This is a genomic window from Propionivibrio sp., from assembly GCF_016790145.1.
Classification (GTDB): Bacteria; Pseudomonadota; Gammaproteobacteria; order Burkholderiales; family Rhodocyclaceae; genus Propionivibrio.
The window spans coordinates 1-51,466 of sequence record NZ_JAEUOI010000019.1 but is presented as its reverse complement, the minus strand read 5'-3'; the positions used below and the strand labels follow the sequence as shown (position 1 = coordinate 51,466).

Genomic DNA, 51,466 nt, shown 5'->3' with positions numbered 1-51,466 from the left:
CGCCAGCACGGATGAAATATGGTTGACTTGGTCTGAATGAGAAGTCATTATTGACCATGATCACGAACGAGACGAGTAACATGACGTGTTTCCAGCGAGGAAAACGTTTTGAAAGTTCCCAGAACCCGAAGCCGATGTAAGGCGCCGCCAGCAAACTGAGAACGGCAATATACCGGCCAGACAGAAACTGCCAGTCGATAACGTAGGCTGACAGAACAATCAGGTATGCCAGAAACGCCCAGGCGAAAAGCGGGGCGCGCGAAAGAACAGAGCGAAGGCGGCAGCCATGGAACAGATAAAGAAACGGAATAATGAACAGGTTCAACTGCTTGATGAATTTGAGCGGAATGATGGCGAGTGAACCAAGAAAAAGGATCGTCCCTGCCCCATCCCTGGCCAGGATGAATAATGCCCCTGACAGGGCTTGTGCCTTTGCATTGAAAAGAGCCTGCTTTGTTGCCGGATTCAAGAGGTCAATAATATTTTCAATTTTTTCTTGGATTGGATTCAAGTGCCAAGCGACTTGGCCTAAGTGCCACATGACATAGCCAAACCAGCCTTCTGGATTAACTCGCACTAAGCCTCGCAATAAGCCTATCAATACGATTAACAAAAGCGCTACAACCAGTGGTATGCCAACTATCATCAGGACTCTGCGTAACTTGTTTTCTTTTGGTGCCTCAAACAATTGCCACATGACAAGAGCAGCGAAGAACACTAGAGCTTCTGGACGGAACAGCGCAGCGATTCCCAAGACTAATTGCGCTATCAGTGCGCTTCCCCAGCGAGGATTTTCCGACCATCTGAGCGCGAGCCAGAACGAAAGCATCATGAAGAACCAGCAGCCGTATTCGCGCAGCAATTCTTCCCGGTAATGATTGGGCCCTGGTAGCGCCAGGACAACGAGACAGATTGACCAGATGGCTTCCGGCACACGGCGCTGTGCACTTGCGACAAGGAGAGCGCAGGCGCCGGCCATGAACAGTGCATTCAAGAGATGGCCGGTCTTTTCCAGGCCGATTCCCGTCAACTTTGAAACGAGAGCCATCAATATGGGGAAAAAAGGCCATTGGAACGTTTTGCGAGCTGCGTCGAAACCACCTTGCAAAAAATTATGTGCGGTTTCGACGTAAAGAATACCGTCACGATTTAGTGTGGGGTTGGTCATGATGGTGGCCAGCGAGAGCAGCAGACTGCCGAAAAAGGCGGCCTGAACCGGGGTGATACGCTTGGCGAACTGCATTGAAATCATTGTTCGGTGCTTCCTGGGTCGGGCGAGTCAATTCGAGTTAATGGAACAATGAACCTGTTCTGTCTCAGGCTGAGGCTTTGTCAAGCGTAGTTCCGTAGAACGCATAATCACTTGCTTCAGGGGTTTGCCAACGACTTTTCATTATGGAAGCTACCACCCTGGGAAATAGCCAGGGCTTCTGCTTGCGGATTCGACGCCAGAAGCGCCATACGTTACGGCGGAAATGTTCTCCTATCACCTCGTCACCGATCAGCCCGGGATGCTGGATCAAGAACTTGGCGTAGGTATTGAAGTGTGCTGCAAGCATTTTCAAACGTCTGCGCGAACTGTTTCCCGGATGTTTGCGGTAGCTGGCCAACACCTCGGGTACACGTGCAATGGCATGGTGCACAGACAATCGTAGCCAGCAGTCAAGGTCTTCCAGCGGCAGGGTGAGATCAAAACCACCGATCGCGACGAAGATCTCCCGGCGCAGGGCGATTGTCGGATTGAATATATAGTGTTCACCCAGAAACAGCCAGCGGTAGGCCTGGGTGTCCGGTCCCGGATCTGGCCGTGATTTCTGCTTCGCGCGGGTAACGATGTTGCCGTCCTCGCCGATGAAATTACAATCGGCATGTACCAGCGCCAGGCTCGGACAATTCCAGTCCTGAATCGACTGCTGGATGCGTTCAACCTTGTTCGGGTAGAGGACATCGTCCGAGCCGAGTAGATGAACCCAGTCACCTTGGCAGGCTTGAATGCATGCATTGGAGTTGGCACTGACGCCCTGGTTCTCGTGTCGTTCGAGTACGACACGGCGAAACCGCTTTCGATGTGGCTCAAGAAAACGCTGTGCAATCTCGAAGGTGTCGTCTTGCGATCCATCATCAATCAGTATCAGTTCAAGCTCAGGGTAGGTCTGTGCGCAAACGGAAGCCAGGCAGGCTTCAATGAAGGCCGCATGGTTGTAAGTCGGGATGGCAATGCTGACCAGTTGCGGAGTCATCATGGCTATCAGACAACAAGCAGATTCAGTGCCGTGGAGTAATTGCCTGCCATGTTGCCGTTATTCATTGCGCACCACCATCAATCAGGGCAGTTTTCGAAGAATCCTTGACCACCAGAACATCCTCCATCACCAGATACTCCAGATCGGACCCGAAAAACATGTTCAAGGCGTCGGTTGGCGAGCAGATCATCGCTTCGCCACGGCGATTGAGCGAGGTGTTGAGAACGACGCCATTGCCGGTCAGTTTTTCGAGTTCGAGCATCAGGTCATAGTAGCGCGGGTTGTGTCTGCGCTCGAGAACCTGTGCGCGTGAGGTGCCGTCCTCGTGCACTACTTCAGGTACCCGGCGCTTCCAATTCTCGGCCACTTCAAAAGTGAAAGTCATGAAGGGCGCGGGATGCTCGCTGTCGAGCATCTTCGGCCCGACGCTGTCGATCATGCTCGGGCAGAACGGGCGCCAGCGCTCGCGAAATTTGATCTGTTCGTTGATGCGGTCAGCGACACCGGCTGCACTTGGGCAACCGAGGATCGAACGACCGCCCAGTGCGCGCGGTCCGAATTCCATGCGGCCGTGAAACCAGGCTACCGGATGGCCGGCAACGAGCAGTCGGGCGACCTGTTGCGGAACCTCATCGATCATTTGCCATGACGGCCTGGCCGGGTGTCTGGCGCAGGCGGCGATCACGTCCTCGTTGCTATATGCCGGGCCGAGATAGACATGTTCCATTTTCTCGACCGGCACGCCGCGCTCTTCAGAAACGTAGGCTGCCGCGCCGACCGCGGTTCCGGCATCGCCGGAAGCGGGCTGGACGAAGAGTTCCCTGACGTCCTGGCGGGCGATGATCTTCTGGTTAAGCTTGACGTTGAGCGCGCCTCCGCCGGAGAAAACCAGACGACCGGTTTCGCGCAGGATGTCACCGAGATGGTAGTCAATCATCTGCAGCGCAAGATCCTCGAACAGCTTCTGCATACTTGCTGCGTAGTGGATGTAGGGGTCATCGGCGACATCACCGCTACGCCTGGGTCCCAGCCATTCAACCAGCTTCGGCGAGAAGTAGTAACCCTTGCCATTTTCCTTGTAGCGCCGGAATCCGATTACATTGGCATAGTCGGTATTAACTGTCAGTTCGCCATTCTCGAATCTGGCCAGACGCGAAAAGTCGTACTTTGCAGGGTCCCCGTAAGGCGCCATGCCCATGACCTTGTATTCGCCGTCGAGCATTTCGAAACCGAGGTACTCGGTAATTGCGCCGTAAAGCCCGCCGAGCGAATCCGGGTCGAAAAACTCCTTGATCTTGTGAATCTTGCCGTTCTCGCCGTAGCCGAAGAAAGTAGTGGCATATTCGCCCTTGCCGTCGATGCCGAGTATCGCGGTCTTTTCCTTGAAGCCGGAGCAGTGGTAGGCGCTGGCGGCGTGTGCCAGATGATGCTCAACCGGAACGATCTCGATTTTTTTTAGATCGAAGCCGAGTTGGACGAGGCACCATTCGATACGCTTCCTGTAGCGGTAGTAGCGGCGGTTGCCGGCAAAAATGGCATCCAGCGCACGATCCGGAGCGTACAGGTAACGCCTGGCGTAGTGCCAGCGGGCCTTTCCGAAAATGCTGATCGGCGCAAATGGAATGGCCACCGCGTCGACGTCGGCGGGTTTGATGCCGGCAAATTCCAGGCAGAATTTGGCTGCTTCGTAGGGCATGCGGTTCTTGGCGTGCTTGTCGCGCACGAAGCGCTCTTCCTCGGCTGCTGCGACCAGTATCCCGTCGATATACAGCGCCGCAGAGGGATCATGGGTCAGCGCGCCGGAAAGTCCAAGTATTTTCAGAGCCAAAGTATACGTCTCACAGGATTACGTCGCCCAATAGGGCAGAAAACAACCCACACCGCCAGCGGCCAAGTATACCCGTCTCGACAGGGCGTCAGTTAACGGTCTTGGGCTTCGCGCATCTTGTGCTTATGAGACTGCTCAAGAAGATCCCATTCGCTTTTTGTCCAGATGAACTGATGTCGCTTGAGTTGATCAAGATCGTGACGTGCGGCACGCCACGGCAGTACGGGACGACGCAGTTTTTCGAGATCAATGAGCGCGATCTCCGGCATCTCATCCTGCCAGCGTGCCATGACATGTTTGCCATACAGACAGCTATGCTGCAAATGAGCGTTATGCAATATGCCAAGAATCCGACCAACCTCTCTGGCCAGCGCCTCTCTGGCCGGGAGGTCCAGCCCGGTTTGATCGCTTAGAGCAGAAAACCCGCTCAGTTCTTCAGTAACAAGAACGGCCTCAAAACCTTGCTCATTCCTGCGGTTTCCGTGAAAGACAGGCTCAGGAACATGCAGCCCAAGGGCTTTGAGGGTGAGAATGTTTTGATACTCCCGGCTTGCGGTCGGCCAGCCGAAAGGATGGCGCAGGGAGCGAAAAAGGTGGTTGCACTGCTTTTTGATGTAATACAACTGTGCGCCAATCCGCAGTCGCATCATTCCACTCCAGCCGTTACGGCGCTGGTTGGGCTCCTCGACCCATTCACCTTGTACGTTCCACCACCCTTCAAAATCGGTTGGGACGGAGTTGCAGATATCATTATTCGTATTCATGGAAAATGCAGAAAACCTCAGTAAAACCTTGGCTCACCCGGGGGACGGGTTTTAAAGCGCCGGTGCACCCAGTAGTATTGCTCTGGTATGGTACGAATAGCGGACTCGATCCAGGCATTCATGCGCGCCGTATCGGCCACGACATCCTCTGTCGGGAAATCCGTCCAGGCATCGCCAATTTCCACACGGTATCCCTCGCCACCCGGTAGCATACGTGCGATGCAGGGAACGACAGCGGCGCCAGCCGCTCTGGAAAGCCGCGACAGTCCGGTTATGGTCGCCGTCTGCACTCCGAAAAACGGGACAAAAATTGAATCGCGCCGACGAAAATTCAGGTCAGGCAGGTAGAAGAATGGGCGACCCGATTTCATGGCCTTGACTGTTGCGCGTGCACCGTCCTGACGAGACAAGAGGAGTTGATCGCCAAACCGTTGGCGACCCTTGTAAAGCAGACGATCGAACACTTCATTTTTTTGCGCGGCGTAGATGCTGACACTGTTGTAACGCATGGCAATTGCCACGCCAGCAGCATCGAGTCCGACGAAGTGCGGAACCAGCAGAATGATCGGACGAGCGGCCTTGTGAAGAACGTATAACTTTTCTTCGCCGACGACCTTGATCAGTCGTGAAATTCGCTCCTGACTTCCCCACCAGAGAATGCTGCGCTCAAGCAAACTTCGTCCGATTGCCTGGAAGTTGCTCCTGGCCAGTTGCTTGCGTTCATGTTCACCCAGTTCAGGAAAGCACAGAGCCAGATTGACGAGAGCAATTTTACGGCGGCGCCGGGCAATGTAGTAAAACAGCTGCCCCAGCCCCCGGCCAATGATGGCCAGGACCGGCAAGGGCAAAAGATGCAGCAGCCAGAGCAGGGCGACAGCCAGATGACTGAAAATGCGGCTCAGCATGGCACTCTCTTTCCGTAGACGGGTGCACCTGCCGGGCAGGTGTTGATTGAAAACAAGAGCGGGATACGTTTAGTCATTCAGGCATAGCGTCGATCGGTTCTATTTCTGTCCGACAGTTCGCGGAGTTGTATGCAAATTGATGTCGCGGCATTGTATGGCCATTCATGCCCACTGAGCATCATTGTGTTGTAAACATCTTGACCACACATCAGTACGCCGAGGCGAACCTGGCCATCAAAGAGCTCGCCTGTGCCAGAACGACTGCGCCAAAACTGCCATTCATTACCTGCCCTCCCTCGTTAGATGGATTGATTTGAGCCGCAGCCCTTCGGCCAGCCGTTCAAGGTCGAGACTTTCCTCAACGGCATCGGCCAGCCGGTCAAGGTCAGGCTGACGACGCTCGTCGGGGTCGAAGTGACAGCCCGGCTTGTGCGCCGCCCATTACCGTGAAAAAGTATGGCTGAAAGGCAACAAAAAACCCTCGCGGCCAGAATGGCACGATGAGCAGTTAAAGAACGAATCGGCGCGCCACCACTCTGCCAAGCACCACCCCTGGTGCCTCTAACATCAGTGAAGGTTTCCGATGCCTCATTTTTTCATGTTCCGGGGTGGCAAATCAATCGCCATGATGGTTAGAATGAAATACCTTGGCGTGAGGCTAGGCTTCGCGCTCATTCCGGGCTTGACCCGGAATCCAGTTCGTAAATCAAACACTTCTTTTATCCTCTTGACCTGAAGAACGAATCTGGATACCGTCTGACGCCGGTATGACTGTGGACTGATAGAAGAAATTTACCCTGAGGCTACAGCTTAAGATCCCTTTCAATGACTCGAAAACAACTTTTTTCGACCAGGCGCTACCGCTTTCGCAAGCAAAAGCCTTTGGCATTTCATTGTCGGTCCCCGCTAATTCTGGCGCTCTCCTCAATCGATGAAGACCCGACCAGCACCTTCTGCAGGCCGTAAATTGGCAGACGATGACGCTGCCGGCAAGGGTGATGCATCCCGGCAAACCGTCGAGCTGCTGGCCGCCGCTACCGCTGCGGCGGCTGAGGACGGCATCTGGCTGGACGTGATTCACAAGATGGACGAGGTCTATAACGACCTCCTGCAGTACGAAGTCAGCCTGGAAGAAAAGAATGCCGCGCTGGAGGATTCGCAGCAGTTCATTTCGTCGGTGCTGACCTCCATGTCCGATCTGCTGATCGTCTGCAGCCGCTCGGGTCTGATCGAAAGTGTGAATCAGGCGCTGCTCACCTTGCTCGGGGTCGACGAGAAATCGCTGCATGGCCGGCCGCTATTCGATCTTTTTGCCGACGACGAGTCGCGCCAGAATGCAGGCCGTCTGCTGGTCGAACAAATCGGGCAAACGCTCGCCGATGGCGAATTCATGCTACGCGCAGCCAACGGCAGCGGCATACCTGTTTCGCTCAACTGCACGCCGCGTTACAGCGGCGTCGGAAAGTTGCTGGGCGTTGTCATCACCGGGCGTCCGCTCGGCGAATTGAAGCGTGCCTATCAGGCGCTGCGTCGTGCCCATGAAGACCTCAAGACCACGCAGCACCAGTTGATCCACTCCGAAAAAATGGCCTCGCTCGGGCGCCTGGTGGCGGGCGTGGCGCACGAACTGAACAATCCGATCAGCTTCGTCTATGGCAATGCCATCGCCCTCAAGCGCTATGAGGAACGCTTTTCGCGCTACCTGGCGGCGATCCATGGCGGCGCCTCGCCCGAACAATGCTCGGCCTTGCGCGAAGAACTGCGCATCGACAGGATGCTGAGCGATCTGCCTTCGCTGATCGACGGTACGCTCGAAGGTGCGGAACGTACCCGCGACATTGTCGATGCGCTCAAACGGTTTTCGGTGAAGGACCGCGACGAGCGGCAGGAATGCGATCTGCGCGAGATCGTCGAGCGTGCGGTGAGCTGGATTCAAAAAGGCATCGCCAGCCAGTTTTCCGTGCGCTTGTTGTTCGATGTGACGCTATGCACCTTGGGCTCTCCGGGCCAGTTGCTGCAAGTCGTGATGAATCTGGTGCAGAACGCGGCCGACGCCACAGAGGGTGTGCAACAGCGGAGTCTGGAGATTTCGGGGCGCGCTGAAGGGCAGGACGCCGTGATCGAGTTCCACGATAACGGCCCCGGCATTCCGGCGGGCAATCTCGGCAAGCTGTTCGAACCCTTCTTCACCACCAAGGCGGTCGGACGCGGCACCGGCCTCGGTCTGGCCATCAGCTACGGCATCGTCGAGCGCCACGGCGGCACCTTGACGGCGGGAAATCATCCTGGCGGTGGCGGATTGTTTTGTCTGCGCTTGCCTCTGGCCAAGGGCTGATTAATGACCCAAAAAAAAGCGGTTGAGCGTAATGTCAATATCGTTGGCCCACACCCCGACCCGCAAGGCGAGGGGGTTTGCACCCTTCGCCCTGCGGGAGAAGGGCCGGGGATGAGGGCCAAAGACTCGCCAGACTTGGTGTTGCGACCGATTTGTCGCGCTCAACTGCGGTTTCCAGGATGGCTTGGTGGCTTACCGGTTGCACATAGGGTGAAATGAGCATGGGTATCGATGCCGGATGTGTGCGTATCCGGGTTCAGTGCGATGGTCAAAGAGTACTTGCCGCACAGGTGTCTAGCCAGCGACCGCAGGTCGCTCGCGTTCTCAAGGGGCGACAGGCCGATGCCGCAGCAAGCCTGGTGCCGCTGGTGTTTTCGCTGTGCGCCCGCGCGCAGGGGGTGGCCGCCCGATTGGCCCTGGCGGCAGCGCGCGGAGACGAAACGTCGCCACGACTCGACCCGGATATCGTGCGCGAGGTGATGCGCGAGCATCTCTGGCGCTGGTTGCTCGATCTACCTGTCCTGTTCGGCATGACGCCGCTGCGCGATCAGTTTACGAGCGCCGTCCGCGCCGTCGATGCCGGCGACGGCGTGAAGGTTCAGGCTTTGCTCGTAGCGCCCGAAATGACCCGGCTGATCGAGTCGATCATGGCGCTTGAACAGCCCGCACTGCACGCGTCTGCGCTGCTTCAGATCGACTCGGCACAGAGCTCGCTGGCCGAATGGCCGCAACTGAGTGATGAACTGAGCCACACGCCGACGTGGCGTGGACAGGCCACCGAGACCGGCGCCTTCGCTCGCAGCAGCGGTACTTCAATGTCAGCCAGCGGCGCCTTCGCGGCGCGCTGGCTGGCTCGACTGGCTGAGCTGGAGGCCTGGGCTGGTGGCACGCAAGGGATCGGTGCTGGCGGCACGGCAAGCGCGACACCCGTCGCCCCCGGCGTTGGCCGAGCCCTGGTGGAAACGGCGCGCGGGTTGCTCATGCATGAGCTTGTGCTGGAGGGTGATCGCGTTGCGGATTACCGCATCGTCGCCCCGACCGAATGGAATTTTCACCCCAGGGGGCCGCTGCCCAGCTGGCTGATCGGCAGGCCCTGTTCGGATGCGGCCGAGCTGCGCCGCTTTGCAGCGCAGGCCGTGGCGGCGCTCGATCCCTGCGTGCGCTGGGAACTGACGCTGGAGCCCCGGACGAATTGAAGCGAACGCCCTGGCTTACGCCTCGCCGATCACCACGCGGCCATCGCTTTCCAGTCGATATTCCGGGATGACCAGATTGGCGGGCGCCGGGCCGCCTCGGACAACCCGTCCTGCCAGATCGAATCGGGACGTATGGCAGGGGCAGAGAAAAACGCTGCGAGCGCCCAAGCCCTCGCGCAACTGGGGCGTGCAGCCCTGATGGGTACATAGTCCGATGGCGACAAAGACATCCGGACGCAATGAACGGTGCCGATTGCGGCAAGCTGCGGGTTGCAGGGAATGTCCGGAATCGGGGTCGATCAACTCGCTTTCGCGCTCGGCCAGCGCGGCGACTTCCTCGGCAGTTCGGCGCAGAATCCAGACCGGGCGACCATTCCAGTCCACCGTACGCAGCTTGCCGGGGGGGAGATCGGCGAAATCGACCGGCGTCGGATGGCCTGCCGGTACATGGGGCCTTCCGGCCAGATACCTTGCCACGCCGATACCGGTCCCGAGCGCGCAGAGTCCGACAACCAGGTAACGACGCCGACGATCGGGATTGGCGGTGTGATCCTTGTTCATGAAACCGTGTACGAAGTGATATCCAGAGGGTGAGCAGGATCACGGAAGTGGTTCGCCGTGGCCTGTGCACAACGTGAAGCTGAAACCCATGGCCGGGAACACCGTTCAGACACCGGGCAAGAGATTTTCACATAACTCGTGCTTTGCCCGGCCACTCGTGCAAATCAACCGTAATTGATTGGATGTTCGGACAGCCAGTGCTGATCGCGAACCCGGGTGATGCGCTTGCCCGCGCCGTGCGCCATGGCTGAAGTCAGTGGCCGGGTTTTCCAGGCAAAGCTGCTGGCATAGCCAACCGCAGCCCCAAGCAATACACCAAAGATCACACCGCGAGTCGGTTTCTGTTCATCAGACAGCACGCCGACCAGGGCACCGGCCATCGCGCCTATCGTTGCCGATTGCCAGGACTCCTGAACCGCCACATGGACCAGATCGGTCTTGTCTTCCGCAGCCAGCACCGTCTTGCGCGCCTCCGATGCGCCTTCAATGCCTGACTCGACCAGTTCTTTGCCGTAAGCCAGATTGGTCTTGATTTTTTCGGTAATGCTCATTTTCGTTACTCCTATTCCTGTCTGTACTGAAAAAAACGGGCAGCTCAATCACTCTTGCCAGGACCCGGAATCTAAATCCGTGCTCATCCTCATTCAATATCGGCGATGCCCAAGGGTTAACAACCCGATCAGGAAGCGTCAATGGCTGGTCAGAACCCTACGGCCATCACGTTGTCCTGCCAACAAACAATAGCACAAACACCATGAAAAAAATAAGACCGTGGCTGATAAAGGGGTTCTCTCCGCCTGGATGTTTTAGCCTCGCTGGCATCGGCTGGCAGAGTGGTCAGCACCGCAGAGAACGCCGCGCTGGTCGATCGCCACTTTAACCCGACGCCAGTGTATGCCGTATCCGACGATTGTCGGGTTATGCTGCGCTAACCCGACCTACGATGTGTCACTGAATCCAGACCGGGCGGCATCGCACCGGCCTTGGTCAGTGCTGGTTTGTTTCAGGCAAAATGGGTGGCGACGGCATTCCGGTTCAGTTTTCCAACGGCTGTCAGCGGCAATTCGGCAACCGGCCGGATTTGCCTGGGAACCTTGTAATCGGCTAAAGACTCCCGGCAAAAGGCTTTGAGTTCATCTTCTGCGACACTGCGGCCGGCGTGAAAAATTACGAGCGCGACCGGTGCCTGTCCCCATTTGGGATCGGGAATGCCGGCGCAAATCGCTCCGGCAACGGCGGGATGTTTCATCAGGGCGTTTTCGATCTCCTCCGGGGAAATGTTTTCTCCCCCGGAGATGAACATGTTGTCGGCCCGCCCCTTGATGAACAGCAAGCCGTCCTCATCCTGCACTGCGAGGTCCCCGGTATAAATCCAGCCGTTTTCAAGGATCGTTTTCCCGGTGCGCGCCGGGTCGTGGAGATAGCCGTCAAAGTTATGCGGGCTGCGCAGACAGAGAACGCCAATATCGCCGGGTTTGACCTCGTGTCCTGATTCCTGATCGACGATTCTGGAATCGCAATGAAACATCGAAGTGCCGATGCTCGCCGAATTGTCGAGCAACTCGTCCATGGAATCGGAGCGTGGGATATAGGCACAATTGGAAGGACCGGCCTCGGTCATCCCGTAGGTCTGACTGATGGGAACGCCCTTGTCCAGGAAGGTTTGCATCACGGCTTTCGAGCAAGGCGCGGCAGCAGTAGTGATCGCCTTCAAGCCGGAAAAATCGGTTTCGGCAAATTTGGGATGGGCGATCAGGAACTGCAGCATGGCTTCAACCGCGCCAAAATTCTCGATGCGCCCTTCATGGGTCAGTTCAAGTATCAGGCCGGGGTTGAATTCGCGCATCAGGACGCTGGTCAGGCCCGCATGAAAAAGCGGCGTAAAGGTATTCCATCCGCCGATGTGAAAGAAGGGGAAGGTGATCAGCACCTTCTTGAACGCGCCGACGATGCCAGTGGCAAGGATGTCGAACGAATTCCAGACCATCTGTCGGTAAGACACGATGCAGATTTTCGGCACTGCGGTCGTACCACCGGTATGGACGTACAGGCAACGATCATTCATCGCCAGCGGAATGTTCACCTCCCGGGGGTCGGTCTTCAGGATGACGTTTTCAAAAAAGTTATGCTCATCGTCGATGTCGATCACCGATTGAACCGAGGAGGGCACCGACAAGGTTGCGATCAGTTCGGCAAATTGATGTTCGTGAACCAGAACGCTGGGCTGGAGACGCGCCAACAGGTCATCCAGTTCCGGCTTTTTCAGACGCTGGCTGAGCGGGGCCAGGATAATACCAAGTTTTCCGCAGGCCAGATAAAGGTCAATGGCTTCAATCCGGTTGCGGCAGATCAGCGTGATGACATCACCTTTGCGCAGGCCGAGCTCGTCGCTCAGATAGACTCCCACCCGGCAAGCCCGATCGTTCATGTCCTGGAAGGTGTAAGTCTTCTGGGTGAATGAGTCATACAGTGCCGTCCGCCGGGGTGTCATGGCCGCGCGGCGTCCCGCCCAGTCCCCCACCCAGTTCATAGGTAGCTCGTCATAATTCTGTATGGGGCCCATTGGAGTCTCCTTCGGTCATTTTTGGAAAAATATTTTGCAGAGTGCGGAGTCGTAAGCGTAAGCAGCAAAGGCTTGTCGTATTATTTGTTCCGAAATCTGTAGAAAAGGGAAGTGAACGGATTTCAATCCCGCAGGCGTGAGTATCCTAGTCCGCCGTAGCTCGGTCAATGTCTGTTCTAACTTTGTTTTTTGTTATCGTAGTAGGAATTATTCCTACCGTTTGTCAGAGGAGGCAAGCCATGACCACCGCAGAAACGATCAGCATCACCTTGCCGCCCGAAATGGTGGCCATCGTCCGCAGCGCAGTTGCCACGGGTGAGTACGCCTCCAGCAGCGAAGTCATTCGTGACGCACTGCGCGACTGGACGTACAAGCGAACGATACGCCAACATGGCATCACCGAACTGCGTCAACTTTGGCAGGAAGCAATGAATGACAAGACGCCGGGCGTTTCCGCCGATGAGGTGCTCGACCGCCTTGAGCGAAAATTCAAGTAGATCGCCGACGCATCAGGAACGACGAAGTAATGCGGCTGGAACTCTCAAGTTATGTCGAAGGCGATCTCGACGGGATCTTATTGCCCAGGACAACCCACGCCGCGCCCTGACATTTATCCAGGACATCCGGGCAAAGTTCCATGACATCCTGCGCAACCCGATGATCTACCAGCTCCGCCCTGACATTGTCGAAGAAACCCGAATGGTCACTGTCGCAAATTATGCAATCCTCTGCCACGTCATGGGCGAGGTGGTGCGTAAGAACGCGTAGCTTACGGTGGTCGCGACTTGCCGAGCATTTTCATTCCGTAACCAACGCTTCGAATTACTTTATTTGAAATTCAATGCGATGCTACCCTTTTTATTCGCTTTGGATTTTTCAACTCAGCGACGGCAAAGCAGCGTTTCCGGTTAGTGGGTGTAATATGATTTCGGGCAGTTGTCGGCCATGACCAGCCACTGACTTTTCTTCTTCAAAGCAGTCATTGATTGCGCAAAAAATGTTGCGGGGGCTGGATTGGTACGGTCGAGAACCCGTCGGGGATCCCGTGTTGTATGAGTAAAAGGTGAATTTGTATGACCTATTTTATTGATCTGTTACCTCAATTGATTTTTGCTTCAGCACTGATATTGGTAATGTTGGGGATTTATCTGTTTTTCAGAAAATTTGATTATCGTGGAAGCAAAGGACTATCAGTCGATGAAGGATTTGCGCATTTACGCAAGCAAATGTCCCCATCTACATATCGAGTATTTATATGGGTTTTTTGTAGTGTGATTTTTTTGAATCTTTTTCTGAGAATATTTAAGATATTTTAAGGTTGGAAATGCTGTATTTAAAGCCTGCGTGATCACCGCGTCAAGCTTGACATTGCTACCTTGCCTCAAACCATTTTGAATGACCGCTTTCCCTATCCCGCTATTACCTCTTTGGGACGTCAGCCGCCGGTGAATAATGAAAACTGAACGGCCGGAGAATGTATGTAGAAGACATCGACCCCTACATGCCCAAAACATCGGTAGTGGCCGAACATTGCCGGTCAGCGACCTCTCAAATTACTTGCGCAATGAGGCAAAAAAAACAAGCTTGAGGCGAAAAATTCTTCCAGGCTTGGCGACTTCAAACGGAGCAGGTTGAAATGATTTAGATTTGAGGCGTGAAATCAGTGATGCAAAAGCGGACAACGTCAGGGTTTGCGCTGTCAATGAGGTTTCTCATTATTGCCCTGTCCTGCATGTTAGCGACGCCTGCATATGCCGCCGAGAAGGATGAGCCGCCGCAATGGAGTTTCGTTCCCGGTCGTTACCAGTTGATCGGTCGCCATCCCGACAGCCCGCTTCTCTATAGCGGGACGGCGCGGATCGACAGGGTCGGCGGGCAGCTTCGCCTGACCAGGGTCATTGCCGGCAGGCGCAGCCAGATTTATGGTGTCATACACCGCGCCGATCCGGGTGAGGCGTATGTACTGGGTTTCAAATGGGGCAAAAAAATTCCGCTGGAGATGGTCTGCGTCATCGGCAGCGATCTGGACAACTACCCGCGCCTGACCTGTCACTGGGGCAAGGCGGGCAATCCGCATCGCCAACCGGGTATGGAAGCTTATTTTGCTCAGGAGCCATGGGATCCGGTCAGGCTTTGAACGCAGTCCATATCTTTCCGTTGCCGGCATTCTATGGATCAGGATCGGTCGACTGCCCATTTGAAAGTGAATTCCAGGTTTCAGAACCTGGATCAATCCCGTCACAAAGCGAAATTTTGCAATTCTTTACATGGGTTCCTTGTTTGCCCGGCACTTATTTCGCCCGTCTTTGCGGTAGTCTCTTGTTTCCATGCGCCTGTTCATTCTCGCTTTCGCCTGCGGCATCGCTCTCCTGCAAGTGCAGGGCGAGCTGCCCGGCGCGGGCGTCATGGGTGGTCTTTGTGCGCTGGCGCTGCCGGGGTTTTTTCTGTGTGCATGGCGCCAGCACTGGGTGTTTCGCATCGTAGCGCTGGTGTGCTGTGCGCTGCTTGGCTTTGTCTGGGCGGGTTGGTTCGCCCAGCAGCGGCTGGCCGATCAATTGCCCGAGGCGTGGGAGGCCAGGGAGATCGAGATCGTCGGCGTCATTGCTTCGCTGCCGCAGCGTTTTGAGCGCGGTGAACGTTTCGAGTTTGATGTTGAATCGGTACTGACCAAGGGGGCGCAGGTACCCGGCCGCATCATGCTGTCGTGGTATCGCAGTCTGGAGGGGAGTGGCGAGAGTAGCGAGAGTGCCGACACTGACGAAGTGCTGGAGGCGAGGGCGGTTCGTCCGGGTGAGCGCTGGCGCTTTACGGTGCGTCTGAAGCGGCCGCATGGCAATGCCAATCCACACGCCTTTGATTATGAAGCCTGGCTGCTGGAGCGCAACATCCGGGCCACCGGCAGCATCCGCCTGCGTGCCGAGGTTCAACGTCTGGATGCTTTCGTGCCGCGCCCCGCTTATCTGGTCGAGCGGCTGCGCGATGCCATTCGCAGCCGTTTTCTGACGGCACTGCCCGATGCGCCTTATCTTGGTGTGCTGATCGCGCTGACGGTCGGCGATCAACGAGCGATTCCCAATATGCAATGGCAGGTGTTCAATCGTACCGGTATTACCCACCTGGTGAGCATTTCCGGCCTGCATGTGACGATGGTTGCCGCTCTCTTCGCAGCGCTGATCAACGGGCTCTGGCGGCGTAGCGAGCGCCTGATGCTGCGTCTGCCGGCACAGAAGGCGGCGGTTGTGGCCGCCTGGCTGGCGGCCTTCGCCTATGCCTTGCTGGCCGGATTCGAGGTGCCGGCGCAGCGCACCCTGTACATGTTGAGCGTCGTGGCGCTGGCGCTGTGGTCGGGGCGCAACCTGGGAGTCAGCCGCACCCTGCTGCTGGCCTTGCTGGTGGTGCTGGTGCTCGATCCATGGGCGGTGCTGGCGACCGGCTTCTGGCTGTCCTTCGGCGCTGTGGCACTGCTCCTGTTCGTCGGCACTTCGCGCGTAGGCGAGGTGCGCGGATGGCGTGCCACACTCGCCCAGTGGGGCGCGACGCAATGGGCGGTGACGGTCGGCAGCCTGCCGCTGCTGCTGCTATTCTTCCAGCAGTTTTCGCTGGTCTCGCCGCTGTCCAATGCGCTGGCCATTCCTTATGTAAGCTTCATCATTACCCCGCTGGCGCTGATTTTCGCCGTGCTGCCGTGGCCGCCACTTTTGCAATTCGATCACTGGCTGCTATCGCTGTTGATGAAACTGCTTGAATGGCTGGCGGACTGGCCGCTGTGGCAGCAGGCCGCGCCGCCGCTGTGGGTCTCGCTGCTCGCCGTTGCCGGAGTGCTCTGGCTGCTCTTGCCGCGCGGATTCCCTGCGCGCTGGCTCGGGCTGTGCCTGCTCATGCCGGCGCTGTCCTGGCCGCCGCCGCGTCCGGCGCCGGGTGAGGCGTGGGTCGATGTGCTCGATGTCGGGCAGGGGCTGGCGGTGCTGGTGCGTACCGCCGGGCACGCGCTGCTTTACGATAGCGGTCCGCTCTACAGCGCCGATTCGAATGCCGGGCAGCGGGTCGTCGTGCCTTACCTGCGTGCGACCGGTGTCGAGCAGCTCGATACGCTGGTGGTTTCGCATCGCGACAAGGATCACGCCGGAGGAGTGTCGGCAGTACAGGCGTATCTGCCGGTGGCCCGGCTCCTGTCTTCGATGATCGAACTGGGCGGAGAGCGCTGTAGCGCGGGGCAGAGCTGGGAATGGGACGGTGTGCGTTTTTCGATCCTGCATCCGGTTTTGGCCGATTACCAGATTGACTCAAAAAAATCGAACAACATGAGTTGCGTTCTGCGCGTTGGCACTGCTGCCAGCAGTGTCCTGCTCACCGCCGACATCGAGGCCGACGACGAGAGGGCACTGCTTGTCCGCTCACCGTCATTGTTGCGCAGCGAGTTGCTGCAGGTGCCGCATCATGGCGGTAGCCGCTCGTCGACAACGGATTTCATTGCCGCTGTCGGTGCGCATGAGGTGGTGTTCTCGGCGGGCTACCGTAATAGCTTCAATCATCCGCGCCCCGATGTCCTCGAACGTTACGCGGCCAGCCGCCAATGGCGCACCGATCGGGACGGTGCGATCCGCATTGTCCTCGCCGGTTCGACCGAGGTATCGGCCTGGCGCAGCGAAAGGCGGCGATACTGGTATGGCCAGTGATGCTAGACTTCCGGCGTAGGAGGCAAAGGGTATTGAATCGGGTTTTTGAATCCACCGCAAAGCCGCGAAGTTCACAAAGATCGCGCAAAGGAAAGCGTAACGATTCGTTTCTTGCTCGTCTTTGCGTCTTAGCGGTGGGTTCTGGAGATTATTAATGCAAGCACACCTGGGAGAAAAGACCCATGACTGGCACGACCGATTCCCTGTTCGTTGAGCGTAGCGTCTGCTGCGCCTCGCCGAGTGGTCTGCACCGCATGGTCTATGGCGAATGGGGCGAGCGCAGCAATCCGAAGGTGCTGGTCTGCGTACATGGCCTGTCGCGCAATGGCCGCGATTTCGACAATCTGGCGCAGGCCCTGGCCGGTGACTACCGCGTGATCTGCCCGGATGTGGTCGGGCGTGGGCGTAGCGACTGGCTGCGCGATCCGGCCGGCTACACCATTCCGCAGTATGTGGCCGACATGATGGTGCTGATTGCCCGCCTTGATGTGGAAACGGTTCATTGGCTGGGTACTTCGATGGGCGGGCTGATTGGCATGGTGCTGGCAAGTCTGGAAAATACGCCGATCACGAGGCTGCTGCTGAACGATGTCGGGCCGGAGATTTCGTCGGCGTCGATCAGGCGCATCGGTGAGTACATCGGTCGCGCACCGAAATTCGATTCGTACGAAGACGCTGAGCGATACATCCGGCTGGTCAGCGCCCCGTTTGGTGCGCTGACCGACGCGCAGTGGCGTCAGCTCACCGAATCGAGCCTGTGCCTGACCCCTGATGGTCGCTATGGACTGAGTTATGACCCCGGCATTGGTGAAACCTTCCGCCGCGATGCCGAAGCTTTCGATTTGTGGCCGATTTATGATCGGGTTCGTTGCCCGACACTGGTCGTTCGCGGTGCCGAATCCGATCTGCTAACGGTGCAGACGTTGCATGCGATGGTCGCGCGCGGGCCGCGTCCGGCCGTGGTCGAGGTATCTGGGGTCGGACATGCTCCGATGTTCATGGACGAAGCGCAGATCGCCTGCGTCCGCGACTTCCTGCTTGCAGTTTGAGTTTGCCCGTTTCCCGTGACTGCAACGCAACGCTCAACGCCCCGGCATCGCCGTGCAAGCGCTCAATGCGCGTTACTGCAACGGCATGCCCTGGGGATCCGCATGGACATTGGCTGCCACAGCATCGATTTTGATGGAGCCCGTTTTCATTGTCTTGCTGGCCGCTGTCCAGAATGATGTAAATTTTCGCTACCTGTTGAGCCTGCGCCTTTGACTTGACAGCAAGCCAAGGGCATACTTGCCGACTCTTTACGGATTGTTCTGTTTGCCATCGTGAACAAAGCTTTTTCTGACCTGTCGCTACGTGCGCTCCTGCTGTTGCTGGTGGGCTTGCTGGTTGTTGTTGCGCTGGTGTTTGCGGCCAGGGATCTGCAACACAGCCGTGCCGCCTATCGCAACGCAGCCCTGCTCGCCGAGCGCAACCAGGTTGCCGACAGTTGCCTGCAGGCGGTAAGGCATTTCGCCTTCGAACGCGGTCGAAGCAATGTGGTGCTGCGTGGCAAGGAAGCAATCAACGAGATCAACCGTCGCTTTATCGATGAGCACCGAAGTGCTGCAGACGTCATCATTGCCGAGCTTCTCACTCGCCTGCCCGACGCTTCGCGCGAAGAGGGTGTTGAAGTCCGTCAGGCCTGGGAGGTTGTAAAGTCGCTGCGAGCAACGCTTGAGCATGACTTCGCCCGTCGACTTGCCGAACGCGATCCGGCACTGCCGGGCCAATGGCTGACGGCAGCCAACAATCTTGTCACCAGGCTGGAAGATTTGCTGGCTGACGTTTCAAGTTTGCCAGGAAATAACGATGCCGGTTTCGAGCTATTGAGCAATCTGCGCATCCTGGCGCTGCAATTCAGAAATGTGGTCGGTTCCGAATCGGGCATGCTCGCCGCCGAGTTGTTTTCCGGTCACGTGCCGGGCGGTGAGACGATCGGCATGGCGAATCTGTTGCGCGGTCGCTCGATGCAGATCTGGTCGCCCCTCGAACAGGGTACCCGGCGTCTGGCGGATGGGGATGCTTCCCTGGCGCTCGATAAGTTGCGTACCGAGTTGTTCTCTCGGTTACATCCGCTCCATGATGAAATCATTCGTGCGGCAGGCACCCATAAACTCGCTCCGATAGGGATAGAGCAGTATCTTGCGGTTTCGGTCTCGGCGCTGGAGTCCAGTGACGAACTGGCCGATGGCATCAGTCATGCAGCGGCGGCTTATACAAACAAGCTTCTCGAACAGGCCAGGCAGCAGGAGCGGGTCGCGTTGGCCAGCATCATCGCCATCCTGGTTCTGGCTGGCCTCGTTGCCATGCTTCTGGTATGGCGCTTTACGCGCCCCCTGAACGAGGTACTGGGGCGCATCGACAGGCTGCTTGGCCTGCAGGCAGGCAACTCACCCCTGACGCGGACCGCGCCCGGCCGCAGCGAATTGGCCAGGGTTCAGCAGGCACTCGAAGTTCTCGAACAGGCGATGCAGGCCCGCTTGCGCAGCGAGGAAGCATTCAAGGAAAGCGAGCGAATGAGTGCTTCGATTCTGGCCTGTGTTCCGCAGTCGATCATTGCCACGGATGTCAATGGGCTGATCACGGTATTCAGCCCCGGTGCGGAAAACATGCTGGGCTATTCGGCAGCTGAAATGGTCGGCAAGCAGACACCATTACTGATTCACGATAGCAGGGAAATCCTTTCTCGTGCCGAAGAATTGACAAAGAAGCTGGGTGTTGTCGTCAAGCCGGATTTCGATGTGTTTTCCATCAAGAGAAGGATCAGTGCCAAACCGGATCAGCGTGAATGGACCTATCTTCGCAAGGACGGAACGCGCCTTACCGTATTACTGACAACGACGAGCCTGCGCAACGCGCTTGGTGAAATCGACGGTTACCTGGGCGTAGCCACCGATATCACCGAGAGAACACGTGCAGTGGCCAGAATCAAGCGGATGGCGCACTACGACCATCTGACCCGGCTTCCCAATCGTCGTCTTTTCCACGACCGGATACAGGTGGCGATCGCTCAGGCACGGCGCGAGAACACTCGCCTGGCGCTGATGATGATTGACCTGGACGATTTCAAGCCGATCAACGATAGCTTCGGCCATGCGGTCGGCGATCTCTTGCTCAAAGCTGTGGCAAAAAGCATGCTGGGCTGTTTGCGCGAGTCGGATACCCTGGCGCGCCTGGGCGGCGATGAGTTCGTCGTGCTCTTGCCCGGCATCGGAACAGATCAGGATGCAATGGGCGTTGCTGAAAAAATACGCTTAGCGCTCGATCAGCCATTTCAGCTTGCCGGTGGCCACCAGGTGACCATTGCCTGCAGCATCGGCGTGACGATCTTTCCTGACCACGGCAACAACGAAAAGCACCTGTCGCAGAACGCCGATGCAGCGATGTATGCCGCCAAGGAACTGGGCCGCAACAGCGTGCAACTCTTCAGTGGCGTATCGGGTAGTGTAACAAAGGACGCAGCAGAGGCCGGCGATCTGTCGATTGTCCGCCTGGTCTGGCGCAAGGCCTACAAGTGTGGCGAAGAGTCGATTGACCAGGATCACCAAGCGCTCTTCGATCAAGCCAACGAGCTCATTCATACCGCCATGTCCGGTGCGCAGGAACCAGGCCAATTGTCCGCGGCGCTTGACGATCTGATCAATAGTGTGAAACAGCATTTCGCCCGCGAAGAGGCGGTTCTGGCGCGCTACCACTACGCCGGTCTTGAAGAGCATGTGTTGCAGCACCAGAAACTGGTCGGGCGCGCCCTGGAGCTGCGCCACATGGCCGACGCCGGGGAAATGACGCTGGGCGATCTGGTGACATTCCTCGTGCAGGAGGTGGTGGCCATCCATTTGCTCAAGGAAGATGCCAGGTTTTTCCCGCTGTTCAGAAAAGCGCTGAATAACCCACCGGCTGATTCATCCATTGAAACGAGCGGGCACTGAGCGCCGCATGCCCGGCACCGATTGTCCGATCATCGACTGGACAGAGGAGGGCGATTGCCGGTCCGTCCGTTGGCGCTCCGCAGCCGGTGTACCGCCCCCGTCGCGCGTGCAGGTGGTCGATGACACGCTGACTGCCGATGCCGCCTATCGGCTCGCTTGCGAAGGCAGCGCGCTGCTCTGGCGGGGTGATTTCCAGAACGCGCGACAAATGTTGCAAGCCATGGCGCGGCGCTGCGAGCGCAGCTCGCACAAGTCGCGAACTTCAATTCACGATCCTGCGCAGGCGTTTCACATGCAGCGCATGGCACAGGCGCAGCGCGCCCGCACACTCGGCATGCTGCTGATTCCTTTCGACGCCGATCACCTCATCCCCCTGCGCCGAGCGCCCGACGTGCGGCAGGCCTGCGCCGAAGCCCATGGTCTGGCCGCAGAGCCCTATGTGTCTTCGCTGCGCGAATTGCTCGGCCTGATCGGCGCGCACGAGTGGCGAAAGAAGGGCGTCGATATTCCGGCGCTTGGCGCCCGTATTCATCCGCACTACGGGGTGTTCTCGCCGGTGCGCGGCGAGTACGTGGCATTGGTGGCCGCTGCGCCACTACCTGTCTTGCTCTCGGCCAACAGCCTGGTCTTCGACATCGGCACCGGCACCGGTGTGCTCGCCGCCGTGCTCGCCAGGCGCGGCGTGGCCCGCGTCGTGGCCACCGATCAGGATGCCCGGGCGCTGGACTGCGCGCGCGAAAATGTCGCACGGCTCGGCTTGAGCGGGCAGGTCGAAGTGGCGCAGGCCGATCTCTTCCCGCCCGGCGCTGCGCCGCTCATCGTCTGCAATCCGCCCTGGGTTCCGGCGCGACCGGGCTCGCCGCTTGATCACGCCGTTTACGACCCGGACAGCCGCATGCTGCGCGGATTTCTCGACGGTCTGGCCTCTCATCTTGAGCCGGGTGGCGAGGGCTGGTTGATCCTTTCTGATCTGGCCGAGCATCTTGCCTTGCGCTCGCGCGGCGAACTGCTGGCACTGATCGACAAAGCCGGTTTGCAGGTATTGAGCCGTGCCGACGTGCGTCCGACCCATCCGCGCGCGAACGATCCGGACGACCCATTGCACACCGCGCGTGCGGCGGAAGTTACATCGCTCTGGCGTCTCGGAGTACAGTAGGGGGAAACAGTAAAAGGGGAAGAAGACGCAGGGAATCACGGAGGCCGTATGGATTCATGGAAAAGCCGATGGGGCGTCGGGCAGTGGGCCGCCTACTTTGAGAATCAGGCGCTGCCGGTCATGCGCCGCTCAAAACTGCTGATGACGCAGCTTGAATCTCGCGAAGGCGAAATGCTTTCACCCAGGGATCTGTCTGAAATCGTCCTGCAAGACCCCTTGCTCTGCCTGTGCCTGTTGCGTGAGGCCGAGCGCAGAAAATCACATCGGCTGGACCACGAAACGACGACGGCGCTGGGGGCCATCATGCAGGTGGGTGTCGATGAATTCCGCACGCTGCTGCATTCCAGCCCGGAAGTTGATGACAACAACAAAGGCCTGCTCGAAGTTGAGATGCATGCCTGTTTTGCCGCGCAGATCGCCAGCGTCTGGGCCGGCGGACGCATGGACCTCAACCCGGAGGAAGTCGCTGTCGCCGCCTTGCTGGCCGGTACTGGTGATCTGTTGCTGTGGGTCTATGCCGAGGAAATACCGATGAAAGCAAGAGACGAACTGCTTTCCGGTCGGGCTCAGCGCAGTGCGCAGGCGCAAACGCAAAGCTGCGGATTTACCTTCAAGCAACTGACCCAGCAATGTGCTGAGCGCTGGAAACTGCCTGCCCTGCTGCTCCAGCTTCTGCGCGGATCCGAATCGTATCGCGCCCAACTGGCGCGAACCAGCTCGAACGCCGCACGCCACGTACTTGAAGAGTCTGGAACCTCGACCCTGGCGCTGGCTACCGACCTGGTCGACGCCAGCAAGCTGATTCCCAACGTCAGCCTCGAATGGCTGGCCGATGGCCTCGTGATGCTGCCAGAAGTGCGCCGCGCCTGGCTTCTTGAAGCAGCCCATAAACTTCTCGCTGCACCGCCTTGAGGTGAGAAGTTATGCCACCCTTGCACCTTTTGCATGGCTTGCAAGCGACTTTGCCGGCCAGCGCAAACTTTTATGCTGCCGCCTGGGCATAACCCTCAATGCACCGTCGGCGGAGTTCCCGGCGTGTTGCTGAACAGTTCGTCAATGGCCGCCTTGTCGAAGTGGTATTCGCGGTTGCCGAGGTCGTCGCGGATGACGATTTCGCCGCGTTCCCTGAGCGCAGCATAGACTTCCTCGCGACCGAGTGCGAGCAGCATGTTACCGACCTTTTTCCGGTCTTCGGGGCTGTTGCTGGTGACGGCTTTCTTGTCGAATATGCGAACGGTTTCCTCGTGGAACAGCCGCGTGAGCAGCTCCTCGCCTGGCAGAGCAAGCAGTTCTTCGGATCTGATTGTGCTGGCCAAAGCCTCGATACGCGTCCAGCCATCAGCATCGCACTGATCGGCGGACGGCATTTTTTGCAGGAAAAGACCGCTTGCGCCGGAGGGCGAGGCAGCCAGGAACAAGCGCGCGGCGAGTTGTTCGGACTGCTTGAGGTAGTGCTCGAAGATTTCGGCGATGCTCTCGCCGACCAGTGGAACAAAGCTCTGGTAAGGCTGACGCATGGAAGGCAGGTCGAGCGAGAGCAGAAGCTGCCCGTGGCCGAGAAGCTCGATCAGCGAAGCTGGCCTGATCTCATCACTATGCTGCGCCATGCAGCGGATATTGAGTGACTCGTTGCAGTCGATGACCAGCAACGGGACGGGGCCGTCGCCGCGCAACTGGATGGTCAGTCGCCCCGGCTGCTTGAGGTTATCGGCCAGAAGCAGGGTGGTGGCGCTCATCTGGCCGAGCAGTTCGATCACTGGCGCGGGATAGCTGCGCCTGGTGAGAAGCTGCTGCCAGACCGAACCGAGGCGAACGACGGCGCCCCGGATGTCGAGCTTGTCAAGCAGAAATCGCTGAACGTAATTCTCGGTCATTCCAGTTCGGCGGCGTAGCGTTCCGGGTCGAAGCCAACGAGCAGGGCCTTCCCGGTATCGAGCACCGGTCGCCTGATAAGCGTCGGGTAGTCGGCCATCAGCGTGAGCGCCTTGCTTTCATCGACATCGCTTCGTTCATCGTCGCTCAGTCGCTTCCACATCATGCCGCGCCGGTTGAGCAGCGATTCCCAGCCGGCACGCTGGTTCCAGTCGGGCAGGTGCTCCTGGGCCAGGTCATTTTTCTTGTAGTCGATGAATTCGTAGGCGATGCCATGGGCATCCAGCCAGGCGAAGGCCGTTTTCATGGTGTCGCAGTTTTTTATGCCGTAAATGCGCAACATTCATAATTCCTTTAGCAGGCAATGCGCAGGAAGAAATACGACAAGTGAATCCCGACCGCCCGGCCCGACACGGTACGCTGGATAACAGGCCGTAGGGTGTTTCAAAGGAATCGGTCCAGAATCTTGCGGCTTTGCAGGTCAAGCGCATAACGGTCGCGGATCAGGTAGTAAATGCCGTGGCTGTCTGCGATCAACAGCGCCTGCAGGGCCAGACGGCGGATATCCTCTTCGCCCTTAAGCACGAGCTGCGTATCGCCATGATCGGTTTCGATCTGCCAGGTGCTGGGTGTGGCATAACTCGATACGCTGACGATGCGGCTGATGACGGGCATGAATTCACGCCCGGCAAGTTCGCTTTCAACCAGAGTGCGCAACTCGTCCGGTAACTCGCTCAGGCGATCAATCCAGGCCAGTTCGTTGCCGTGCGGGTCGACCAGCGCAATACCCCAGTCCGGCGCGGCAATCGGAAAAGCGCGAACCGGAACAACGCCGGTATGGGTTTCGCCGTCAGCGCCGGTCAATTGAAGACGGCCAAAAGCGTCACGCTGCAGTTGATAACCAGGGGAGTCGGTCATTCGCGGTCTCCTTCGTCCTTGCCGGCAATTTCAAAGCTGAGCGGATCGGCCTCGGTATCGACGTTGCGCGCCTGCGCCTGATAAAGGCGGAAATAATGGCCTTCCTGTGCCATCAGTTCGTCGTGGTTGCCGACTTCGACGATGCGGCCGTGATCCAGCACAACCAGCCGGTTGGCGTCACGCAGGGTGGACAGGCGGTGCGCGATGGCAATTGTCGTGCGCCCGCGCACCAGATTGTCGAGGGCTTTCTGGATTTCCTTCTCGGTGGTCGTGTCGACCGACGAGGTGGCTTCATCGAGGATCAGGATCTTCGGGTCGATCAGCAAGGCGCGAGCGATCGAGATGCGCTGGCGTTCGCCTCCGGAGAGCGCCTGGCCGCGTTCGCCGACCAGCGAGTCATAGCCGTGCGCCAGACGCAGGATGAATTCGTGCGCGTGCGCCGCTCGTGCAGCGGTGACAATTTCCTCGCGGGTCGCATCCGGTTTGCCGTAGGCGATGTTCTCGGCAATCGTACCGAAGAACAGGAAGGGCTCCTGCAGCACCAGACCGATATGCTTTCTGTATTCGGCGACCGGCAGCGAGCGGATATCGACGCCGTCGATCAGGATGGCCCCTTCAGTCACGTCGTAGAAGCGACAGATCAGGTTGACCATCGTGCTCTTGCCGGAACCGCTGTGGCCGACCAGGCCGATCATTTCACCCGGCTCGATCTTGAAGCTGATGTCGCGTGTGACGCTGCGCGTTCCGTAACGGAAGCCGACATTGCGCAACTCGATGCGGCCGCTGACGGTCGCCAGGTGCACCGGATTGACGGGTTCCGGAACGCTCGAAACATGGTCGAGGATGTCGAAAATGCGCTTGGTTCCGGCGGCGGCTTTCTGCGTCACGGAAACGATGCGGCTCATCGAGTCCAGGCGCAGGTAGAAGCGGCTGATGTAGGCCAGGAAGGCAGTCAGGACGCCGACCGTGATGACCTCTTTGGATATCTGCCAGATGCCGAAGGCCCAGACGACCAGCAGTCCGATTTCGGTCAGCAGGGTGACGGTCGGCGAGAACAGCGACCAGACCCTGTTGACCTTGTCGTTGACTTCGAGATTGTGCAGGTTGGCGGACCGGAAGCGCGCCGCTTCGCGCTGTTCCTGGGCGAAGGCCTTAACCACGCGAATGCCGGGGATGGTGTCAGCCAGTACATTGGTAACTTCAGCCCAGATGCGGTCGACACGCTCGAAGCCGGTACGCAGTTTTTCGCGCACCTTGTGAATCAGCAAAGCGATGATCGGCAGCGGGAGCAGGGTCACCAGCGCCAACCAGGGGTTGATCGAGACCAGGATGACGCTGGTCATGACGATCATCAGCACGTCGGTGACGAAATCGAGAAAGTGCAGCGAGATGAAAATATTGATGCGGTCGGTTTCCGAGCCGATGCGCGCCATCAGATCGCCCGTTCGCTTGCCGCCGAAGTATTCCTGTGAAAGTTTCAGCAGGTGCTCGTAGGTCGTCGTGCGCAGGTCGGCACCGATGCGTTCGGAGACCAGCGCCAGTATGTAGGAGCGCGCCCAGCCGAGCACCCAGGCCAGCAGCGCCGCACCGAACAGGCCGGAGAGGTAGAGCATCACCAGGCCGCTGTTGATCGGCTGGCCGTTCTGGAACGGGATCAGCACCTTGTCCATCATCGGCATCGTCAGATACGGCGGGACCAGGGTTGCCGCGGTTGATCCCAATGACAGCAGGAAGCCGGCAAGCAGACGCCAGCGGTAGGGGTAGGCGAAGCGCCACAGGCGGAACAGCGTCCATGTCGAGGGCGGCGTGTGGATTTCCTTGCTGCACAGCGGGCACTCTTCCTGGCCGGCGAGCAGCGGCGTTTCGCATTTCGGGCACAGGGCCTGTGTCGGCGCTGGCGGAACCTCTCCCGTGAGGTGGAAGGCGAGTTGTCGCGTAAAGTGCTCGATCAGTCGACCGGCGGCGATGTCGCCGCCCAGCGTATAGCGCCAGAGGGCCAGTCGCGCGTCCGCTGCAAAGAGCTCGAGACTGCCGACGCCCGAATGGTCGCGGCGCGTCAGCGTCAATCCGGGGCGGAACGAATGCGTCTGCCAGCTTCGATCGTTCGCCGTAGTGGCGAGCAGGCGCTGATTGGTCAGAACCACCAGGCCGGGGGAAAAACGCAGTTGGGAATCAAGGTCAATCTCCAGCCAGGCCAGAACTTTCTCACCCCCGGCGAGTTGTGAATCGACGTGGGTCTGCCACGGCGGTGGCAGGGGAATCAGCGAAGTGCCTGAAAGGGTTTGACTGGCTACTGAAGGCGGCAGGTTGCGGAGGGTCATTATTGCTATTTTTTCGTGTGGGCAGTAGTGAAACGCCAAGGCCTCCAAGTATACCCGTCTTCACTGGCGCACTGGTACGACACTTGCGTGTGTTGTTCAAGAGTAATGTATTTTGGTGGCAGTAAATCGTACCGAGCTGGATGAGAGCCTCTTGCGGTTTTATTAAATAAAATATACAAATGAGAATAATTATCATGTAGGATGATAACTGTTCTCAACTAAGCCCTCTTTAAACGATGTTCTTCCCAATGCCCAAAGCTTTCATGAAATCGAGCACGTGCTTCACAACCCGAACCGTTCTGCTATTGCTTGCCGGATTCTCGCTCCCGGCTTTCGCCCTCCAGCCGCTGATCACCGACGACACGGCTACGCAGGGCGACGGCGGAAATCAGATCGAACTCTCTTTCAATGAGGATCGCGCAACGACTGCCGATAACACCCAGCGGACACAGGTTTTCCCCGTGGTCTATACCCGCGGGCTAAGCGAAACGATCGACGTGTATGCTGCTATAGGCCATGTCCGGGTTCGATCCAATACGGTTGGCGGTGATGCCAACGGCACAGCCAACCCGGTGCTGGGGGCCAAGTGGCGCTTTTATGAGAATGAAGACAGCAAGACCAGTTTTGCTTTCAAGCCGGAGGTTTTTCTGCCGGTGAGCCGTTCGCTTGAGGATGCGGGGATTGGTACCGCCAAGACTTCAGGTGCCCTGACGCTGATTCTTACTCAGGAGTTTTCATTTGGCGCCATTCATGCCAATGCCGGTGTCAGCCGCTTCTGCTTTAGCGACACGCTGACCAATCCCGATCAGACAGTTGCTCGTCTATCGCTAGCGCCGGTCTGGAATGTCAGCGAGGAATGGAGGCTGGCGCTGGACGTCGGAACCCGCTATGCACGCTCCAGCGAGAATCGGGTTCGCACTGATTTCGTTGAGGTCGGCACCATTTATTCGCCGGACAAGGACATCGATATTGCGCTGGGTCTGATCAGAACCCAGAATAACGAGCACCCCCGTACCACGAGCAATGCCGTCACCGCCGGGTTGACCTGGCGTTTCAGATAACCGGGGGTTCTATGAAAAACAAAATTGACTTTAAATCGGGATCAACCCTCGATCATGCAGAAATCGGCCAGGCGCTTGTCGTCGAGCACGTCCGGGCGCCGCACGCCGCTCCCGAATGGGCGCGCTGGCTGGAAGAAATCGGCTTCATCGTTGGCGAACACGTAATGTTGATGGCGCGTGGCCTGCCCGGTGGCGATCCGCTGGTCGTTCGCATCGGCCAATCGACCTTTGCCTTGCGCCGGGCTGAAGCCGCCTGTGTGCGCGTGGCGACAGCCACTCATCCCTGTCTTGAGGAGGGCAAATCATGAATCAGGCAGTAATTCACCTGCACCCGAGCGGTCCGCTGCTGGCCCTGGTCGGTAATCCGAATTGCGGCAAAACCGCGCTGTTCAACCTGCTTACCGGCAGCCGGCAGAAGGTCGCCAACTACGCCGGCGTGACGGTCGAACGCAAGGAGGGTCGGCTGACGACACCGGCCGGCAAAACCTTGCGCGTGCTCGACCTGCCGGGTGCTTACAGCCTCTACCCGCGCTCACCGGATGAGCACGTGACCTGCGATGTGCTGTTTGGCCGTGCGGCCGGCGAAAAGCGACCGGATCTGGTGGTGTGCGTCGTCGACGCCACCAACCTGCGGCGCAATCTGCGTCTGGCGCTGGCCGTCAAACGGTTGGGACTGCCCTGTGTGGTGGCGCTCAACATGGCGGATCTGGCCGAGAAGCGCGGCATCAGGGTCGTCCCCGAGGCGCTGGCGGCTGAACTTGGCCTGCCGGTCGTCAGTACCGTCGCCATTCAGAGTTCGGGAGCCGAGCCCCTGCTGGCCTTGTTCGATGACCCGGCGATGTGGCGTTCCATGGCGCTGACAACGCCAGTACCCGGCCTGGCGAGCACGAGCACGCCGAGCGATCCCAGTGGCGACGAGCCTGACCACCTTGTCGTGCGTCACATCCTCCAGCGCCTCGGGCTGGATGCGGTGGTTCCGCACACGCCGAGCGATCGTATCGACAGCGTCGTGCTGCATCCGGTGTTCGGACCGCTGCTGCTGGCAGTGGTGCTGTTCCTGGTCTTCCAGGCGGTGTTTTCCTGGGCTGAGGTTCCGATGACGCTGATCAAGACGGCAACCGCCAGCCTCGGCGAGGCCGTCAGTGCCGTATTGCCGGAGATGTGGTTCAGGAGCCTGATCGTCGATGGCGTGATTGCCGGAGCCGGCGGGGTGCTGGTATTCCTGCCACAGATCGTCATTCTCTACTTCTTCATTCTTGTCCTTGAAGAATCGGGTTACCTGCCGCGTGCGGCATTTCTGCTTGACCGGGTGATGGGTAGTGTCGGTCTGAGCGGACGTTCGTTCATACCGATGCTGTCAAGTTTCGCCTGCGCCATCCCGGGCATCATGGCCGCACGCACCATCGCCAATACGCGCGACCGTCTGGTGACGATCATGATCGCTCCGCTGATGACCTGTTCGGCCCGGCTACCCGTTTATGCGCTGCTGATCGGCGCCTTCATCCCGCAGCGAGTGGTGTGGGGCATGCTCGAGTTGCAGGGGCTGGTGTTGCTGGCGTTGTACTTTGCCGGCGTGCTCGGTGCGCTGGCCGTGGCCTGGGTGCTCAAGCGCTTTACCGAGGCTGGCCGGCAAGTACGCCCGCTGATGATGGAAATGCCCAGTTATCACTTGCCGACGGTACGCAACATCGCGATCGGTATCTGGCAGCGAGTGATTATCTTCATGAAGCGGGTCGGCGGTATCATCCTGGTGCTGACCATCCTGCTGTGGTTCCTGGCGAGCTTTCCGTCGCCGCCGGACGGAGCCAGCGGAGCGGCGATCGAGTACAGCCTGGCGGGGATGCTGGGGCATGCGCTGGCGGTGATCTTTGCACCGATTGGCTTCAACTGGCAGATCAGCATCGCGCTGGTGCCGGGGCTGGCGGCACGAGAAGTGGCGGTCAGCGCACTCGGCACCGTCTATGCCCTCTCGGCAACGGGTGAAGATACGGCACAAGCGCTGGCACCACTGATCGCGCAGAGCTGGAGCCTGGCCACCGCGCTGTCGCTGCTTGCCTGGTATGTGTTTGCCCCGCAGTGTCTGTCCACTCTGGCGACAGTCAAGCGCGAGACCGGCGGCTGGACGATGCCCCTGATCATGGCCGGCTATCTGTTTGCACTGGCCTATGCCGCCTCGTTCATCACCTATCGGGTAGCGCTGGCAATGGGTGCGGGATGAAACAAAGGGCATGCACAACGAGCGCAATCCATATCGGCTGAGCCCGGGAAAACCTTGTGCCATGCCACTTGAACCGGCCTGTCTGACCCATGCCACCGACGGTACGCCGGTTTCGGAAATCTACGGCGACATCTACCACTCGGCGGCCGGTGGGCATGCCCAGGCGCGTCACGTCTTTCTTGCCGGCAACGGTCTTCCGGCGCGCTGGCAGGGCCGGGAACGCTTCGTCATCCTGGAGACCGGCTTCGGCCTCGGGCTCAACTTTCTGGCCACCTGGCTGGCGTGGCGCGACGACCCGCAACGTTGTCAGGAACTGCACTTCATTTCGTTTGAAAAGCATCCGTTCCAGGCCACCGATCTGGCACTTGCCCAGGCTGCCTGGCCTGAATTTGCACTGCTCGCCGAACAACTCCGTCAGCACTGGCCTGTGCTGCAGCCGGGTGTGTATCGACTTGAATTTGATAGTGCCCGGGTAGTCCTCACGCTCGTCTTCGGCGATGCCGTCGACACCCTGCCCAGGCTGGCTACGGCGGTCGATGCCTTCTATCTCGATGGCTTTTCGCCCGCCAGGAATCCCGAGTTGTGGTCGCCGGCGCTGTGCCGTTCGCTGGCGCGTGTTGCCGTGAGTGGTGCAACGCTAGCCACCTGGTCGGTTGCTGCGAGTGTGCGCCAGTCACTGGCCGCAGCCCAGTTCGATGTCGAGAAACGCCCCGGTTTCGCCGGCAAGCGGCAAATGCTGGTCGCTCGCTATGCGCAGGGCGATAGTGGATAGTAATTTCGCCGAAGCGTGATAGACCGTTAAAATGTCGTGTTTTTTCTCAGGGAAGTGGCATGCCGAGCGGAATCATTGAATCGCTGGATCACGAAGCGCGCGGAATCACGCGGCTTGAGGGCAAGACCATTTTTGTCGAGGGCGCCTTGCCTGGCGAGCATATCGAGTACACCATTTTTCGCCGGAAACCGAGCTTTGAGGTGGCCCACACGCTGCGTATCCTCAAGGCCTCGCCTGATCGGGTGACGCCCAAGTGCCCGCATTTCGGCGTCTGCGGCGGGTGCAGCATGCAGCATCTGGACCCGGACGCGCAGGTTGCCGCCAAGCAGCGGGTGCTTGAATCCAACCTCTGGCATCTCGGCCGGATCAAGGCAGGGCAGCTTTATTCGCCGATTTATGGTGCGCCGTGGGGTTATCGCCAGCGCGCGCGTCTTTCGGCCCGCATGGTGCCCAAGAAAGGCGGCGTGCTGATCGGCTTCCATGAGCGCAAGAGCAGTTATGTCGCCGACATGCGCCGGTGCGAGATCCTGACGCCGCAGGTCTCGGCGCTGCTGCTGCCCTTGCGTGAACTGGTCTCGGCTTTGTCGATCTGCAAGGCCATGCCGCAGATCGAAGTGGCTGTCGGCGAATACGTCACGGCGCTGGTTTTGCGCATTCTCGAACCGCTCAGTAGCGCCGATGAGGACTTGCTGCGCGCTTTTGCCGATCGGTACAGCGTGGTGTTCTACCTGCAACCCAAGGGGCCCGCTACCGCCTACCGCTTTTACCCGATCGACGGACCGAAGCTTTCCTACCGTTTGCCGGATTACGACATCGAGCATTTCTTTTCGCCCACCGAATTCACCCAGGTCAATCACGCCATCAACCGTGTTCTGGTGCGTCGAGCGCTGACGCTGCTTGACCCGCAGTCGGGCGAGCGGGTGGCCGACATGTTTTGCGGGCTGGGCAACTTCACCCTGCCGATTGCCCGCTCCGGCGCCCGCGTGCTGGGTATCGAGGGCAGTGCCGATCTGGTCCGTCGGGCCGCCGAGAATGCCGCCGCCAATGGACTGGCTGGGCAGGTCGAGTATAGCGTCGCCAATCTCTTTGCAGCGACGCCGGAAACGCTGGCCGCGCTTGGACATCTCGACAAGATGCTGATCGACCCGCCGCGCGAAGGCGCGGTGGAACTCATCAATTCGATTGGCGAGGACGGGCCGCGACGCATTGTCTATGTGTCGTGCAGTCCGGCAACACTGGCGCGCGATGCAGCGATTCTGGTTACGCAGAAGGGATATCGACTGAAAGGTGCTGGGGTGGTCAACATGTTTCCCAATACTTCACACGTGGAATCGATTGCGCAGTTCGAAAGGGGCTGAGCGGCGGAGGCAATGAAACTAGCCGGTTGATATGCAGAAGCCATGGCGCGTTGCAGCATTCAGCGGGGATTCATGATGTGCTTGAGTTTTGTTGACTGTCTCAGTCCATCCCAAAAGATCCAGTCAGGATTCTTGCTTCAGAGACAGCTTCACAGTGATTCCGGTCAGTCGAAGTCAATGACTTCGGAATGAGTTTCGTGTTACGTAGTTCGCTGACGGCAGCCTTTTGAGGGGCCGCTCCTCTGCGGCCATTTGATCACTGCTACTGGAGATCAATAGTCCGGATCGTCGACCGCCGCTGCGGGAGATGCCTACGGCAGCAGAACAGGAGGGCAACGATCCGCAATGGGGCGTTTGCGCCCAGCCCGCACCGGACATTGAGTTCGATCAGCGAATCGCCCGGTAGATGCGGGCAGGAGAAAGGATGAGGCGCCGCTCGTCAGGGCGAGGATCGTACTTGAGGCGCCATTCGGAGCAATCTTCTGCGAATCGTGACGCATTACGGTCCGGAACCGGCGATTGACTGGGGCACCCTGCTCAGCCATAATCGTCTGATGCCAGTTGGTTTTCCTACCCTTCGCCGCAGTGAGGAGTTTAAGATGAAAATGTCAGTCCTGATGATCTGGTCCCGCTCGATTTCGTTTCGGCCGCTTATTGGCTGTTGGTTGGCGCTTGCGTTGGCATGCGGTACTGGCCCGGCGCTGGCCATTGATCCGTTCTTCCCCACCTTCGGGAACAACGGAATCGACGTCATTCACTATAACATCGACCTTGATGTAGACCCGGTTTCGGGACAATTGGACGGCAAAACGGCGATCATGATCCGGGCGCAAAAGCGGTTGAGCAGTTTCAAACTCGATCTCCATGCCCTCGCCGTTTCAAATGTGAAGATCAACGGTATTGCTGCTGGCTTCAGCCAGGCCGACGACAAACTCACTATCACGCCGGACGGGCCAATTCCCGCGGGCAGTATCTTCTGGCTCGGCATCAACTATGGCGGCGTGCCCGATCCGCTTATCGACCCTACAGCGTCTAGTGATGAACTATTCCTCGGCTGGTTCAAATATCAGGACGCCACCTATGCGGTCAGCGAGCCGGTCGGTGCCTCGAGCTTCTTCCCGGTAAATGATGAGCCAACCGATAAGGCGAGCTACACTTTTGGCATCACCGTGCCTGCCGGCTACACTGGCGTGGCCAACGGCTTCTTCGTTGGCTCAAAGCCGCTGGGATCGAAGCGGCGGTTCGAATGGACCATGCTGGAGCCGATGACATCGTGGTTGGCGACCGTTCATGTCAACAAGTTCGAACTCGATCTCACCCACGCTCCTGACAGAACGCCCATCCGCGTTTATGCACCCGCAGGCGTGCCGCAGTCGCACATCGATGTCTATGCAAAGGCAGGCCCGATGATCGCTTATTTCGAAACTCTGATTGGCCGCTATCCGTTTGCCAGCTACGGCTCGGTCATCGTCGAAGATCCGCTCCTCTATTACGCGCTGGAGACCCAGGCGATGTCGACCTTTCCGGCGGGTACGAATCCCCCCGACGAGGTACTGGTAGCGCATGAGCTAGCCCACCAATGGATCGGCAATTCGATTTCAGTAGCGAAATGGGAAGATCTGTGGATCGCCGAAGGATCGGCCACCTATTTCGAAGTGCTCTGGAAAAACCGTCACAACCGGGCGGCTTTCGAAGATGACATGCTGGCAATCTACGATTTTGTCGCTGACCAGCAGGTTGGACCAGCCGTGGTGGATGCACCCGACCAAATGTTCTCGGATCGCACCTATTACCGCGGTGCAGCTACACTCTATGCGCTGCGCCTCAAAGTCGGCGACAGTAGCTTCTTCAACATTCTGCGCCATTTCGTCCAGGACAATCGCGGCGGCAACATCACCTCGGAGGATTTCATCCGCACCGCCGTCCACTTCAGCGGCGATGGCTCGGTGCGCCCGCTGCTACACGCCTGGCTTTACGACGATGCCGTGCCAGCGCTCCCTAGCTCGGCAAGCCGCGCGGCAAAGCGTGGGCCAGTGGCGCGGCCAGACATCGTCGGTGGACGCTGCGGCCGTGGCAGCCACCGCGGTTCGCCAGCCAACTGCAAGATGTAGGTGACTGCACCCTGACCAGAAACCAGGTTGAAGCCAGCCCGGCAGACGGTTTCGATTCATTTTGCGGCCTTCACCGCCACCCGAATACCTCCGCCGCGCGAGCGGAGATCGCATCGCGTGTTGCAATGACCATGATAAACCGGAGAACTGCCGAACCCGACTTTGACACCTCCAAGTAACTCACCCGGCGGAAAGCCGCATGGCGCAAGGCATTCGGCGACACCGCCGAAATTGCTGTGTATCTAGGCGGGGAAGGTGTTCAATCCAGATCAAGATTGAGCTTTGGCAGTTTTGTTTTCAATGTCTTCAATCGGTTAGCGGCATCAGTCGAGGGTTCGGTCGCCTGCCAGACGCGACCGTTGGGGCTGGACAATTGTGCCAACTCATGCGCGGTTTTTGGCTTACTTTCTCTTGATGGCCGAACTGCGACAGCCCAATAAGTAACCCGCCAACATTGTGCTTTGCACAGGCGAAAACAAAATTCCGGTTACTGAAAGCCGGGATCAGTCGCTATCCCATGCCGCTTTACACTGGTTTTCAATGGTTTCTTCCAGTAGCTGTCTGGCATACGCTGCGCAATTGCCGCATTCGCTGGCGATGCCCAGGTCGCGCCGCAAGTCATCCAGTGTTAGTGCGCCATTCTGGGCCGCTTCACGAATCTGGTGGTCAGTGATGGCCTTGCAGACGCATACGTACACGAAACTTCTCCAGAAAAATCGCAGTAAGGACAGACGATAGCGGGGCGGCCTGCAAATTGTTCAATCGCCGGCCGGCTCCATGTGGGCCTGCAGATAGTTTTGCAGGGTGACGTTCTCGATCAGGCTGTGCTGGGTCTCCAGCCAATCGATTGATTCTTCGCAGTCTTCCAGCAGATCTTCGAACAGGTCGCGGCTGACGTAGTCCTGGAGTTGTTCGGACAGTGCAATGCTCTCGATCAGCAAGGGGCGCTGGATCTCGCGCTCGTACTTGAGGTCGCACTGCAGGCACTCGACGACGTTTTCGCCAATCAGCAGCTTGCCGAGGCTCTGCAGGTTGGGCAGGCCTTCGAGGAAGAGAATCCGGTCAATCAGTTTGTCGGCTTCCTTCATGACGCGGATCGACTGTTTATACTGGTAGTCGTTGAGCTTCTCCAGTCCCCAATGGCGGAACAGGCGGGCATGCAGGAAGTACTGGTTGATCGAAGTCAGTTCGTTTTTCAGCACCTTGTTCAGTGTGCCGATTATTGTTTTGTCGCCTTTCATCGCTGCGCCTCTTTATGCCGGGTTGCCAGATTCGATCTGGCTCTGTTGATAGTTCTGCAGGCCGACCAGTTCGATCAGGCGAATCTGCTTTTCGAGGTAGTAGGCGTGGTCCATCTCGGTGTCTTCGAGTTGAATCGCCAGCATGTCGCGGGTGACGTAATCCTGGGCGGTTTCGCAGGCGGCCATCGCTTGCTTCAACACGACGACAGTATGGTATTCATAGTCGAGGTCAGCCTGCAGCATCTCGGGAACGGTTTTGCCGACCGTCATCGCATTGCGTTTGGCCACATTGGGCGTTCCTTCCAGGAAAAGAATACGCTGTATGATCGCCAGGGCGTGCTGGTGCTCGTGAGCAGATTCATGCAAGGCCTTTTCAGCCAGTCGCTTGAAGCCCATGTCCGAGTACATTTCGCCGTGGATCAGGTACTGGTCGACGGCGGTCAATTCGCCCGTCAGCAGGTCGTTCAGGATGCCGATGATCTTTTTGTCGCTCTTCATGAGGTTCTCCGGAAATCGTTGAAAACGAGTGGCTGGAATAAATCCGATAATCCGGCTGAACCGCTATTCAAGCCTTTGCCAGCCACCATTATAAGTTCTGCACCTATCGACAGCATTTTTCAACGCCGGTTCAACCTCTTCGCCTGGCTGTGAGGTTCTGCCCTGCCACAGACCTTCGTTTGCGCTGTGCTTGCTTAGCTTTCGCACTGGATTCGGAATACCCGTATAATTTGGGCTGACTTGGCGGCGCCCGTGTTTTCAGGCGGCCAACGCAAGGGCTTGTCAGACAAATCCAGGGTTCCGACCAATTTCCAGAAGCCGGCAGCTAGCCGGTTTTTTGTTTACCCTTTCCTGCATTTTATGGGTTGATATGCGAATTTTGCTCAGCAACGACGATGGCTACTTTTCGCCAGGGATTGAATGTCTGGCACGAGCGCTTGCGCAGGTGGCCGAGATCACCGTTGTAGCCCCCGAGCGAGACTGCAGCGGCGCCAGCAATTCGCTCACGCTGGATCGCCCGCTGTCCTTGAAACGCGCGGCCAACGGCTACTACCATGTGAATGGAACCCCTACCGATTGTGTGCATCTGGCGGTGACCGGCATGCTCGACGAACTGCCGGACATGGTGGTTTCAGGCATCAATCACGGTGCCAACATGGGCGATGACACGATCTATTCGGGTACCGTCGCGGCGGCTACCGAGGGTTTTCTGCTCGGCGTTCCCTCGTTGGCTGTTTCTCTCTGCAGCAAGAGCGGCAAGCATTTCGGGACGGCGGCACGGGTAGCGCTGGAACTGGTGCAGTTGATCCAGCGCCAGGCGGTGAGCGAGCCTCTGCTGCTCAACGTCAATGTGCCGGATGTGCCTTACGAACTGCTGCGCGGCATGGTCGTTACGCGGCTGGGCAAACGGCACAAGGCCGAGGCCGTGGTGCGTACGCAGACACCGCGCAACGAGACCGTCTATTGGGTCGGGGCGGCGGGTGAGGCGCAGGATGCCGGCGAAGGCACCGATTTTTTCGCGGTGAACAAGCATCAGGTATCGATTACGCCCTTGCAGATCGATCTCACGCACAACGCCCAGCTTCCCCTGATTCGCAACTGGCTGGCGCAATGAGTCGAGTCGTTTCGGGTATCGGCATGACCTCGCAGCGCACGCGAACGCGTATGATTGATCGCCTGCGCGAAGAAGGGATTCGTGACGAGCGGGTGCTGGCGGCCATCGCCGCCGTGCCGCGCCACGTTTTTGTCGAGGAAGCCCTGGCTTCGCGCGCCTATGAAGATTCGGCGCTGCCGCTCGGCTATTCGCAAACGATTTCACAGCCGTATATCGTGGCCAGAATGATCGAACTGCTGCGTGACGGGCGAAAACTCGGCAAGACGCTGGAAATCGGTGCGGGTTCCGGCTATCAGGCAGCGGTTCTGGCGCAACTTACGGACGAGGTATATGCGATCGAGCGGATCGAACCGCTACTGGCCAGGGCCAAGCTCAATTTGCGGGCGATCCAGCAGTTCAAGGTGCGCCTGAAACATGCTGATGGACAGCTTGGCCTGCCCGAAGCGGCGCCTTTCGATACCATCATCCTTGCCGCAGCGGCCAGCCGGGTTCCGCACGCGCTTTTGCAGCAACTCGCGCTTGGTGGCAGAATGCTGTTGCCGTTGGGGACGGGGGAGCAGTTCCTTCTTATGGTTGAACGTCGCGCCGAAGGCTACGTTGAGACCCGTCTGGATAGTGTTCGTTTTGTTCCGTTACTCTCAGGACTTGAATGAAGAATAATTGTGCGTTCACCAGGCTGGTTCCAGGTATTGTTCTGGCCATCCTGCTTGTTCTGTCCGGCTGTGCCAGCAAGTCGCCGGCACCCGTGGGCGGCCAGCCGTCGGCTGCTGCCAGGGACAGCTATACCGTCAAGCCGGGCGATACCCTGTACAGCATTGCGCGCGAACACGGCATGGATTTTCGCGAACTGATTGCACTGAACGGAATCGACAACCCTAACCGCATAACGGTCGGAAAGGTTCTCAAGGTCAGGCCACCGGCTGCGTCAACATCGTCGTCTGCGGCTACCTCGTCGGTTGCGACGACAGCGCCGATAGTGTCCGATGTGGTGCAAACGAGGCCGATAACGGCAGAGCCGTTGCCGGAAAAGCGGCCTCCTGGCACCAATACCGAGATGCTCAAGCGGGAGCCCAAGGCCGGCAAGGAGCCTTACTCTGACCAGGCGCTGGCGTTGGCGCAAAGCCAGGGGCAAGCAAAACCTTCCGAGCCGATGGCCCCCGTGGTCAGGGCTGAATCCGGTCCGGAGGCCAAACCCGAAGCCAAACCCGAGGCCAGGCCTACCGAAGCGGCCGTTAGTGGCGACGAGATCGGCTGGATCTGGCCGGCCAACGGCAAGACGGTCGCGACCTTCAATGAAGGCGGCAGCAAGGGTGTCGATATTGCCGGCAAGATGGGTGATCCGGTGATCGCTGCGGGTGATGGCAAGGTTGTCTATAGCGGAACGGGTTTGCGCGGTTACGGCAAACTCGTGATCATCAAGCACAACAGCACCTTCCTGTCGGCCTACGCGCACAACCAGAGCATTCTGGTCAAGGAAGGGCAGAGCGTGAGCAAGGGTCAGAAGATTGCCGAAATGGGCAATACCGATGCCGACCAGGTCAAACTGCACTTCGAAGTCCGGCGCCAGGGCAAGCCCGTCGATCCACTCAAATTCCTGCCGCCGCGCTGACCATGAGCGATGACCCCGATGCCGAATCCGTTTTGAGCGAAGACGGGATGCCGCAGGAAGTGGAGTCCGACGAGGCGTTCCTGGCGGAAAGTGAAGACGAGGCGCTTGCTGCGACGCCGGAAGTCGAACTGCTCAACGACGTGACCCAGCACTACCTCAACGAGATCGGTGCCAAGCCCTTGTTCACGCCGCAGGAAGAGTATGACTGGGCGTGTCGCGCCCAGTCCGGCGAGTTTGCCGCACGGCAGAAGATGATCGAACACAACCTGCGCCTGGTGGTGAACATTGCCAAGCACTACCTCAATCGCGGCATTCCCCTGCTGGACCTGATCGAAGAAGGAAATCTCGGCCTCATTCATGCGATCGAAAAGTTCGATCCCGAGCGCGGATTCCGTTTTTCGACTTATGCGACCTGGTGGATTCGCCAGAGCATCGAGCGCGCGATCATGAACCAGTCGCGTACCATCCGTCTACCGGTGCATGTGGTCAAGGAGATAAATCTTGTGTTGCGCGCCTTCCGGCATCTGGAACTGGCCAACGGGAGAGAGATCCGCCTGGAACAGATTGCCCACCTGATCGACCGCCCGGTGGCCGACGTGCGCCGGGTACTGGCCCTTAACGAGCATATTGCCTCGCTCGATGCGCCGCTGGAAATCGACCCCAGTCACTCGGTGGCCGATGCCATTGCCGATGAAAACGCACTGGACCCGGAAAGCCTGCTGCAATCGAGTGAAGTCGACCACCTGGTCAGCCACTGGGTCGAGCAGTTGCCCGAGAAGCAGCGCCGGGTGCTTGAGCGTCGTTACGGCCTCGGCGGCGGTGAAATCAGTACGCTCGAGGAGGTCGCCGTCGATCTCAACCTGACGCGCGAACGCGTTCGCCAGATCCAGATCGAAGCGCTCGATCAACTTCGCCGTGTCATCAAGCGCGGAGGCGTGACGCGCGACAACCTGCTTTAGATAGCGTGTCGCGCGAGCGACACTTGAATCTCTCCTCTGCTGCGCGAGAGGGATCGGGGGTGAGGGCGTGCATGTCGCGTGCGACTCTCCAATGCCCTCTCTCCTGCGGGAGAGCCTGGAGGTAGCAAAATGCAGAAATCGGGACATACATTAAGGAAGTTTGCAATGGGCAATAAAGTAGCACTATTCGATTCGTCGTTACGTGACGGGGCGCAGGCCGAGGGGATTTCGTTTTCCGTAGAAGACAAGTTGAAGATCCTGGAGATTCTTGACGAGCACGGCGTGGACTACGTCGAAGCCGGAAACCCCGGCTCGAATCCGAAGGACCTCGAGTTCTTTGCCCGGGCCAGTCACATCGTCCTAAAACACGCCAGGCTTGCCGCTTTCGGCAGCACGCGCCGGCGCGACATCAAGGTCGAGAACGACGACAACGTTCAGTCCCTGCTGCTCGCCGATACACCGGTCATTGTCATCTTCGGCAAGAGCTGGGATTTTCATGTGACTGAAATCATCCGCACCAGCCTTGAAGAAAACCTGGCCATGATCCGCGACACCGTGGCCTTCTTCAAGGCCAGAGGCAAAGAACTGGTGTACGACGCCGAGCATTTCTTCGATGGCTACAAAAACAACCCGGACTACGCAGTAAAGTCGCTCCAGGCTGCCGCCGACGGAGGTGCCGATGCGCTGGTCCTGTGCGATACCAACGGCGGCACTTTTCCGTCCGAAGTGGCAGAAATCGTCAGGAAGATGGTCGCGAACTTCAGCGTGCCGATCGGCATTCATGCGCACAACGATTGCGGCATGGCGGTAGCCAACAGCGTGATGGCCGTCGAGAACGGAGCACGCCATGTTCAGGGAACCTATATCGGGTTTGGCGAGCGCTGCGGTAACGCCAACCTGTCCACCATCATCGCCAACCTGGGCGTCAAGCGTGGCTTTGAATGCCTGCCGGCTGACCAGTACAAAAACATTACCCGAGTTGCCCGCCATATTGCGGCCATTTCTAACGTGGCACTGAATGAGCGCGACCCCTACGTCGGCAATTGCGCGTTCGCCCACAAGGGTGGCATGCACATCGACGGCGTGAACAAGGCGGCGCATTCATTCGAGCATATCAACCCGGATCTGGTCGGCGGCCAGCGCCGCTTCCTGATGAGCGAAGTTTCCGGTCGACGCATGATTCTGGAAAAAATCTGGGAGGTCGATCCCGGCATCACCAAGGACGATGCGGTGACCGACAGCATCATCAGGCGCCTGAAGGAGATGGAGCACGAAGGCTATCAGTTCGAAGGCGCGGAAAGCACTTTCGAACTGGTCATTCGCAAGCAACTCGGCAAGTACCGCCCGTTCTTCGAGCTTGAGCATTTCAAGATCATCGGCGAGCAGCCGACCAGCGGTGAATACAGTTCTTCAGCCATCATCAAGGTGAAAGTCGACGGCACCGACGAAATCACGGCGGCTGAAGGCGACGGTCCGGTGCATGCCCTTGACCGCGCCCTGCGCAAGGTGCTCGACAAGTTCTATCCGGAGCTCTCCAACGTCCATCTGACGGACTACAAGGTGCGTGTCATCAACGGCCGCGATGCCACCGCCGCCAAGGTGCGCGTGTTGATTCAATCGACCGACGGCGACTCGGTGTGGACGACCGTCGGCGTATCCACCGACATCATCGAGGCGAGCTGGATTGCCCTGGTTGATTCAATCGAGTACAAGTTGTTGAAGCTGGAAGAGGCGAAGGTCACGGCGTGAAACGGGGATTGGGTTTGTAACTCCAGCGGCTTTCGCATCCAGGATGGCCGTCCTGTCTGGCTTGTAGGTCATGAGCATGCACAGGGGCAGACTGGAGCATCGGTCGGGTTGAACGAGCGGCAGGCGCTTCAGGGAAATGAGCGAGGAATACCTTGATCGCCCGGCGCAGATCGACCTCGAGGGCGGCGCGTGTGGTGACCGCGACCTGCATGTCGTGATCAAAGAAACAAAGTGCCGACTCGATACGGGCAGCCTCCTGGATCATCAAGGTCGGTCCGACCGACCAGGCCGCTCCGGCCACCGCCATTCCAATCAGGTCAGCAGCCTGGCATCGACACCCTGTTCAGGTAGCGCTGCGGCTGGAGGGGTATGTGAACGCGAATCGCTCACGCCGAACTCGTTGCCATGGCGACCTTGCGGCAAGGTGCGCCGTGGTCGCTGCCAGTTTGAATCATTGAGCCCGTAGATAAAATCCCTGCCTGATCAAGGCGTCAATGCTCTTTTCCGGAAACCCTCAATGCTTCCGACATCAGCTTGTCGGTATAGGCGATACCGATCGCCGAAAGGATGAAAACCATATGGATAATCGTTTGCCACATGACGCCGGCTTCGGTAAAAGCGGAATTTGCAGAGCCGAGTGAACCGATCGCGATGAATGTCTTCAGCAAATGAATCGAGCTGATGCCGATGATGGCCATGGCCAGTTTTACTTTCAGCACCGAGGCATTGACGTGGCTCAGCCATTCCGGCAGATCCGGATGTCCTTGCAAATTCAGGCGAGAGACGAAGGTTTCATACCCACCGACGATCACCATCACCAGCAAATTGGAAATCATCACCACGTCAATCAGTCCCAGCACGGCCAGCATGATGAGCTGCTCACTGAGATTGGTCGCGCCTTCGATCAAATGGAACAATTCCTTGATGAACAGGATGACGTAAACGCCCTGGGCCAGAATCAGGCCCAGATACAAAGGCAGTTGCATCCAGCGTGAGCTGAATATCAGCCGGGATATCGGGTTTAGCGTGGAGGTTTTGATGGTATTCATGGCTCGTCGTTGAAGTGATTTGCCGTCATTCTAATCGCTGAAGATGGAGGGGACAAAAGATATTGCCAGGGCGTCAGTTTGAAGCACTTTCCTCTGTGTTTCTAGCCGATTTTTACCACCAGCCCTTCTCAGGGCGAGCAAGTCGCTGCGCACTGGCCTGCATATCCCCTGAGAAGGAGAGGCTGGGAGAGAGTGATGCCAGAGGGTATTTCACTCACCCATCTTGCCCGCTGCACCGGGCTCTCGTCTAGTCTGTCCTTATCCCCTGTGCTTGGCGTAGCGCTTCGGCCAGTTGAAATACCGACATGGCGTAGAAGCTCGAGCGGTTGTAGCGCGTGATCACGTAGAAGTTGTCGAATCCGAGCCAGTATTCGGTGGGCTGACCGGGGGTGACGAGGTCGATCAGTGCCGCCGGGCGTTCGCCCAGTCCTAAAGTGTCGCGGGCCGCAATAACTCCCTGTGTTGACAACTCCTGCAAGGGCACTGCCGGTTTGATGCCGGCGGCGATCAGCACCGTCGGGTCGCCTTCCACGCTGGCCGGCACGGCTACCGGGGCCCTGGCTTGCCAGCCGTGCAGATGCAGATAACGGGCGACGCTGCCGATGGCGTCACTGGTACTATTGCGCAGGTCGATCCGGTCGTCGCCGTCGAAGTCCACGGCAAAACGGCGCTGGCTGCTCGGCATGAACTGGGGAATGCCCATGGCGCCGGCGTAGGAGCCCTTGATCGACAGCGGGCTGACGCCATTTTCACGCGCCAGAAGCAGGAATTGTTCAAGTTCGCTGCGGAAAAATGCGGCGCGCGGCGGATAGTCGAAGGCGAGCGTGGCCAGCGCTTCGAGCACGCTGAAGCTGCCCATGTTGCGAGCGTATTCGGTTTCGACGCCGATGATGGCGACTATGATTTCCGGCGGCACGCCGTAGATGGCCTCGGCCCGTACCAGTTCGGCCCGGTTGTCGTTCCAGAAGCGCACACCGTTGCTGGTGCGGCGATCATTGACAAAGCGTTCCCGGTAACGCTGCCAGGAGCGCTGCTGTTCGGGTACGGCTGCCGGCCGGATGGCGCGCAGTATGGTGGCGTTGGAATGGATGCTGGCGAACTGCTGTGTCAGGTGCGCGACATCGAATCCATGCTGCTCGTGCATGTCGAGGATGAATACGCGAACCTCGGGCGCTGCGCTGAAAGGCGGCGGTTTGGCGGCGTGGCTGGCTAGTGGAAGCAATCCAGCCAGAAGGCCGAATAGCAATGGGGCTATTTTGTTTCTCAAATCCTTGTTCTCCGTATAAGTTGAGTCTCTTGCAACTACCTGGATTCGAAATCGAAGTGCAAGCCAGGGTAACGCCGTTAGGTTGGGCAAGATGCCATAGTATTCGAGTCTGCTCAAGCGCCATGTCCATGTGGCCGGGCTGGTCAGGCCACGTTTCCCCCGGGGCGAACGATAGCAAATTTCGTTGCGGCTTGAAGCCGGTCATAAGCAAATGGCCCTAGCCCGTATTCAGTCGAGCAGAAATTAATCAAAAAAATCTGGCGATACGGGCCAGGGAACTTGTTTTCTGGGCATTCCCGGGTACGTGGCAGCCAGCGTGATCGCGGGTGCGCTACCGAGTGTACCGAGCAGTTTGCCAATCCGGCGCTGGCTGTCGTCCAGAATTTTGTGCTCGAGTCTGTCTTCCCGAGCCGCTTGCAACAGGCAATGGAAAATTTCGTAGTACTGCTCCGCATCATATGAAACAAGCAGCAGGTCAATTCCTGCATTGATTGCCTCAACGCCCGCAGAGCACAGCCCGTGACGTACCACAGCGCCCATCGTCAAGTCATCCGTTACCAGAACGCCGTCGTGCCCCCAGCGTTGACGAACAATTTCCTGAACTACCTTCGCCGAGCGTGAGGCTGGCCTCTTTGCGTCAAGCGCGCTCAGCGTCGCGTGCCCGACCATCAGCAGCGATTGCGTTGCCCGCAAACCTTCGCGGAAGGGGAGCCAGTCACTGGCTTCCAGATCGCTCGCGCTGGCGGCCAATGTCGCCGGAAAGACATGAGTATCGCTTGTGACTCGTCCAAGGCCGGGAAAGTGTTTCAGCGTGGCGCGCACACCGCTCGTTTCGAGACCATGGGCATAGCCGATCACCGCTGAAGTGACGCGAGCGGGGTCAGCGTCGATCGCCCGCTGCCCGATCATACTGCGAAAGTCGAGGCGGTGCCGATCATTCGGCAAGGCCAGATCGGCGAGCGGCGCAAAATTGATGTTCACTCCGAGCGCTGCCAGCTCGCAGCCTTGTTTTTCTCCGTAAGCGAAGGCCAGCATTTCGATTTCTTCCGGCCTTGCTGCGCTTATCACTTCGGCGAGCGGCGGTAGTCTGGATAGCGGAGGAGACAGGCGCGAAACGATGCCGCCTTCCTGATCGGTGCTGACGATCAAGGGAGGAAGTCCGGCGGCCTTGCGCAGACCCTGCAGCGCTGAAATTTCAGCGTGGATCGCCTCGCCGCTGCGGTTTTTTATATTATGCGCGCTGATGAAAATGCCGCCGACCAGTCCTTTTGCGACGAGTATTTTGATCGCCTGCGGATTGCTGTAGCCGACGATCATATGCGCGCCAAGCTGCTGCGCCTTGGCATCAGGCGATGACAGCACCTGATGTTTGCGCCACTGGAAAATTCCTTCCTGCGCCCCGGCAATCAGCAGCACGGCGAGCCAGAGTGCCAGTAATGCCGCTCGCTGCTTCATCCTGAAAACCATGGAGTAAAAGGCTTTCAACGCACAGTGTATAAAGGTGTGCGCAGAAGCGCAGAGCGCGTCAGGGAAATTCGATGACAAGCTCGTTGTGCTCATTTTTATGCTTCCGCACTTGGCATGTCGAAAGCGTCTGTTTCCGACGCCCTTGCAAATTAACGACAAGGCAATGATCGACGCGCCAAAGAGCAGCGGTGTCGCCAGCGAGCGCCATTGCATCAGCAGCGGGTTGCGCAGCAGCAAGGCAAGTGGCAGCTCGATAAAGCCGACACCCCACAAAATCCTCGGTAACGCCCGGCCACCCCGGACACGGCGGCAGACGATCAACTCTTTACCGATGCGCCTTGTAGCGGACTTCATCGGGTACTTTCCGCTGCCACAGCTTCAGCTTGTTTGCCAAGGCGATACCAGTCGATTCGACGGGTGCCGAGCATCAGTCCGGCGAGCGCCACAAAGAGCAGGAGAGAGCCAAGCAGCAAGGCGTTCTGCTCGGAGCGCAGGATGCCGAACAGCGCTGCATAGAGTATCGCCAGCGCGCTACCGAAGCCTAGCCCGCGCCGCCATCCATGCAGAATCGCCGCGAGGTAAATGCCAATCAGCGCGATAGATGACACAGCGGCAATCAGATAGGCGAGCGAAAAAGAGATGTGTTCGGATAGGCTGGTGAGCAGCAGGAAGAAAACCGCCTGCGCCAGACCGACCAGAAGATACTGGATCGGGTGAATGGAAAGACTCCTCAGATGCTCGAACATGAAGAAAGACGCAAAGCTGAGCACGATGAACAGCACCCCGTATTTGACCGCCCGCAACGCCTGCCGATAAATGTCAACCGGGTCGATCAGGCGCACCTGGAAGCCGCTGGCATTCGCATCGATCGGCGCGTTGCCGGCATTCGATGCCAGCGCAGTAGTGCTCCAGCGGGCAGTGAAACCAGTGGCGCCAATTTCGCGGTTGCGCGGCAGGAAGTCGCCGCCGAAACTCGGATGCGGCCAGTTGCCGCGCAATTCGGCGGTGGAGATCTCACCGAGGGGAACAAAGCCGAGGCTGCCGGTTCCGGCCAGACGCAGGTCAATACGGAAAGGCAGGATTTCCGGTTTTCCATCAGACCGACTATCGGCCAGGGCATGAAATCCCGTTTTCAGGCCGGCGGCTCGGGTTCCCCGGTGCAAGCTCAATGATTTGCTGCCAAGCATGATCTTCGGTTCGCCGGTAATGCCCCGCGCATCGGCAATGCCCAGCGAGAGGGTCGGAATTCCCCAGGTCAAATGGGCGTTCTTCCCGAGTTCCGGCAATGCAGCCACGCCCGGCGTCTCAAAGCTGCCGGTGATTGCTCCCTGCAATTCGAAGATGGCTGTTTCGTGCAGGCCATAGGCGCGTTTTTCAACGCTCAGTCCGCCATCCAGATGGACTTGGCGCGGCAGCACGGTGAGCGTGTGTGAGCGTTTCCGTCGTATTGTCTTCTTCTGGCGTTCACCGTTGCTCTCGACGATCTGCTCGTCCTCGTATTCCTCCTCGACAGGAACCGTCAATACCGGCCCGGTAATCGACTGCTCGCCGGCCGAACTTGCGGCAATGGCGCGTATCGCCTCGGCCCGGTGTGCCGTCCGCTCGTCGATGGTGTGCTCGATCATCGACAGCGGGATCAGTAACAACGCGCCAATCAGCGCCAGCAGCACACATTTTTGCAACAAGGGGTTTTTCATCACTCGTCTCCTCGGTGGATGGGTCAGCAGAGAGTATGGCGAGGGAATGTGAGTGGCTTATGCAGGCCAGGTGGGGGGATGGTGAAGGGAAGGTGAAGCGTTTGCGTGCACATGGTCAGATACGAATCGTTCTTATGTGTCTCGATTAGCCAGTAAAGTCAGGACTGCGGCGCATGATCCATCAAGGAACAGTTAATATGAGACCCCGTTGATTCCTCTTTCGCATATTGCATTCTTAAGCCCTTGTTAAAATAAGGCCCGCGAATACGGTACGGTAAATTTATATGGACAGATGGGTAATTGTTCACACCCGTCTTCATCGATTGCCGGTACGCTAGGCAAGTTAAGGAATGGAGAAATAGAGATGTCCGCATACAAATACACCCTGCTTGTACTTTTTAGCGCCTGCTCACTGTTGCCGATTCCCGCTGGAGCGAGCGGCCTGGGTGAAATCAGATCCATCAGTCCATTGGGTGAACGTTTCCGAGCAGAAATCCCCATCCTGAATCCTTCGCCTTCAATAACAGCCGCTTGTTTCCGCCTGACCAGGGACTCGCCGGATGCCATGGACGGCATCCCCTGGCTCACGAACGCACAGATTGCGGTGTTGTCCGCGCCGCCTCGCCTGGTCATCAGCACGAGCCGGCAGGTTGTCGATCCGGTGATCCAACTGGCCATCAATTCAAGTTGCGACCCGTCACTGACGCGCCATTACACCGCACTGCTTTCGCCCCCGTCAGAGCGGAACACTGACCTGCCGATCACCGATCGTTCACCTGGCGACTTTCAGGAGCAATCAGCCAGGGTGAGGCCAGCGTATCCCGTCAGGGAAAAACAGCACGTCACACGAAACAAGCTGGGGCGCACTGCACAGGCCGGAGAAACAAGCGGCGACATGGCGCGCCGCCTGTTTCCGCGCAGCCGGCTGGCGCAGCAGCGTTTTATTCGCCAGATGGTTGCGCTTAACCCTGAATGGCTCAGTTCGGAGTCGGGCGACGAGACCTTGCCCGAAGGCGTTGAACTACGCTATCCGCCCTCAACAGAACGCCAGCCTACGGCTGCAAGGCAAGAAAATTCGGCTAAACAGGCAGCCCTGAAGCGCAAGCCGGAATCCGGTGCAGGCGCACGTGACCGACTGGTACTGATGCCGTTTGACCCGCCACCTGAACCGCCTGCAGCCCCCGCCACACCAGGCGAGTTCAACAAACGGCTGAGCGATGTTGAGCTCCAAATCAACACAATGCGAACTGAGTTGATCAAGCTTCGTGCCGAATACCCTACGCCTTCACCCGCCATTCAGACGGCATTGCTTGAAATGGAATCACGGCTATTGATGGTGGAACTGAACGCTGCACGTATCACGCTGCAAAATCTCCAGGCCGAAAAACCGGCTATTGTGGCAGCCTCCACCCCCGAGGTGCCTGTCAACACGGCGAACAGCGAAAAACTGGCTGCCCAGCCGCCGCAACCTGCGCCACCGGCACCGGTCGCCGTTAAGCCGGTTCCCAGCAGTGCAAAGTTGCTGACAGTCAATACTGGTCTCGCTGTCCTGCTTGGTCTCTTTGCTCTCGGACTGAGTGTTGTCCTCTACCAACGAACCAGACGCGGCAGGCAGGCGTTGCTTTCCGCCAGTACACAAGTCAGTCCAGCGGCCGTTGCTGAGCAACGTGTGAACCCACTACCGGCGAAAGTGACGAAGTCTTCTGCTCCTCCTGCGCATACTGAATGGCGTAAAGAGGTTGAAACGCCGATGACACGCCGTGTCGTTGAAGCACCTAAGACAAGCAGTGACGAAGAAAAGTCGGTGGCGAGCAGTGACGAAGAAAAGCCGGCGGCGAGCAGTGTCGTAGAAAGTGCAATGGAAATTGAGCACGCGATCGAACTCGCCGACATCTTCCTTACCTATGGGCGAACGCAGGATGCTCTGGATGTTCTCCGCAGCTTTATCCAGGACAACCCGAAGGAATCCCTACGGCCAAGTTTGATCCTGCTCGAGATATACAAGCAAGCCGACATGCGCCAGGAGTTCGAGCACATGGCAGAACAACTCGCCCAGAGTTTCAAAGTCAAACGTGTTCAATGGGACGATACACCGTCCCCGGCTAATGCGAATCCTGGCAAAAGTGCTGGTCCAGGTCGAAAACCCGCCTGATTGTAAACTTGCCGTCATCTATCCAGTCGCATATGACAGTTCTCTGGGGCACAAGCGGAGGCCAAGAATTCCTGCGCAGGCTGTGTGTGAGGTCCAGAGGGGTGCGCAAGGGGTTTTCGCTCGCCGTAATATCATTCATTCTTTCGGGGTGACGTACTGCTACACCCTTCGCCTACGCAAGCCATGAAGCCGGCTTTCTGGCGTAGCGAGCCGCTGGATTCCGAGTAGTCCAGAACACCGAGCGCGACAATTTTTTCAATGTCGCGTAGCGCCGAATCCGGCAAGCTGCCTTTTCCCGGGTTTTAAAGTCATGTATGGCGCAGCCCAATCTACGTTGCCTGGCCATGCCCGTGCAACGGAATACTCAGTGTCGCCAGCGCCCCGCCATCTACGGCGTTCTCCAGCCGGATAGCGCCGCCATGCAGCATGGCGATTTCATTGACCAGCGGCAGGCCGAGGCCGGTACTTTTGGGTGTGCCGTCAGGGCGCGGCAGCGAGAAAAAGCGTTCGAAAATGCGCTGGTCGGCAAATTCAGGAATACCGGGCCCCTGGTCGTGCACAGCAAAGTGAATCTGCCTATCGTCGCCAGTTGCCATGCACGTTACCGTGCCACCCGACGGTGAAAAGTCGAGTGCATTCTGGATCAGGTTGGTCAGCGCCAGGCTCAGCAGAAAGCGATCACCACTGAGTTGAGCTACCGGGTCGGCCGTAAAAGTCAGCTTGACATTGCGCCGCTCGGCATGGGCCGACATCGCCTGTTCAAGATCGGCAAAGAGTTCCTGCACCTTGAATGTTGCCGGCGCTTCGAGTTCGCGCTGCTGTTCGATCTGGGCCAGACGCAACAGCTTGTCGATCAGCGATTGCATGCGTTCGCTTTGTGTCAGCACATTGGCGACGAAACGATTTCTTTCGGCTTCGGGCAGGTCGGTCTCGGCGAGCAGTTCGGCGGCACCGTGTATGGCCGCCAGCGGGCTTTTCATTTCGTGCGTCAGATGCTGGACGTAGTGTTCGACGTAGGCGCGGCCGTCGATTTCGTTGCGCAACTGGGCAAGGGCGCGCGACAACTCGCCGATTTCATCGCGCCCGCGCGAGGGCGGTTCGGCCGGGCAGCCGGCGGCGAGCAGCCTTGCATAGCGTACCAGGCGGCTCATCGAGACGGTCAGCCAGGTGGTGAACGCGCCGCCGATCAGCAGCGTTACGCCAAGCAGAAGCAGGCCCTGGCGGAGGACGGTGCGCTCGCTGCGCTCAATGATCGGCCCCAGGGTGCGCGATGGCTTGGCGACGGTGACGACACCGATGATTTCACCGTCATCCTTTACCGCAGCGGCGACGTGCATGACGCTACTGTTCTTGTCGTCCGGATCGTCGCGTGTGGCCCGGCTACCATACTCACCGCGTAGCGTGCGCGAGACATCTCGCCAGTCCGAGTAGTCTCCGCCGACCGCCTTGTGCTCCGAGTCGTAGCGCACGACGCCGGCGGCGTCGGTGACGTAGATGCGAAAATCCAGTGTCTGCTTCTCCAACCCCCAGATCGTCGCCTTGATCGGACGCTGGCGATAGGCTTCGACGCTCTGCGCGAAGCGTCCATTCGGCAGGCGTTTGGCCAGCAGGTCGTCACGCGCGAGTTCGGCCAGCAGTTGGGCAGTATCGACCATGACATCCTCGACGGCGTCGCGCACTCCTGGTTTGACTTCGGAGATGAATACGCGCAGCAGGAACCAGCCCGATAGCCCGACAATAAGAAAGTAGCCAATGAAGACGCGCGCCCAGAGCTTCATGCGGCGATCGAATAGCCGGTCCCGCGGTGGGTGAGGATCGGCTCGCTGAGCGCATCGATG

The 51,466-nt window shown here is 58.5% G+C and carries 42 protein-coding genes and 1 pseudogene; 22 read left to right on the top strand and 21 right to left on the bottom strand.

Annotated elements, in window-relative coordinates; translation table 11 throughout:
• The 5 genes from JNM42_RS02200 to JNM42_RS02180 form a co-directional block, all read right to left on the bottom strand.
• On the bottom strand, window positions 1-1,252 hold a 1,252-nt coding region (locus JNM42_RS02200), incomplete at its 3' end, for a hypothetical protein (RefSeq protein ID WP_294265495.1).
• Window positions 1,253-1,316: 64 nt separating this feature from the next.
• Complete coding sequence (locus tag JNM42_RS02195; RefSeq protein ID WP_294265492.1) at window positions 1,317-2,243, bottom strand: glycosyltransferase; 927 nt, start codon at window positions 2,241-2,243, stop codon at window positions 1,317-1,319.
• Window positions 2,244-2,304: 61 nt separating this feature from the next.
• Entirely contained in the window at window positions 2,305-4,071 is a 1,767-nt protein-coding gene (locus JNM42_RS02190; RefSeq protein ID WP_294265489.1) for a carbamoyltransferase, read from the bottom strand.
• 92 nt (window positions 4,072-4,163) lie between these two features.
• Complete coding sequence (locus JNM42_RS02185; RefSeq protein WP_294265486.1) at window positions 4,164-4,835, bottom strand: lipopolysaccharide kinase InaA family protein; 672 nt, start codon at window positions 4,833-4,835, stop codon at window positions 4,164-4,166.
• A gap of 17 nt (window positions 4,836-4,852) precedes the next feature.
• Window positions 4,853-5,740, bottom strand: coding sequence for a lysophospholipid acyltransferase family protein (locus JNM42_RS02180; RefSeq protein ID WP_294265481.1), 888 nt, complete (start codon window positions 5,738-5,740; stop codon window positions 4,853-4,855).
• Window positions 5,741-6,707: 967 nt separating this feature from the next.
• On the opposite strand from JNM42_RS02180, the gene JNM42_RS02175 reads away from it, so the two are divergent.
• Both JNM42_RS02175 and JNM42_RS02170 read left to right on the top strand, forming a co-directional pair.
• Entirely contained in the window at window positions 6,708-8,075 is a 1,368-nt protein-coding gene (locus JNM42_RS02175) for an ATP-binding protein (RefSeq protein ID WP_294265478.1), read from the top strand.
• 221 nt (window positions 8,076-8,296) lie between these two features.
• The gene (locus JNM42_RS02170) at window positions 8,297-9,271 is read left to right on the top strand and encodes a nickel-dependent hydrogenase large subunit (protein WP_294265474.1); all 975 of its coding nucleotides are present in this window, start codon (window positions 8,297-8,299) and stop codon (window positions 9,269-9,271) included.
• A 15-nt stretch (window positions 9,272-9,286) separates the two neighbouring features.
• Here JNM42_RS02170 and petA read toward each other — a convergent pair whose 3' ends face one another.
• The 3 genes from petA to JNM42_RS02155 all read right to left on the bottom strand — a co-directional run bounded on the left by petA (window position 9,287) and on the right by JNM42_RS02155 (window position 12,395).
• The gene (petA, locus tag JNM42_RS02165; RefSeq protein ID WP_294265471.1) at window positions 9,287-9,832 is read right to left on the bottom strand and encodes a ubiquinol-cytochrome c reductase iron-sulfur subunit; all 546 of its coding nucleotides are present in this window, start codon (window positions 9,830-9,832) and stop codon (window positions 9,287-9,289) included.
• 164 nt (window positions 9,833-9,996) lie between these two features.
• The gene (locus tag JNM42_RS02160) at window positions 9,997-10,383 is read right to left on the bottom strand and encodes a hypothetical protein (RefSeq protein ID WP_294265468.1); all 387 of its coding nucleotides are present in this window, start codon (window positions 10,381-10,383) and stop codon (window positions 9,997-9,999) included.
• Between the two features lie 452 nt (window positions 10,384-10,835).
• Window positions 10,836-12,395 (bottom strand): AMP-binding protein, encoded by a 1,560-nt coding sequence (locus JNM42_RS02155; RefSeq protein ID WP_294265465.1) that lies wholly within the window; start codon window positions 12,393-12,395, stop codon window positions 10,836-10,838.
• A gap of 239 nt (window positions 12,396-12,634) precedes the next feature.
• Here JNM42_RS02155 and JNM42_RS02150 point away from each other — a divergent pair, with 239 nt between their 5' ends.
• From JNM42_RS02150 to JNM42_RS02120, 8 genes are all read left to right on the top strand, one after another.
• Window positions 12,635-12,892: a type II toxin-antitoxin system ParD family antitoxin gene (locus JNM42_RS02150; RefSeq protein WP_294265462.1), complete on the top strand. Its 258-nt coding sequence runs from the start codon at window positions 12,635-12,637 to the stop codon at window positions 12,890-12,892.
• On the top strand, window positions 12,828-13,163 hold the full coding sequence (locus JNM42_RS19405; protein WP_366504394.1) for a type II toxin-antitoxin system RelE/ParE family toxin: 336 nt from the start codon (window positions 12,828-12,830) through the stop codon (window positions 13,161-13,163). Before JNM42_RS02150 ends, JNM42_RS19405 begins: the two co-directional genes overlap by 65 nt.
• A gap of 934 nt (window positions 13,164-14,097) precedes the next feature.
• Window positions 14,098-14,532 (top strand): hypothetical protein, encoded by a 435-nt coding sequence (locus JNM42_RS02145; RefSeq protein WP_294265459.1) that lies wholly within the window; start codon window positions 14,098-14,100, stop codon window positions 14,530-14,532.
• 190 nt (window positions 14,533-14,722) lie between these two features.
• On the top strand, window positions 14,723-17,071 hold the full coding sequence (locus tag JNM42_RS02140) for a DNA internalization-related competence protein ComEC/Rec2 (protein WP_294265457.1): 2,349 nt from the start codon (window positions 14,723-14,725) through the stop codon (window positions 17,069-17,071).
• Between the two features lie 182 nt (window positions 17,072-17,253).
• The gene (locus JNM42_RS02135; RefSeq protein ID WP_294265455.1) at window positions 17,254-18,120 is read left to right on the top strand and encodes an alpha/beta hydrolase; all 867 of its coding nucleotides are present in this window, start codon (window positions 17,254-17,256) and stop codon (window positions 18,118-18,120) included.
• A gap of 273 nt (window positions 18,121-18,393) precedes the next feature.
• Window positions 18,394-21,039: a diguanylate cyclase gene (locus JNM42_RS02130; RefSeq protein ID WP_294265452.1), complete on the top strand. Its 2,646-nt coding sequence runs from the start codon at window positions 18,394-18,396 to the stop codon at window positions 21,037-21,039.
• Window positions 21,040-21,046: 7 nt separating this feature from the next.
• Complete coding sequence (locus tag JNM42_RS02125; protein ID WP_294265450.1) at window positions 21,047-22,195, top strand: class I SAM-dependent methyltransferase; 1,149 nt, start codon at window positions 21,047-21,049, stop codon at window positions 22,193-22,195.
• A 48-nt stretch (window positions 22,196-22,243) separates the two neighbouring features.
• Window positions 22,244-23,107, top strand: coding sequence for an HDOD domain-containing protein (locus JNM42_RS02120; RefSeq protein WP_294265445.1), 864 nt, complete (start codon window positions 22,244-22,246; stop codon window positions 23,105-23,107).
• Between the two features lie 95 nt (window positions 23,108-23,202).
• On the opposite strand, the gene JNM42_RS02115 is transcribed toward JNM42_RS02120, so the two are convergent.
• The 4 genes from JNM42_RS02115 to JNM42_RS02100 all read right to left on the bottom strand — a co-directional run bounded on the left by JNM42_RS02115 (window position 23,203) and on the right by JNM42_RS02100 (window position 27,306).
• Window positions 23,203-24,069 carry an Hsp33 family molecular chaperone HslO gene (locus JNM42_RS02115; protein WP_294265442.1) on the bottom strand — a complete coding sequence of 289 codons (867 nt, stop codon included), beginning with the start codon at window positions 24,067-24,069 and terminating at the stop codon, window positions 23,203-23,205.
• On the bottom strand, window positions 24,066-24,410 hold the full coding sequence (locus JNM42_RS02110) for an arsenate reductase (RefSeq protein WP_294265439.1): 345 nt from the start codon (window positions 24,408-24,410) through the stop codon (window positions 24,066-24,068). The genes JNM42_RS02115 and JNM42_RS02110 overlap by 4 nt, the downstream gene beginning before the upstream one ends.
• 101 nt (window positions 24,411-24,511) lie before the next feature.
• The gene (locus JNM42_RS02105; RefSeq protein ID WP_294265436.1) at window positions 24,512-24,985 is read right to left on the bottom strand and encodes a DUF1854 domain-containing protein; all 474 of its coding nucleotides are present in this window, start codon (window positions 24,983-24,985) and stop codon (window positions 24,512-24,514) included.
• Entirely contained in the window at window positions 24,982-27,306 is a 2,325-nt protein-coding gene (locus tag JNM42_RS02100) for an ABC transporter ATP-binding protein (protein WP_294265433.1), read from the bottom strand. The genes JNM42_RS02105 and JNM42_RS02100 overlap by 4 nt, the downstream gene beginning before the upstream one ends.
• Window positions 27,307-27,569: 263 nt before the next feature.
• Here JNM42_RS02100 and JNM42_RS02095 point away from each other — a divergent pair, with 263 nt between their 5' ends.
• From JNM42_RS02095 to JNM42_RS02070, 6 genes and pseudogenes are all read left to right on the top strand, one after another.
• Entirely contained in the window at window positions 27,570-28,367 is a 798-nt protein-coding gene (locus tag JNM42_RS02095; protein ID WP_294265431.1) for a transporter, read from the top strand.
• An 11-nt stretch (window positions 28,368-28,378) separates the two neighbouring features.
• Window positions 28,379-28,675: a FeoA family protein gene (locus tag JNM42_RS02090; RefSeq protein ID WP_294265429.1), complete on the top strand. Its 297-nt coding sequence runs from the start codon at window positions 28,379-28,381 to the stop codon at window positions 28,673-28,675.
• Entirely contained in the window at window positions 28,672-30,585 is a 1,914-nt protein-coding gene (locus JNM42_RS02085; RefSeq protein ID WP_294265426.1) for a ferrous iron transporter B, read from the top strand. The genes JNM42_RS02090 and JNM42_RS02085 overlap by 4 nt, the downstream gene beginning before the upstream one ends.
• A gap of 61 nt (window positions 30,586-30,646) precedes the next feature.
• Window positions 30,647-31,324 (top strand): annotated as a pseudogene (gene mnmD, locus JNM42_RS02080) (tRNA (5-methylaminomethyl-2-thiouridine)(34)-methyltransferase MnmD); the annotation flags it as partial.
• Between the two features lie 92 nt (window positions 31,325-31,416).
• Window positions 31,417-32,715, top strand: coding sequence for a 23S rRNA (uracil(1939)-C(5))-methyltransferase RlmD (gene rlmD, locus JNM42_RS02075; RefSeq protein ID WP_294265421.1), 1,299 nt, complete (start codon window positions 31,417-31,419; stop codon window positions 32,713-32,715).
• Between the two features lie 599 nt (window positions 32,716-33,314).
• A complete protein-coding gene (locus tag JNM42_RS02070) occupies window positions 33,315-34,826 on the top strand; it encodes a M1 family metallopeptidase (RefSeq protein ID WP_294265418.1) in 1,512 nt (503 codons plus the stop codon).
• A gap of 503 nt (window positions 34,827-35,329) precedes the next feature.
• Here the strand turns inward: JNM42_RS02070 and JNM42_RS02065 are convergent.
• From JNM42_RS02065 to bfr (JNM42_RS02055), 3 genes are read right to left on the bottom strand one after another with little or no spacing between them, the layout of a single operon-like run.
• Entirely contained in the window at window positions 35,330-35,524 is a 195-nt protein-coding gene (locus JNM42_RS02065; protein ID WP_294265415.1) for a (2Fe-2S)-binding protein, read from the bottom strand.
• Window positions 35,525-35,584: 60 nt separating this feature from the next.
• Window positions 35,585-36,067, bottom strand: coding sequence for a bacterioferritin (bfr, locus tag JNM42_RS02060; RefSeq protein ID WP_294265410.1), 483 nt, complete (start codon window positions 36,065-36,067; stop codon window positions 35,585-35,587).
• 12 nt (window positions 36,068-36,079) lie between these two features.
• The gene (gene bfr, locus JNM42_RS02055) at window positions 36,080-36,565 is read right to left on the bottom strand and encodes a bacterioferritin (RefSeq protein ID WP_294265407.1); all 486 of its coding nucleotides are present in this window, start codon (window positions 36,563-36,565) and stop codon (window positions 36,080-36,082) included.
• A 370-nt stretch (window positions 36,566-36,935) separates the two neighbouring features.
• On the opposite strand from bfr (JNM42_RS02055), the gene surE reads away from it, so the two are divergent.
• From surE to cimA, 5 genes are all read left to right on the top strand, one after another.
• On the top strand, window positions 36,936-37,679 hold the full coding sequence (surE, locus tag JNM42_RS02050; RefSeq protein WP_294265404.1) for a 5'/3'-nucleotidase SurE: 744 nt from the start codon (window positions 36,936-36,938) through the stop codon (window positions 37,677-37,679).
• Entirely contained in the window at window positions 37,676-38,332 is a 657-nt protein-coding gene (locus JNM42_RS02045) for a protein-L-isoaspartate(D-aspartate) O-methyltransferase (protein ID WP_294265401.1), read from the top strand. Before surE ends, JNM42_RS02045 begins: the two co-directional genes overlap by 4 nt.
• A complete protein-coding gene (locus JNM42_RS02040) occupies window positions 38,329-39,288 on the top strand; it encodes a peptidoglycan DD-metalloendopeptidase family protein (RefSeq protein WP_294265398.1) in 960 nt (319 codons plus the stop codon). Before JNM42_RS02045 ends, JNM42_RS02040 begins: the two co-directional genes overlap by 4 nt.
• 2 nt (window positions 39,289-39,290) lie before the next feature.
• Window positions 39,291-40,247: an RNA polymerase sigma factor RpoS gene (gene rpoS, locus JNM42_RS02035; protein WP_294265394.1), complete on the top strand. Its 957-nt coding sequence runs from the start codon at window positions 39,291-39,293 to the stop codon at window positions 40,245-40,247.
• A 165-nt stretch (window positions 40,248-40,412) separates the two neighbouring features.
• Complete coding sequence (gene cimA, locus JNM42_RS02030) at window positions 40,413-41,996, top strand: citramalate synthase (RefSeq protein WP_294265391.1); 1,584 nt, start codon at window positions 40,413-40,415, stop codon at window positions 41,994-41,996.
• Here the strand turns inward: cimA and JNM42_RS02025 are convergent.
• From JNM42_RS02025 to creD, 5 genes are all read right to left on the bottom strand, one after another.
• A complete protein-coding gene (locus tag JNM42_RS02025) occupies window positions 41,986-42,297 on the bottom strand; it encodes a hypothetical protein (RefSeq protein ID WP_294265388.1) in 312 nt (103 codons plus the stop codon). The genes cimA and JNM42_RS02025 overlap by 11 nt on opposite strands.
• Before the next feature lie 190 nt (window positions 42,298-42,487).
• Complete coding sequence (locus JNM42_RS02020) at window positions 42,488-43,045, bottom strand: TIGR00645 family protein (RefSeq protein WP_294265384.1); 558 nt, start codon at window positions 43,043-43,045, stop codon at window positions 42,488-42,490.
• A gap of 247 nt (window positions 43,046-43,292) precedes the next feature.
• Entirely contained in the window at window positions 43,293-44,312 is a 1,020-nt protein-coding gene (gene mltB, locus JNM42_RS02015) for a lytic murein transglycosylase B (RefSeq protein WP_294265381.1), read from the bottom strand.
• 243 nt (window positions 44,313-44,555) lie between these two features.
• Window positions 44,556-46,133: a glycoside hydrolase family 3 N-terminal domain-containing protein gene (locus tag JNM42_RS02010; protein ID WP_294265378.1), complete on the bottom strand. Its 1,578-nt coding sequence runs from the start codon at window positions 46,131-46,133 to the stop codon at window positions 44,556-44,558.
• Window positions 46,130-47,476 (bottom strand): cell envelope integrity protein CreD, encoded by a 1,347-nt coding sequence (creD, locus tag JNM42_RS02005; protein ID WP_294265375.1) that lies wholly within the window; start codon window positions 47,474-47,476, stop codon window positions 46,130-46,132. Before creD ends, JNM42_RS02010 begins: the two co-directional genes overlap by 4 nt.
• A 565-nt stretch (window positions 47,477-48,041) precedes the next feature.
• Between creD and JNM42_RS02000 the strand changes: the two genes are divergently transcribed.
• Window positions 48,042-49,628 carry a hypothetical protein gene (locus JNM42_RS02000; RefSeq protein WP_294265373.1) on the top strand — a complete coding sequence of 529 codons (1,587 nt, stop codon included), beginning with the start codon at window positions 48,042-48,044 and terminating at the stop codon, window positions 49,626-49,628.
• A 329-nt stretch (window positions 49,629-49,957) separates the two neighbouring features.
• On the opposite strand, the gene creC is transcribed toward JNM42_RS02000, so the two are convergent.
• On the bottom strand, window positions 49,958-51,466 hold a 1,509-nt coding region (gene creC, locus JNM42_RS01995), incomplete at its 5' end, for a two-component system sensor histidine kinase CreC (protein ID WP_294265370.1).

What these genes read in the sequence shown, in the direction of transcription:
- JNM42_RS02195 (WP_294265492.1), bottom strand. Translation starts at nt 2,243, where the DNA reads ATGATGACTCCGCAACTGGTCAGCATTGCCATCCCGACTTACAACCAT.
- JNM42_RS02185 (WP_294265486.1), bottom strand. Translation starts at nt 4,835, where the DNA reads ATGAATACGAATAATGATATCTGCAACTCCGTCCCAACCGATTTTGAA.
- JNM42_RS02180 (WP_294265481.1), bottom strand. Translation starts at nt 5,740, where the DNA reads ATGCTGAGCCGCATTTTCAGTCATCTGGCTGTCGCCCTGCTCTGGCTG.
- JNM42_RS02170 (WP_294265474.1), top strand. Translation starts at nt 8,297, where the DNA reads ATGGGTATCGATGCCGGATGTGTGCGTATCCGGGTTCAGTGCGATGGT.
- petA (WP_294265471.1), bottom strand. Translation starts at nt 9,832, where the DNA reads ATGAACAAGGATCACACCGCCAATCCCGATCGTCGGCGTCGTTACCTG.
- JNM42_RS02160 (WP_294265468.1), bottom strand. Translation starts at nt 10,383, where the DNA reads ATGAGCATTACCGAAAAAATCAAGACCAATCTGGCTTACGGCAAAGAA.
- JNM42_RS02155 (WP_294265465.1), bottom strand. Translation starts at nt 12,395, where the DNA reads ATGGGCCCCATACAGAATTATGACGAGCTACCTATGAACTGGGTGGGG.
- JNM42_RS02150 (WP_294265462.1), top strand. Translation starts at nt 12,635, where the DNA reads ATGACCACCGCAGAAACGATCAGCATCACCTTGCCGCCCGAAATGGTG.
- JNM42_RS19405 (WP_366504394.1), top strand. Translation starts at nt 12,828, where the DNA reads ATGACAAGACGCCGGGCGTTTCCGCCGATGAGGTGCTCGACCGCCTTG.
- JNM42_RS02145 (WP_294265459.1), top strand. Translation starts at nt 14,098, where the DNA reads ATGAGGTTTCTCATTATTGCCCTGTCCTGCATGTTAGCGACGCCTGCA.
- JNM42_RS02140 (WP_294265457.1), top strand. Translation starts at nt 14,723, where the DNA reads ATGCGCCTGTTCATTCTCGCTTTCGCCTGCGGCATCGCTCTCCTGCAA.
- JNM42_RS02135 (WP_294265455.1), top strand. Translation starts at nt 17,254, where the DNA reads ATGACTGGCACGACCGATTCCCTGTTCGTTGAGCGTAGCGTCTGCTGC.
- JNM42_RS02125 (WP_294265450.1), top strand. Translation starts at nt 21,047, where the DNA reads ATGCCCGGCACCGATTGTCCGATCATCGACTGGACAGAGGAGGGCGAT.
- JNM42_RS02120 (WP_294265445.1), top strand. Translation starts at nt 22,244, where the DNA reads ATGGATTCATGGAAAAGCCGATGGGGCGTCGGGCAGTGGGCCGCCTAC.
- JNM42_RS02115 (WP_294265442.1), bottom strand. Translation starts at nt 24,069, where the DNA reads ATGACCGAGAATTACGTTCAGCGATTTCTGCTTGACAAGCTCGACATC.
- JNM42_RS02110 (WP_294265439.1), bottom strand. Translation starts at nt 24,410, where the DNA reads ATGTTGCGCATTTACGGCATAAAAAACTGCGACACCATGAAAACGGCC.
- JNM42_RS02105 (WP_294265436.1), bottom strand. Translation starts at nt 24,985, where the DNA reads ATGACCGACTCCCCTGGTTATCAACTGCAGCGTGACGCTTTTGGCCGT.
- JNM42_RS02100 (WP_294265433.1), bottom strand. Translation starts at nt 27,306, where the DNA reads ATGACCCTCCGCAACCTGCCGCCTTCAGTAGCCAGTCAAACCCTTTCA.
- JNM42_RS02095 (WP_294265431.1), top strand. Translation starts at nt 27,570, where the DNA reads ATGAAATCGAGCACGTGCTTCACAACCCGAACCGTTCTGCTATTGCTT.
- JNM42_RS02090 (WP_294265429.1), top strand. Translation starts at nt 28,379, where the DNA reads ATGAAAAACAAAATTGACTTTAAATCGGGATCAACCCTCGATCATGCA.
- JNM42_RS02085 (WP_294265426.1), top strand. Translation starts at nt 28,672, where the DNA reads ATGAATCAGGCAGTAATTCACCTGCACCCGAGCGGTCCGCTGCTGGCC.
- rlmD (WP_294265421.1), top strand. Translation starts at nt 31,417, where the DNA reads ATGCCGAGCGGAATCATTGAATCGCTGGATCACGAAGCGCGCGGAATC.
- JNM42_RS02070 (WP_294265418.1), top strand. Translation starts at nt 33,315, where the DNA reads ATGAAAATGTCAGTCCTGATGATCTGGTCCCGCTCGATTTCGTTTCGG.
- bfr (WP_294265410.1), bottom strand. Translation starts at nt 36,067, where the DNA reads ATGAAAGGCGACAAAACAATAATCGGCACACTGAACAAGGTGCTGAAA.
- bfr (WP_294265407.1), bottom strand. Translation starts at nt 36,565, where the DNA reads ATGAAGAGCGACAAAAAGATCATCGGCATCCTGAACGACCTGCTGACG.
- surE (WP_294265404.1), top strand. Translation starts at nt 36,936, where the DNA reads ATGCGAATTTTGCTCAGCAACGACGATGGCTACTTTTCGCCAGGGATT.
- JNM42_RS02045 (WP_294265401.1), top strand. Translation starts at nt 37,676, where the DNA reads ATGAGTCGAGTCGTTTCGGGTATCGGCATGACCTCGCAGCGCACGCGA.
- JNM42_RS02040 (WP_294265398.1), top strand. Translation starts at nt 38,329, where the DNA reads ATGAAGAATAATTGTGCGTTCACCAGGCTGGTTCCAGGTATTGTTCTG.
- rpoS (WP_294265394.1), top strand. Translation starts at nt 39,291, where the DNA reads ATGAGCGATGACCCCGATGCCGAATCCGTTTTGAGCGAAGACGGGATG.
- cimA (WP_294265391.1), top strand. Translation starts at nt 40,413, where the DNA reads ATGGGCAATAAAGTAGCACTATTCGATTCGTCGTTACGTGACGGGGCG.
- JNM42_RS02020 (WP_294265384.1), bottom strand. Translation starts at nt 43,045, where the DNA reads ATGAATACCATCAAAACCTCCACGCTAAACCCGATATCCCGGCTGATA.
- JNM42_RS02010 (WP_294265378.1), bottom strand. Translation starts at nt 46,133, where the DNA reads ATGAAGTCCGCTACAAGGCGCATCGGTAAAGAGTTGATCGTCTGCCGC.
- creD (WP_294265375.1), bottom strand. Translation starts at nt 47,476, where the DNA reads ATGAAAAACCCCTTGTTGCAAAAATGTGTGCTGCTGGCGCTGATTGGC.
- JNM42_RS02000 (WP_294265373.1), top strand. Translation starts at nt 48,042, where the DNA reads ATGGACGGCATCCCCTGGCTCACGAACGCACAGATTGCGGTGTTGTCC.